Source organism: Shewanella sp. LZH-2, from assembly GCF_016859145.1.
GTDB classification, from domain to species: Bacteria; Pseudomonadota; Gammaproteobacteria; order Enterobacterales; family Shewanellaceae; genus Shewanella; species Shewanella xiamenensis.
The window spans coordinates 4,244,261-4,301,931 of the sequence record NZ_CP069350.1; the positions used below are offsets into that span (position 1 = coordinate 4,244,261).

The following is a 57,671-nucleotide window of genomic DNA, read 5'->3' on the forward strand; positions in this document are numbered from 1 at the left end:
CTTCTTCAGGAGCCATAGGATCTTCGAGGCGATGGATGCTGATATCATTCGCCTTAGGATGTAACCATAGCTTTAACCGCTCAGCGAGTTCACGCATAAATTTACCCGTGTTAACCGATAAATCACCGATCAATTCAAAGCCAGGTAACGGCATCAGGGTAATCTCACCTTTGGGATATTTAGCGGTTAAGGTACGGCAAGCTAATGTCGGAAAACCATTGATCACCATGGCACAACTGCCACAAATCCCTGCCCGACAGACAAAGTCAAACTGCAACGACGTATCTTGCTCTTCTCTCAGCTTATTGAGGGCAATAAATACTGTCATCCCCGGCGTTTCGGTGAGCTGATAACGCACCATTTTCGGCTTATCGTTTGGCTCCTGTGGATCATAACGAAAAATATTAAAGGTTAACTGGCGACCTTGGGTCATTATGATTTTTCTCCTAACGCATTGGCAGAGGGTTTTTGTAAGGTATCACTTAAACGTTCATTTTTAGCTTGCAGGCTGGGCGGCAGCTCGAAAGGCATCAGCGCCGCTTGGCGTTGATAGCGATCGGCATCCTCCCCGAGCCCAGCCAAAATTTCAGCAATTTGTTGCTCACGTTTAGCGGTATCGGGGTGAGCAATCGCATTGTCGATACCATAACCCCGGTATCCCGGTGGCAGTTCCATCTTCATCACATCTAGCGGCTCGTAGCTCAACACGGGTTCCAACGCATTGGCATCGGGCCAACTGGCGAGGGTACGATTAAGCCAATCGCGGTCATTACGCTGCGGATAATCCTCACGGGCATGGGCACCGCGGCTTTCGGTGCGAGCTGCCGCGCCACAGGCCACGGTCAGCGCGACTTTGAGCATACGCTTAACCCTTAGAGCTTCTACCAGCTCAGGATTGGCGTGGCGTTTTTTACACTTAATGCCGAGTTTGCGTGAACGTTCAAGCAGGGCTTTTAGCTCATTCACCGCTTTATCAAGCTCTGGGCCGTTACGGAAAATCCCAACGTAATCCATCATAATTCGCTGCATTGCGTGCTTAAGTTCGAAGGGATTTTCTTGACCATCGCCATCGACTAAGGTGTCGATCTCAGTCTGTACCTGCCGCATAAATTTTTCGGCAAGCTGGGTATTGATTTCAAGGCTATTATTCTCACAAAAATCAGCGACATATTTACCAATAATCATACCGCCCACTACGGTTTCAGCGAGCGAGTTACCGCCCAAGCGGTTAAAGCCATGCATATCCCAACAGGCCGCTTCACCGACGCTGAATAAGCCCTTAAGCTGCGGACTTTCACCGGTGGCTTTGGTGCGAATGCCACCCATGGAGTAATGCTGAGTCGGACGCACGGGTATCCAATCCTTTGCAGGGTCGATCCCAAGGAAATTCTCGCAAATCTCCTGCACTTCACGCAGGTTGGTTTCGATATGTTTGCGCCCAAGCAGGGTAATATCGAGCCATAAATGCGGGCCATAGGGGCTATCGACGCCCTTACCTTTACGCATATGTTCAGTCATACGGCGAGACACTACGTCCCGCGATGCCAGTTCTTTTTTCTCTGGCTCATAGTCCGGCATAAAACGATAACCGTCTTTATCCCGCAATAAACCACCATCACCACGGCAACCCTCTGTGGTTAAAATCCCCACGGGCACAATTGCTGTGGGATGGAACTGGACCGCTTCCATATTGCCAAGGGTCGCGACCCCCGTTTCGAGTGCCAGCGCCTGACCTATACCCTCACAGATAATCGCATTGGTTGAGACTTCGTAAATACGGCCATAGCCACCAGTGGCAATCGTGGTCGATTTCGCGACATAGGCACGCAACTCGCCCGTGATTAAACAGCGGGCAATCACCCCGTGACAACGCTCTCCATCGTGGATAATCGCCAGCGCTTCGACGCGCTCATGGACCGGAATATCCATCGAAATGGCTTTGTTATCCATGGCATAAAGTAAAGAGTGGCCAGTACCGTCGGCGGTATAGCAGGTGCGCCATTTTTTGGTGCCACCAAAGTCGCGGGCATTAATTAACCCATGGGCTTCTTCGGCTTCCTGTAGAGTAACTTTTTGTGCGTTAACAATGACTTCCCGTGGACCAGCACTAACACGTGACCAAGGCACCCCCCAGTTGGCTAACTCACGTACTGCCTTTGGCGCACAGTGGGCAAACATTCTCGCGACCTCTTGATCGCAGCCCCAGTCCGAACCTTTCACAGTGTCTTGAAAGTGCACATCTTCATCATCACCCATGCCTTTAACTGCGTTGCCAAGGCTTGCCTGCATTCCCCCCTGCGCTGCGGCGGAGTGAGAACGTTTGGCAGGAATAAGCGATAGCACTAAGGTATCCAGCCCACGCTCTTTAGAGGCAATGGCTACCCTTAGCCCTGCCAATCCGGCACCAACCACTAATGAATCGGTATAAATCAGTTTCACGCCTGCTCCTTAACGGGTACTGCTGTTATTGTTTTAGGACAACACTCTTTTGTTATATTTCGCTCAACTCGCATGGGGTAAAAATGCCAATAAAGAGGCAATCCCTACAGTGACAAACGCGATACTCACAATCGTTTTAATCTTACGTAAACGGCTGCGACTATTAAGATCCCGCGCCGCGCCCCACTTCAGTGCTACGCGGTAAATCCCGATGGCCGCATGTAACTCCACCGTCAGCAATAGCGGCAAATACACCATCCATACACCTTGGTTCCAAATCCGCTCAGCGCTGCCCTGCGGACCTATGGTTTCAGGCGCCGAGCCGATAAGCCACAGATGCACCGGCAGCAATAAAAGGATCACCACACCCGTAATGGCTTGCCAACGCCAGAGGCGAGTATCGCTATGATTAATCACTTGCATCTGCTGTTGCAGCGCCCTTTGCTGGCGCAAACTCATCGGTAGCTTCTGCAATGCCACTAGCACATGCACTAACGCTAAAGCGCCGATACCGATGGCAATACAAGTCACCACCCAGGGATAGCCATGACCATCACTAGAGAGAAAACTTAGCTCCATAGTGCGCGCCACCCAGTTCATAGCATCGCCACCCAACAAAATGGACGACACCAACACTAAGTGACTCCATAAAAACACCGCCAAAATGACACCCGACACACTCTGGCTTAAATCCAGCCACGCACTCCATTTTTTTATACTTAGTTTGATTGCCATTGCTTTCGCCTCGCGCCACAGGCTCTATTGAGCCAAGCTCATTAAGTGATCTTTAAAAATTAATATCGCTCACAAATCCAACAACAAACCTGAGTTAGATCAACTAGGAGGCGAATAATTAATCGAATGCTTAACTATTAGCGATAGAACCAATAAAAACGAGTGGCAGCGACACAAAATCCTGCTGCGAATTATCTCAGTGCAACGCGCGCAGCAGGGTTGGCATTCAAATTACTGGGGCACATAGGGCTGCACAGGAACAGTCAACTCGCAGCCGATCAACATATAAGTAACTAAGCTAGCGCTACCTAGACACAACAAATAGATAATTAATATCTTAGCGAGTTTACGTAAGCCGGAGCGTTGAGTGGTAATGCCCCACTTAACTGCCACACGGTACAAACCAATCATGGCGTGGATCACCACTGCGGGCAGCAATAAGGCATATAGCAGCCAAGCATTATCGTGATAAACACGCTCGGCGGATAAATGTGGGCCAATCTCAGGATTTAAGATCATGGTAAACAGATGTACAGGCACCAGGAAAAACAGAATAAAGCCAGTAATGAGCTGCCAAAACCATGCATGGGTATCACGGTGATTAATGCCACCTAAATGCGAGCGCAATGCCCGCCACTGACCCAGTTGTGCCGGAAACCGCCTAAGCGCAACTGCGGCATGCAATATCACCACTAACAGCATAAAAACCGAGAAGACTTTAGTAACCATCGGAAAGCCATGGCCTGTACTACTAAACATACCGCCCTCAAGCAGTTGTACTACTTGGTAAAATGCCTCTTTGCCCAGCAAAATGCTCGACTCGAAGTGCATATGCAACAACAGGAAGCATCCCAACATAATGCCTGTCGCGCTCTGTAATCGATCAGCCTTAGCCGACCAAGGGTGACCTATCCCCTGTGTTTTCACCCTAGTGTGAACGCGCGTTACGCTTATCATCTTGCTTTTACCTTTGATGGTTTGTTGACACCTCTTTGCAAACTACACCATAGCAGTAACAAAATACCCGGCTGAGCGTCACAGATTTAAAGCGTGAGGTAACTCACGGGAGCAGCGTCAACTCTTAGAAGGCGATCACAAAAATCAAGTAAAAAACCAAACAAAGGTAAAACCAATTAACCATTATATTTCATATGTTTATACTAAAAATCGAAACGATCGGTTCGCATTTTCGCACAAAAAGGATGACTGACTAACTCTTTGTCGGCGTAGAATAAAATCCATTTATCACTCGCCAATCCCCTGCTGCATAGCAACTCATTTATCTAATCGAACAATGCGAAATTGCCACCGAATTCTGCAATTTAGCGCGGTTTGGGTATACAATAGCGTGATATTTTTTAACCCTAGCCACAGGATTTAACCCATGCCTTGGATCCAACTCCGCATTAACACTAACAGTGATGATGCAGAAACCATCAGCGACTTACTCATGGAAGAAGGCGCAGTCTCCATTACCTTTGAAGATGGTAAAGACACCCCGATTTTTGAACCTAAACTGGGTGAAACCCCGCTGTGGCAAGATACCGTGGTTGTCGCGCTATTCGAAGCCGATACCGATCTAACCCCAAGCATTGAGATGCTGAAAACCCTGCCGTTTTTAGGTGAACACTTCAGCCATAAAATCGAGCAGATTGAAGACAAAGACTGGGTCCGCGAATGGATGGATAACTACCACCCAATCCAATTCGGTAAACGCCTGTGGATTTGCCCAAGCTGGCGTGAAGTCCCCGATCCAAGTGCAGTCAATGTGATCTTAGATCCGGGTCTGGCCTTCGGCACTGGCACTCACCCCACAACAGCACTGTGTTTAGAGTGGTTAGACAGCTTAGATCTAAGCAACGAAGAAGTGATCGACTTTGGTTGTGGCTCAGGCATTCTTGCCGTTGCTGCCCTAAAACTGGGCGCGAAAAAAGTCACCGGTATCGACATCGACTATCAAGCCATTGACGCCTCAAAAGCCAATGCCGAGCGTAACGATGTCGCCGACCAACTCGAGCTTTACCTGCCTGAAGATCAACCCGCCGATCTTAAGGCCGATGTATTAGTTGCCAATATTCTCGCAGGCCCACTGCGCGAACTTGCCCCCCTTATCGCCGACCGAGTCAAAACAGGCGGTAAATTAGCCCTCTCTGGACTCCTAAAAGAGCAAGCGCAAGAAATCTCTGACTTTTATAGCCAATGGTTCGACATGGACGAAGCGGCTCACAAAGAAGATTGGAGCCGCTTGACAGGTACGCGCAAATAACGCTAAAGGGTGGCGCAACATGCGCCACCACTGGCTTAGGCTTATTTTGTCGATGACTTCTCAAGGCTAAAAAGTCAAGAAAAAAAATTGCTCCTAGGTCATTTATTGACCTTTTCACGGCCAATAAAAAGGGCTACTATAGCGCCCCTTTGAAGAGCTAAGGTGAAACAGTAAATGCAGATTGGACCCTATCAACTGAAGAATCAGCTGATCGTGGCACCAATGGCAGGTGTCACCGATCAAGCTTTCCGTAATCTCTGTCTTCGTTATGGTGCAGCCTTAGCGGTGTCGGAGATGCTTTCATCCAATCCTGAGGTTTGGGATACGGATAAGAGCCGCCAGCGTATGACACATTCTGGTGAGGAAGGTATTCGCTCAGTGCAAATTGCAGGTGCAGATCCAGAGTTAATGGCGCAGGCCGCCCAGTTCAACGTTGAACAAGGCGCCCATATCATTGATATCAACATGGGATGTCCTGCAAAAAAAGTGAATAAAAAGCTGGCAGGCTCAGCCTTAATGCAAAATCCGCCCCTCGTAAAAGACATTTTACAAGCCGTGGTAGCTGCAGTAGATGTGCCCGTTACGTTAAAAATTCGCACAGGCTGGGAGCCTGAACACAGGAACGGTGTTCAAATCGCCCAGATTGCCGAGGATTGTGGCATTGCCTCGCTGGCCGTTCATGGCCGCACGAGACAATGCATGTACAAAGGCGACGCCGAGTACGACACCATTAAAGCAATTAAACAGAATGTCTCGATTCCTGTTGTCGCAAACGGGGATATCGACAGTCCGGAGAAAGCCCGCTTTGTGCTGGATTACACCGGTGTCGATGCTCTGATGATAGGACGGGGTGCTCAAGGACGACCTTGGATTTTCAGAGAAATCCAGCACTACTTGGAGACGGGTAATAAGCTAGCGCCCATTGAGGTGGTAGAACAGCGTCAAGTGATGCTGGAACACCTCACCAAACTTTATGATTTGTATGGTGAATATAAGGGTATCCGCTTCGCCAGAAAACATATCGGATGGTACCTAGACCAGGAGGATCAGCGCCAGTTTCGGGCTGACTTTAATCAGCTGGAAACCGCTGCAGAACAGTATTCCCTCGTGGAATATTATTTTGATGAATTAGTAAAGAATTAATAAAGAGCAGAATAGAATGTTTGATCAGACAACTAACACAGAAGTTCACCAGCTTACCGTTGGCAAAATCGAAACCGCAAACGGCACTATCAAGCCCCAGTTATTACGTGACGCTGTTAAGCGTGCCGTAACTAACTTCTTCGCACAGTTGGACGGTCAGGAAGCACAAGAAGTGTATGAAATGGTGCTAAGTGAAGTTGAAGCACCTCTGCTTGACATCATCATGCAACACACTCGCGGCAACCAAACCCGCGCAGCAAACATGCTAGGTATCAACCGCGGTACTCTGCGTAAGAAATTAAAGAAATACGGCATGAACTAATCTTTTCGATTAAGTGATTGTTAGGAAAGGGGTTAACCTGCAAGGGTTAGCCCCTTTTCGCATTATGTGTACGGCAATATGTACCCCAAATGTTGTCTTAAAGCCCCAGTATCTGTTGTAGCTCTTGATGGGAGTTCACTTGATAATGTGGGGTGATCCCCGCTGGCGCAGCATGGCCATGGACGTTGTACCAACAAGTATGAATACCGGCATTGATACCACCTTGGATATCGGAATGCGGGTTATCACCCACCATTAATACTTGCTCACGCGCTGGCCGCCCCATTAACTCAAGTGCATGCTCAAAAATACCCACATCGGGTTTGGCGATGCCGACTTTTTCTGAAATCACCAAAATATCAAAATGATGCTGTAAACCAGTACGCTCTAAACGCACTGTCTGCAACTCGGTAAAGCCATTGGTAATAATCCCCAGCTTAGCCTTACCTTGCAATGCCGATAGCAATTCGCGCGCACCAGGCAGCGGCGCACAAATCTCTGCCATGGCGGCTAAAAATGCACTGTTTAAGATTTGTGGCGATACATTAAGCCTTGCCGCCCAAGGCTCAAAACGGATAGTTTGCAGCTCTGCGGCACTGATCTTGCCATCCTGATAAGCAACCCAAAGCGGTTTATTTACCCTTTGGTATTCCTCAAAATCGGCCTGAGTAAACTCAACACCAAAGCCAGTAAACATCAACTTTAGTCCTTCAAAGGCATCGAAATAAAATAGCGTTTCATCGGCGTCGAAAAGCACCCAATCATAGGGCGTGGCCGAGGAATAGGTTTGGTTTGAGGACAAAATAACACTCCTAACAAAAGATAAAATGTAACTAATCACTGAAGCTCTAAAAATTGCCACCACTGGCAGTATAGGGAAGCCGCTAGCACCATAGCAAATTAACGCATCGCCAAACTCAACTCGGGATCATGCAGTCGGCCTCATCCAACATGGCATCGAACGCACAAAACAGGCGCAAGATTCTATTTATGGGAACACGGTTTTTGTTGCAAAATAGTCTACTATCTTTATCCATGACGGATAATACCGTGACAAAGCAACCTATTATTGAACATAACTCAACAGTAAACGTGCCCTGTCTGGTTTATCTCTTGGCCCGCTTAGTTGAAGACTGATTACATCGAATCAAAATGCAGTAACCAACCTCGCCTCAACAGAATAGGACGCACATGGAACATTTTTCTGCTCTACCCATTTTTGTCACTGTGGTCGAATGCGGTAGTTTTTCTGCGGCGGGACAAAAGCTTGGACTGAGTAAATCGGCGATCAGCAAACGAATCACACAGTTGGAGCAACTCTTAGGGATTCAACTATTACAACGCACCACCCGCAGTTTGAGCCTGACGGATGCTGGCGCGCGCTATTTCGAATATATTCGCCCCGCAGTGCAGCTCACCCAAGAAGGATTAGATGCCATCTCCGAATTGCAGCAAACACCTAAAGGCAATCTGCGAATTTCCGTGCCTATGGTGTTTGGCCGCTTGTATATTGCGCCTTTAATCGCTGAGTTTTTAAAACGTTACCCCGATATTCAGCTGCAAGTGCAAATGGATGACAAGACAACAGATTTAATCGCAGGCGGCTTCGATTTAGCTATCCGCATCGGCGAACTGCCCGACTCCAGCCTTATCGCCCGCAAAATTGCCCCTTGTTTGAGCGTGATTTGCGCGTCCCCAACGTATATAGCGCAGAACGGTTCACCCATGACTCCTAGCGGGTTAACTCAGCACAACTGTTTGTTTTACAGTTACTTTCAAGATGGTGTGGAATGGAGTTTCCACAGTCCCGATGGAGTGCAACGTGTTCAGCCCAAAGGCAACTATCAGGTGAATAATAGTGATGCTATCCACCAAGCCTGTCTCGATGGCCTTGGCATAGCCAACCTACCGCGCTTTATCGTAGAGTCCGATCTACAGGCAGGGCGTTTACAGGCGTTACTTACAGACTATCCGCTACCCGAACATGGCATTTACGCCGTGTATCCACAGCGAAAATATTTGCCGACTAAGGTGACGGTATTGATTGAGTTTTTGATGGAGTTCTTAGCAAAAAATAGTGCAATTATTAGCTAGGGTTAACGATAAATACGGCTTTACATAATGGTTATAACGAACATAACCACACAGCCAAAACAGACTAATGAAAACACATTTAAACCAGATAAAACAGTTCGTTAAGCAAATACTTCAGCTTACTTAACATCACTTAATGCGATGATTTAAGGCAAAAAAATGAGTGTTTATCAGCAAACATTTGGCGATAAATTTGAGCTTGGCTTCGACCTAAGCTTATACACATTTCTCATCGATAAAAGCTACCAAAACGACATGTGTCCCAGCTTTTACTTCAAACACAACAACCACTATTTTATTCTTTGGGTCGACTATGCCGACCCCATCTGCCGCGAAGAAGATTATCCCCGCTACAGCATCATTTCAGCCGTAAATGACGGCGACAACCTACACCCAGAAATCCGTACCGCTTCTCAGCCAACACTACAGCTTGAATTTGAACAACCCAGTGACCTAATCCACTACCTTGAGCAGATAAAACAGCAACTCAATGCCAAGGTATTACCAATTCAAGTCTAGGTCGGTATAGAGCTGATAAGCTTCTTTCACATCATCCCAATGGCTAATTTGTTGCAAATACTCTGCTTTAGTAAGCTTAAATTGAAAGTTTTCAGAATACGGTTTTACGATTGCTGTTGTTAACACTTCAGGCTCACCAACAAAATCAAACACCCAATAATGGTGATTGTCATTACTAAGCTTTCCAGTTAACTGCCGATCAATATCATGTCTTGGCAGTAACTTTACATTCGCAACACGATATAGAAATTTACCCAATTGATTCGGATCAGATGGATTAACACGTACTGTCAGTAACAGGTAGCGAATTTCACGCACAATATTACGATGAACATTCTGCCGATTCGTCGCCAAAAGCTGAGTATGGTAACCCGTTAAACAGCCAGTTCTTGCTCTGAGTAAATAATCACTATCACGATCAATTTCGTTTATCGGGGCCACCATGGTTAACCCATTGTGACGCACTATACTGCCGCCATAAGGCGCAATCCGCGCAGAATCCTCCACAAAATAATAATCATTAGATGGTGGCCTGAGATAGCTGATTTTATTTGTGCCATTACCCAATTTATTGGCTAAATAACTCCGTAACCAATGGTTATGAATATTTGGTTCTGCCGCAGATGGTAATAAAGCAAATGCACCAATACCAATCTCTTTAATAGCCTCATCGTAAGGATTTTGCTGAGTAGTTTGGTCGAAAAAGCCAGGATACAAAGCAAATGCTCCCATTACAGGGCGGCTTTTTAGTGGCCTTTCATTCATCATTTTTTGCTGGTGAATAATGGCATCACGGTAACGATGCATTTGATTAATCGCATCTTCTGGTACACCGTCTTGTTCCTTACCCAATTGCTTAGAATCAATTCGATACTTAGCATCGAACAAAATCAAAAATGATTCACTGTTAGCAAGTGTCACCCTTAACACGATATCGGGTCGCTGATTTGCCAACCAAGTACGATTTTCTTTCCCTTCTGGCGAAAAAGAAGGTTCATGGGCAAGCTCAATGATCATGCCATCACTTTGGCGATAATAAACAAAAGCAGCAGCCATGCTGTCTTCAGGAAATTGACGTTCAAACTGCACCTTTTTCAAGCTGCTTAACTTCTTTTCTTGCAACTGAAAGCCGAAGCTTTCAATCACAGTTTTTACTTCTAGGAAGCACCAAACCTCATAAATATCTGCTACAGACTTAATCGACAACTGCGCCTCACCATTATTGTTATCTAAATAATGCCTTAACTGTTGCCACACTTTATAGACTTTAGAATAGCCAGCGCCCTGCTGTAACACCTTTGACTCATTACTTTGCCCTTCAAACGCCCCTACCTCTTGCCATAACTGATGCTTAGCATGTTTTGATACCTGCCCAAGCCAAGCATCCAAAGTTTGCAAAAAAGAGTCTGACGCTTTCGCCTCTTTACTCGTGCGAATACCTGCAATCAATTTCGTCAAATTAGCTTGGGTTCGCTTTAGTACCATTTTAATAAAGCGATTTTCAGGAGTGTTAATATTCAGGCGCTGCTGGGCAATCCCCATACGGCTTGAGAGACGTTTTGAAGCAAGTAATTCTTTCGCTTGCTCTTGCTGTTTAGCATTGAGCTTTTTGTGAATGCGATCTAGCTGCTTTTGCAGGGTAAAAGACTGCAAACGATTGTGTGGCGCATGTAGAATTCGATTAATACCTTGATTAAAATCAAACACTAAGCGTTCAAACTGCGCCAACCAAAATAGCTCGAACGGCTCAGATTTATGGCTCAATTTGCCTTGGGACTGACTGGTTTTACTACTAATGGTATAGCGCCATAGTGGATAAATCTGATCAATCTGCCTGTTCATCAGGGTAAGATCTTGGCTTTGCACCATTTTGGTTGCCAGCACGGTAAACTGTACAGGCACCGATTTATGCACGCCATCAACGATATATTTAATTTGAAATGCACAACGGCCGATATCATTGCCAAAATTGATCATGGCATGCAGCGTTTTTCGTCTCGGGCTGAGCATAAAACCTTGCTCGATTAGATTGTACTTATGACTTACTGCTGCCGTATTGATGTCAACACTGTCTTTAAATTCAATTTCAAACCAATACTGACGATTCTCAAAAAAGAATGGCTCAACCAAGCTGGCTTCTGTATCCGTTGCCACCAATTTGTCGCCCACGAAAACAGCAATATCCTCAGTCGGCAGGCTGAATGAGCGCTTCGCATAAGTGCTGGCCAGCTGCTTTCTTGGCTTATCTAACCCTTCCGCAGAAACATAGAATTCAAAGTCCTCATGGGTTACATACAAGGTTTCACACGTTTGTTGCGCCATTAATCAATACCACCCAACAATCCGTTTAGGTTAAGGCCAAAAAGACGTAAAACCACTTTCTAGCAGTTTTCTCATGCGCACTAATTTAGCCGCAGAGCGACAGGCCACCATGACAGTTTCATCAGGCTGCTCGATCACTTCACGCAACAAATCAGGCCGCGTCCCCTGCCAAATATTCGCTAATTTATCTGCGAGCACCGTTTCTAGCTGCTCCAATAGATTCTGCTCGCTATTTCCGACCAGTTTGTCATCATCGCCTTCAATGCGCGGCAACACTTTGCACATTAAAAAATCGTCAAACACAGCGGTTAATTCAAGCTCAGTTTGGGGTGAAAAACTAATCACAGCGAGACAAAGCTCATTGAAAGCACGAAAAGCCAATTCAAATGGGGTTTGCTTTAATACCGCATTGATCGCATTAAAGAACGCTGTAGTTTTCGATGCATCACAATCGGCAGTAACCGATGCAAACATTGGCAACTTGGCTTGGCTATATAACGGATAACTTAACGCCTTTGGTTTGTGTTTAGGCGCAAAAAATTCTTCCGTTTTATTTGGAAAAAACTCACCAAAATCAAAGCTCAATGCTCGATCGATTACTTTACGCGAAAAGCCATGGGTGGTTTCATCCATATTAACCGTACCTGCTACCATCAGGTTAAATGGAATACCTAAACCATATTGGCAAATAATATCCCACAGCTCGTTATATTCTTCGCAGCCAAAACCCAACTCCTTGCGTAGTTTATCTTTATCAGCCACGTCGTTAATGGTGGTGGGTTTTAATAACGCATCACTGCTGTAGGTAAAACTGTCATCCGCCCAGCGCCATTCACGGGTTTCAAGTACTGATAAGTAATCCGCAAAATACTGCTCGACAGGGGCTAGGTTCATTTCATCCAAACACAGCCAATAGAGCAACACCTGTTCAAGAGCATCACGCTCACCGGTTACGACTAAACGTTTACCCTGTTCTTCAATGTCCTGAACTTCAATACTTAAGCCACGATCAGCAATACCACGCCATGCTTTAGCGATAAACTGCAATACATCGGTGGTAATATATTCGGCTGCACCATTTAAGCGCGAAATATATCCCAGCAAATCGCTAGGCTCATGCCAATCGGGACGTACCGAGGTTAAACAATAGGTTTCAGCAAGACTACCTGTAGCCTTAGCTTGCTCACGCACAAAACGGGTTTTACCTGTGCCTGAGATGCCAGCTAGAAGAAGGAAGGGTTTGGAAAGAAACTGCACATATCTAACTGCCTGACTTGAATGCTTATTAGTTTCTAAATTGACATCTGAATATATTTCTAATAGTTCTATTAGATCAGAAACAAGATCATTTTCATCAGGCATATTTTCTAAAGGATAAAATTTTGCGCCAGCCGAAGCCCACTCATAGGACTTACCTAACGGCGTATTAGATCGTAAATCAACTTTTTGATCCCACGTGTTCAGTCGTTTATCTAAACCTCTTATGTTATTACGGAGTTCTTCTGCTTTCTGTTTTGCTAGCGTTTTTCCATATCGTTTTTTCAGCTCTGTAGTTCCAAAACCTAATGATAGATAAACGCCACTACCATCTGAACGGAACAAATAAACTGGATAAATACCAGACTGTGTTGACTCTGTTATTGATGGATTGAGAATCGACAACCAAGACACGTCAGCCCAATGTCCTGCTCCAGCACTAGCTTTTATTAGATAATTAGTTGAGGATGGGAGCGTGTTTTCTATTACTTTAATTAAATCTTGTCTTAGTAAAGTTGCTATTGGGTGACCAGTAAACTGCTCACTTTTAGCCTTTACCCAACCACCTGCTATTTCTATTAAAAGTTGTCTTAAACTCATAAGTATCCCTTATACCAAGACTAAGAGTTTTTGGTATTCCAATTCTATTTTTTGTTTTGCATGCCATGAAGATACTAACAAACCTGTGCACTGCGATATACTGCCAACGTTGATAAAACGCTAATGTTAAACCCCAATTTACCTACCCATCGCGACCACGCTGACAAGAATGCCGAGCCAAATCCATGCCTGATAACCCAACTATTGCCACCCTTCCCGATTCTCAAAGGCATAACCATAGTGAAGATGTGCAGCTCAATCAGCCACAGTGCGATTCGACTAAACCAAATGACATCAGGCTAAGCTTACTCGCGCCGAATGCAACCAAGCCAAGCGCAATCGAGCCAAGTGCAATTAAGCATGAGTCGGTTGTTGCCGAGCAAAAACAGAAGGTTATTTTTATCGGCTTGCCCCGTACAGGGACGACGAGCGTGAGTGTGGCACTATTAGAACAAGGCTTAAAAGTGGCACATATGGCGTTTACTAAAGCAGCCTTTATGCAGGCTGATGCGATTTCCGATGCACCTTGTTTTAGTGATTTCAAGCAGTTAGATAAACTCTTCTCCGAGGCCAAATTTGTCTATATTGACCGTGAGTTAGACTCTTGGGTGCCGTCGATGCAGATGTTACTCAGCCGAATGCTGCCACATTTGGATGCCAAAACTGGCCGATTCCACCCAATCATGAAGCGCAGCTTTCGCCATAGCTTTGGCGTAGGTATAGTCGAAAATCCGCAGGATGAACAACATCTTATCGATTGTTATCAAAGTCATAAAGCTGAGGTGGTTAACTACTTTGCGGGCAGACACGACTTACTCAGTATCAATGTGAGCCAACAAGGTGCCCTCGGTCAGCTATTGGCTTTTATGGGCCTAGCCGCTAGCGAAAATCAGCAGAACTTTCCTAAGCTCAATGTCGGCCGCAATGTGGCCAGTTGGGATGAATATAAACACCCGAATAAGATCAGCGCCAATGCCTCGGGGCCAGACAAACGTAAGTTCTTTGATTATAAAATCTAGATTCTAGATTCTAGGTTAATCATTATTTTTCCGACGCTTAACCACAGTTAGCCAGTCGAGACTCACGCCCGAAATCGCATTAAAACCGCGGATACGGAAGATAAGTTGCAGTAACTGCGGCCGAGGCCTGACTTTGGGTTCGACCGAGCGCGGAATAAACCACAGTGTCACAAATGCGCGCAGTATGGTCGATACTAAAAACACCACAAAAATCGGGCTACTGAGCCAAGTATTCCAACCCGACCACACTAAAAAATCCGCCGCATGGGAGGCAATCGTGCCGCCAACCATCGCCCCCACAAATACGAATCCCGCACTGAGTGACGCTTGCAGCGCTGCATAGGTCGCAAAGTCACTGCGAAAGGGACGAATATCATAAAGGTAATTGGCGGTACTTAAGGTAAAGCCGCTCCACGCCAGCCCAGAAAATGCCTGAATAAGGAGAATATACAGATAGTTATCGGAAAACAGCCATAGCAATGGCAAGCTTGGGATCAGGCAGCTGGTAATAATCATCACCAAACGATTGCCGAATTGATCGCTAAATCGCCCCCAAAACTTTAGCGTCACAAATTGAGTCGCTATCGAGGCCACGCTCGCGAGCACAAATTCGATGTAGCTAAAGTGCAGGTCTTCTAGCATATACACAGCGAAAAACGGCGCCGATATGGCGACCATCGCCTGCATACTGGCCACAAACAAGCTGTACTGGCGAAAGGTTTTATCCTTCCATGCGCCGCGAAAATTGCGAATGGTTTGGATAAACACGCCGCGCTGCTTGGCTTCGCGCGGATCAGGATCGTGCATTTGCAGTAATAACCAAGCCGAGACAAAACGCCCCATGGCGGCAATCGAAAACAGCAAGGTAAAGCCTAACCAGGCCATTTGCTGCGAATCGGTCAAGGTCAGAATGCCACCGCCAATAAAGAATACACTTAAGGATGCGCCCATGGTTAAGCGGGTACGCGCCGCGAAAAAAGCGCCACGGCGACGTTCAGGCACGATTGACCCCATCCACGCGCGCCAATGGGGTTGGATAAGATTAATAAAACCGTGGTATCCCACGGCGAGCGCGATAAATATCCACACTGCGTGCTCAGGCCGAAAGGCCGCTAACGCGCCCATCGCCAATACCACAACAGCTTGCAAAGCTGCGCAGTAAACGATAAACCCGCGACGGGAAAAATGGCTCGCTAACCAGACAGAAACTAACTGCGACATCGCCCCAAAGAGCTGCGGTAAACCAGTAACAAAGCCCATTTGCGCAAGACTAGCACCGAGAAAAATCGCGTAAGCATTAAAAAAGTTATCGCTGGTTGCCGTCATCATCGATGAGGCAACGGCTTCCTGCTGTGAACGACGCAGAGTACATCTTAACCAGAGATTTCTGGCGCTACGGCGCGCGCAAGTTAATGCAGTGGGTACTTCGTGGTTGTCCATTCCAAGCCAAATCCATATGAGACTAAGGGTTTTTAATGGTGCAATTATGTCGTATATAAGCAAAAAACAAAACGCCCCAAATGGGGCGTTTGATTAGGGCTAGAAGCAAGCCTTTAACTCGGCTTCTTGATCTAACAGGCTTTGATACAAGGTAAACTGGTTCGCCGCTCTATCCAGATTATGACCCTCACGGTGCACGTGGAAATACACGTCGCCATTGAGATAATCCGTTAAAAAACGCACGCCAATCATCAAGCAAATGACTCGCGCCCCAAGCCAAAGGCTGCGTTTTTCGACCTCAGTTAATACCTCGGAGAGCTCACTTAAATAGCCACGGCAAATGGCGGCAAAGATCGACTGGCGCACTTTAACATTTTCAAGGGCAGTAGAATCTTCTTCCTCGGGCGAACAGAAAGTACGCACCATATCGCCAAAGTCATACATTAGATGACCTTTCATGCAGGTGTCTAAATCGATAATCGCCATGCTCGACATGTCGCGCTTATCAAACAACATATTGTTGATTTTCGTGTCGTTATGGCAGATCCGCAGCGGTAACTGCGGCGAGATTTCGGCTAGTTCATCCAATAAACTCTGCTGCGACAGCGCGTAATCAACCCATTGACGGCACGACTCTAAGCGTTTGGCTTTATCCTGCTGCACCGCTTGGCGCAGCATTTCCATCCGCCCAGGCAAGTGATGAAACTGCGGGATCACATCTTCAAGCTCAGTGGCGTCAAAATCACTTAATGCACAGGCAAAGTGACCAAAGGCCTTGGCGGCCATTTCGGCTTGCGCTTCAGACTTCACCACTTCGATACTTAAACTATGGGGTAAATAACTGATCGCACGCCAAAATCCCTGCTCACCTAAGTCGATAGCAAGTTCACCCTCTTGGGTAAGACAAGGGCTAACCACTTGCAGACCATATTGCTGCTGCAATGCCTTGGCGCATAAGTGATGGCTGATCTTATCGGCATTACTCACCAGCGCCTGCGGCGTCTTAAACACTTGGGTGTTAATACGTTGCAGCACCAATTCACCCGTAGGCCAACGCACTAATAAGGTGTCGTTAATATGACCATTCCCTAACGCTGAGATTTTTGCCTCGTCGGCTTCAATTCCAAAATGAGGCAACACTGACTGCCTAATGAGTTTTATCACCCAATAACTCCATTAATTTTTGCTTTACCCAGACAGTATCCTGCGGATAGGTCACACCGAGCCAAGGTTCGCTGGCCACATCAACATAGACGGGCACACCTTGCTCAATTGCCGCCTGAACCACAGCAGGCAAATAGCATTCCGATTTCGGCAATTGGCCCTGTTGTTCAATAAATGCGGTTAATAGCTGTTTAATAACATCAAATATGCTTGGCGAGAAGCCCCAGCAGGTCATGGATACCAGCGACTGTGGAGGAAGCTTTGCCAATCCATTTGGTCCTTCGCCCACAAAACCATCTTCTTGTGCTTGAATATTTAACCACTCGGCGACCGAGCGTAACTGCCCATGCTCAACTTGGCATAAGCCACGGTTTACTCCACCATGCTCAGATAACGTCAGCTCGATAGGATAAGCCACCATCATCCAATCCTTAGGTCTGGCGGTTAATCCTTGTGCTAACGAGGCAAAGGCGCTGTCACCGTAAAAGTCATCGGCATTGATCACTGCCATTGGCCCTGTTACCCAATCGCGGGCACACCAGAGCGCATGTGCTGTCCCCCAAGGCTTTAAACGATGGCTAAAATCAGCAAGCTTTGCGTCTTGTGGTAAATCACTTAATGACTGGTAGCAAAAGTGATATTCAAAGTTTGCGGGTAAAAACTGCGTCAATATCCCGGAGAGTTCCGCCTCAAGCTCAGGGCGGATCACTAATACGGCGCGCTGAAATCCACTGCGAATAGCCGATAAAATAGATAACACCAACATGGGTTCGCCCGCAGGCCCAAGGGAGGCTAACTGCTTATCGCCGCCAAAACGACTACCAAGGCCCGCCGCCATAATGACTAAGGTCAAATCTGTATTCATGTGGGATTGAGTTTTCAGTTCGTATTAAAGAAATTTTCCCGAACCTCGCCGTCATCGGCTATGCGAGTGCATGTAACACAAGATCGGAGAAAAAGAGGAGCAAAAGTGTAATCTACCCCTCTAATCCTGACTAGCATTTAAGCTTATTTTTATCTATTTAACGGGCTAAATAAGTTCCAAAGGCACGATTTGGCTCTAAAACCGCTTGGCTACCTTTGAGGCTGAACTTATAACCACACAAACCAATGCTGCCACGGCGGGCTAAATCGGTAATGATATTAGCGGTATCGAGCGGCGTGAAACGCGCTTCAGTGGCAGAGTCGGCAAGCAAATCCACAGTGATAGTGCGATACTCAGTGCCATTATTAAACACTAATGCACTACAACTCTTATCACCCTTCGCCGTAGCAATAGACCATAGGTTTTGCGGCTTGTCGCGTTCACCCAACCAACGAATAATTAATACATCTTGCTCTAATGCCACCGAAAAACCGTCGGGCAGATCTAAGGTCACACGATCGCTTGCTGCAATAGGTGCTGAAGGCACCGCTGGCACGACCGATTCGTCTACCTGCGACTCATCAGAACTAGGCCATAATCCCCATACCAGCAAGACTAACAACACAGCGCCCGCACCGCCGCCGACAGGCAACCAGTAACGGCGCTCCAGCTTAGGTAATTTAGGCAACTTAACATAACGACGATAAGGGGCAAAAAACTCCGCAACGCCCCTAAACAATTCGGTCATAGAACCGGATTCTTTAGCTTCGGCGCGGCGACGACGCACTTCTTCAGCATGCTCGGTGTCATTAAAAACATCGGCATTGTCATCGGGATCAAAGCGCCACACCGGCTCATCACTGTGCTCAGCAGGATCGAGCGGCGCACGCTTAAATTCTTCTCCCTGCAAATCCACTTGAGCTAAATCTACCTCGGCGAGGTCGATTCGCGTTTGCTCTACTCGGCTCGGATTAGCGGGACGAAAATCGGCATGCCCCTCAATTACAGCATCAGGCACCACAAAATCCGCTGGATTGGCAGTCATCTTGGTTAAGGCATCAAAGCGCAGCTCATCTTGGCGCAAAACCTCAAGTTCTGGCTCAGCAACAGCAGACGAAATAGTTGGCTCTGTCTGGGAATAAGCTTCTGCCGGAGTCGCAACAGGAATATTTGCTGATACATCAGGCACCGCATTTTGCGCAGCAGCCGCCTTTGGCGTGATCACAGGTTCAACTCGGCGACGGGGGATCGCCTGCGAGATAGGCGCATCGAGTGCTGGTCCATAATAACCAAAACGGTAATCCACTATAGTTGGCGACTTCAAACGGGTTCCCCAAAAAGTCGCGCCAGCCCCCAACACTAACCCTAATATCGCCAATACTGGTGGCGGAGCCACAATATACAGCGCCAGTAAAATCAGCAGCGGCAACATAAACACCACCACTAAAGCCTTAGGCTTGGCCGCATCATTTAAACGACGCAGCGCCGTGAGGGCAAGTAAAGGCAGGCCTACTAACGCTAAAAGATACATGAGAAAGTTCGCCCCAAATGCGGCGACAGCCAGTGATATGCCTAAATAGACACCAACACTGATAACAACAAAGCGGGGGCGGGAATCACGCCCGTGAAGGCAGAAAAGAGATTTTAACAGCACGACCCTTCCTTTATAGTGAAATAATTCAAGCGCACACGACCTTCTATGTCGTATAAGCATGAGCGTAACGAATTTAGCCGCACTTGTCAGTGCAATAAAGACGCTAGATAAGCAAAAATGCTGATTATATCCATCTAAAGCTAAATCAGGCTTAATTCTCAGGCTCAGCAAGGCTTAGGGACGCAGAGATTTTCAGTATCCGATCTTTGAGTCACAGTAAACCGTAAAAATGCACCAACGTCAGCGTTAACTGTCGCAAAACATAAATAGACAACAATTGCTGGCTAACAAGCCCTAGCGTTTTTAAGGTCAAAATCTGTATAATACTCGGCTTTCTGGGCCCTTCTTGCGTTAACCAACTGGATATTTAGCTCATGACCGCACGCGGAAATTTATTTATTGTGTCAGCGCCAAGTGGTGCGGGTAAATCCTCGCTAATTTCGGCATTGTTAAAAGACAAACCTGCCGATATGCAGGTTTCAGTATCGCACACCACCCGCGCGCCGCGCCCAGGTGAAGTTGATGGTCAACACTACCATTTTGTTAATGTTGAAGAATTTAAAGCACTGATCGCGCAAAATGCCTTTTTTGAGTGGGCCGAAGTGTTTGGCAATTACTACGGCACATCGCGCCATGTGATTGAGCACACCTTAACTCAAGGTATTGATGTGTTTCTCGATATCGACTGGCAAGGTGCCCAACAAGTCAAAGCTTTGATGCCAGAAGCCGTGGGCGTATTTATTCTGCCACCCTCAAGGGATGAGCTAGAGCGTCGCCTGACTGGCCGCGGTCAAGACAGCCAGGATGTGATCGCCAGCCGTATGGCACAGGCGGTTTCTGAAATGTCGCACTATAAAGAATATGATTTTATTATCGTCAATGACGATTTTGACACAGCACTGGCGGATCTGCGGGCGATCATTCGCAGCCAACGCTTAACGGGTGCTAGTCAGATCCACGCGCAAAATGATATGCTTAACGATCTGTTGGCAGGCTAACTGCCATAGTGTACAATTTTGCGTCATTTTTTCCCTAGATAAACTGGAGTTTCAACACATGGCTCGCGTAACTGTAGAAGACGCCGTAGAACAAATCGGCAACCGTTTTGATATGATCCTGGTTGCGGCGCGTCGTGCTCGCCAAATCGCCGTGCAGGGTAAAGACCCTATGGTTGAAGAGATGAACGACAAACCAACGGTTATCGCCCTGCGTGAAATCGAACTAGGTTTAGTGAATGCTCACACTTTAGATGCTGATGAGCGTCAAACTGTGCGTGAGCGTGAAGCTGCTGAAATCGCAGCTGTTGCCGCCATCGCTGAAGGCCGTTCACTATAAGTCTAATTGAGTCACACCTGTTTGGGTAAAGGAGAGCTGCCACTTGTATCTGTTTGAAGGTCTAAAGGAGTCTGCTTCCGGTTACTTAGAACCTGAACAGGTAGAATTGCTCAAGCAGGCTTACCAAGTTGCGCGTGATGCCCATGAAGGGCAAATGCGCACTAGCGGCGAACCTTATATTACCCATCCGGTTGCGGTTGCCCGCATCCTCGCCGAAATGCGTCTCGACCATGAGACGCTGATGGCGGCATTGCTGCATGACACCATCGAAGATACCTATGTCACCAAAGAAGATTTAGCCGAGCGATTTGGCGAATCGGTGGCTGAATTGGTTGAAGGGGTGTCTAAGCTCGACAAGCTGAAATTTCGCGATAAGAAAGAAGCTCAAGCAGAAAACTTTCGCAAAATGATGATGGCGATGACGCAGGATATCCGCGTTATTCTCATCAAGCTTGCCGACCGCACCCACAACATGCGCACCTTAGGCGCGCTGCGTCCTGACAAACGCCGTCGTATTGCCCGCGAAACCTTAGAGATTTACGCCCCCATTGCCAACCGACTCGGTATTCACAATATCAAGACTGAGTTAGAGGATTTGGGTTTTCAAGCCTATTATCCCATGCGCTATCGGGTACTAAGGGAAGTGGTAAAAGCGGCTCGAGGCAACCGTAAAGAGCTCATTCAAGGTATTGAGGCCGCGGTACTCACCCGCTTAAACGATGCGGGTATTAAGGGCAAAGTCAAAGGGCGCGAGAAAAACCTCTACTCCATCTATAACAAGATGCAGAGTAAAGAGCTGCAATTTCAAGAAGTCATGGATATCTATGCCTTCCGCGTGATTGTCGACTCCATCGATACGTGTTATCGCGTGCTCGGTGCGATGCATGGCCTGTATAAACCACGTCCAGGTCGCTTTAAAGATTATATTGCTATCCCAAAAGCCAACGGCTATCAGTCGCTACATACCTCGTTATTCGGTCCCCACGGCGTACCCGTCGAGATCCAAATTCGTACCGAAGATATGGATCAAATGGCCGACAAAGGGGTTGCGGCTCACTGGGCTTACAAAGGCGGTGCCGATGGTCAAGGCACCACCACGCAAGTGCGTGCCCGTAAGTGGATGCAAAGCTTGCTGGAACTGCAACAGAGCGCCAGCACCTCCTTCGAATTCGTAGAAAACGTTAAAACCGAACTCTTCCCCGAAGAGATTTACGTGTTTACCCCCGAAGGTCGCATTTTAGAATTACCGGTTAACGCCACCGCCGTCGACTTTGCCTATGAAGTCCACACCGATGTGGGTAATACCTGTGTCGGCGCCCGTGTTAACCGCCAAGCTTATCCGTTAAGCCAGCCATTAATCTCCGGCCAAACCGTTGAGATCATTACCGCTAAAGGCGCGCGTCCGAATGCCGCTTGGCTTAACTTTGTGGTCACGGGTAAAGCCCGCGCCAAAATCCGCCAAGTGCTCAAGAGCCTAAAAGCAGACGATGCCATTGCCCTTGGCCGCCGTTTGCTTAACCATGCGCTGGGTAAAACCAAGCTCGATAGCATCCCTGCCGAGCAGATTGATAAAGTCGTGCGCGATACTAAGCACGCCAATTTAAATTCCTTACTCGCCGACATCGGTCTTGGCAATGCCATGAGCATAGTCATCGCTCAACGTTTGATTGGCGATAATTTAGAGAATCAAGAGAGCCGCGATTCTCACCTGATGCCAATCCGCGGCGCCGAAGGCATGTTAGTGACCTTCGCCAACTGCTGCCGCCCCATCCCAGGTGATGCGGTGATAGCCCACGTGAGCCAAGGTAAAGGCTTAGTCGTCCACATGGAAAACTGCGCTAACATTCGCGGTTACCAAGGCGAGCCCGATAAATACATTCCCGTACAGTGGGATAATGTCGAAGGCGTCGAGTATCAAGCCAATCTGCGGGTGGAAATTGTTAACCACCAAGGCGCGCTGGCGAAGATCACCTCGATTATCGCCGCCGAGGGCTCGAACATTCACAACCTTAGCACCGAAGAGCGCGATGGCCGCGTTTACTTGATTAACCTGCGAATTTCGGTGAAAGACAGGATCCATTTAGCTAACGTGATGCGCCGTATCAGGGTACTGCCCGAGGTGTTGCGTACATCCCGTAATCGTTGATCATTATTTTAGAGAGAGCGTCATGGCAGAAAAAATCATTATCGCGACCGAAAACGCCCCAGCGGCAATTGGCACTTATTCTCAAGCGGTTAAAGTCGGCAACACAGTATATTTATCCGGCCAAATCCCACTGGTGCCAAGCACAATGCAAATCGTGAGCGATGATTTTGAGGCGCAAGTTGTGCAAGTGTTTGAAAACTTAACGGCCGTTTGTACCGCAGCCGGCGGCACAATCAACGATATCGTTAAGCTTAATATCTTCCTAACGGACTTAAGCCACTTCGCCAAAGTGAATGAAATCATGAGCCGTTACTTCAGCCAACCTTACCCAGCTCGCGCCGCTATCGGTGTGAAGCAGTTACCCAAAGATTCGCAAGTCGAAATGGATGGCGTGATGGAGCTGTAAGCTTCAACCGATATGAAAGGCGCTTAGGCGCCTTTTTTATTGCCTAATGCGCCCCGCGACTCCTGCTCTGACCTGTTATTAAGTTCATTTTCATTTCATACTCGCCCATTAGGCTGTTTTGCAGATTTAGTGATTTTACAATCTTGCAAACTATTTGCGCGGCCTCACAAAACTCGCCATACTGGGCACCTATGTTGGGGTGAAAATAACAATAAAGAACAGGGAATTGCCTATGGATAAAGCGATTAAGACGCCAATTGAAATGCTGGCGCACTGGGCGAATACGCGTGGGGATGAGATTTATTTGCGCCAGCCAATCAAGGGGCAATACCTTGATTTCACTTGGAATGAAGTACAAGAAAAAGTCCAACAACTTGCTGGCGCGTTGCGCCATTTAGGCTTAGAGCCGGGCGATAAAATTGCCGTTCTGTCTAAAAACTGTGCCGAATGGTTTATCACCGACCTCGCCCTGATGCACGGTGGCTATATCAGCGTTCCTATTTATCCGACTGCGAATCCAGATACCATTCGCTATGTATTGCAGCATAGTGGGGCTAAAGCGATTGTCCTCGGTAAGCTCGATCATTGGGCCGATCAAGAAGCCGGTGTCGGCGGCGAATTATTGCGCCTTGCTATGCCCTACGACACCATGCCAGCTCAATATCAATGGGAACAATTGCTCAATATGGGCAACCCGTTGATTGAAGCGCCATTACCCGAACCCGATCAGATAATGACGCTGATTTATACCTCGGGCTCAACGGGTCAACCTAAAGGTGCGATTCAAACCTATGCTAGCTATGGTTGGACTTGCCAAGCGGTGGTGCGCGATCTACGTACAGATGGTAAAGATAGATTATTGTCCTACTTACCGTTAGCCCATATTACCGAGCGCGTGGCGATTGAAGGCTCATCCTTTTATTCAGGCAGCACAGTCGCCTTCGTCGAAAGCTTAGACTCCTTCGTTGCGGATGTGCAGCGCGCTAAACCAACGGTGTTTTTCTCCGTTCCACGCCTGTGGAGCCTGTTCCAAAAGAACATTATCGACAAGATTGGTGTTGGCAAACTCAATCTATTGCTAAAAATTCCACTGATTAGCAGCCTAGTAAAACACAAGATCCATAAGGGCTTAGGACTCAACCATTGCCGTTTACTCGGCTCTGGCTCAGCGCCTATTCCACCCTCACTCATCCACTGGTATCACAGTATTGGGCTGGATATTTGTGAGGCTTGGGGCATGACAGAAAACTGTGCTTACTCCATCATCAACTACCCTTTCGATGCGCGTAAAATCGGCACTGTGGGTAAACCCGTGCAGGATTGCCAAATCCGCCAAGGTGAAGATGGCGAGCTACTCATTAAGAGCCCAGGCCTAATGACCGCCTATTATCTGCAACCTGAAGCTACCGCGGCGGCCTTCGATGTTGATGGTTTCTTCCATACCGGCGATCTCTGCGCCATTGATACCGATGGTTGTGTGACGATAACTGGCCGCGTGAAAGACAACTTTAAAACCGCTAAAGGCAAATATGTGGCACCAGTGCCAATTGAGCGCAAGCTTGCACAAGATCCTCATGTGGAGCTGATTTGTGTTATTGGCTCAGGTTTGCCGCACCCTGTAGCCCTAGTGCAACTCTCTGAGGGAGCTAACCTACAAGCCCGTGAAGAAGTACGCGCTTCCCTTAAAGCGACACTCGATAGTGTGAATCCACATTTAGAATCCCACGAACATGTGGATGCCATTGTGGTGGTGAGTGAACCTTGGACCATCGAAAACGATGTATTAACCCCCACACTGAAGATCAAGCGCCACGTGCTTGAGAAAGCCTTTAGCGAAAGGGTGGACGGGATCCGTGGTGCTCAAGTACGCTGGGAAGATGAGTTAGTCGCAAAATAACGTCAAAGCGCACCGTTATGATTAAAGCACGCTCTTCGGCGTGCTTTTTTATGACATATTCTGTCAAAGCAAATTAAAAACACGTATCATGTACGCCTATCAGCGTAAGGTGATGCACCTTAAATTAATTCACTCAATCAGGTTTAACAGAGTCCAAAATGCTTATTGCACTTTCAATTATCGGCGGCTTTATTATTTTAACCTTAGGCGCAGAGGCCTTAGTCCGTGGCGCAAGCTCCATTGCACTTCGTCTTGGGATTACGCCGCTGGTGATCGGCTTAACGATTGTGGCTTTCGGTACCAGCGCACCAGAGCTTGCGGTAAGCGTAAAGTCAGCCTTGGCAGGCAATAGCGGCATTGCACTGGGTAACGTGATTGGCTCTAACATCGCCAACATTGGCTTAATTTTGGCAATTACTGCGCTTATTCGCCCGATCCAAGTTCAATCGCAGATGGTAAGACGGGATATTCCACTGATGATCCTCGCTTCTATGCTGTTTTGGGGATTATTGCTAGATGGCGAACTCAGCCTGATTGACGGCATCATTTTATTATCACTCCTTGTCGGCTACTTGGTTTTCAGCTATTTCAGCGCCAAAAATACTACTGATGCCGATGGTGAAGTGATTGAAGAAGGTCCTAAAAATCCATTGCTTTCAATCGCGTTTATTATTGTCGGCATCGGAATGTTAGTCGGCGGTGGCATTTTATTTGTGAATGGCGCTGTTGATTTAGCCAAAGTATTTGGTGTTAGTGAAGTCATTATCGGCCTGACTATTGTCGCTATTGGTACCAGTATGCCAGAGCTAGTGACCTCGGTTTTAGCGGCACTCAAAGGCGAAAGCGATATTGCTATTGGTAATATCGTTGGGTCAAATATATTTAATATATTAGGTATTCTTGGCGTGACCGCTGTCGTTTACCCTGTATCTGGGCTTGGTTTCCAACCCTTAGACTTTATTGTCATGCTGGCGTTAGCCGTAATCATTTTACCCTTTGCTTGGTCTGGCCTACGAATTGGTCGCCGCGAAGGTGCCACGCTGCTTATCGCTTACTTAGGCTACATGGTTTACCTCGTTAACCAAGCTAGCAGCCAAGCGGTAGTCTAACGATTTACGCGTTCACCTTAGCTTACTAAAACACCGGAGCCACTCCGGTGTTTTACTTTTAGGGTTAAGACATGACATTTGTCATGCCTAATTGATGACCTTTGTGCCTGCACTCAGACCAAGGTATTTCTGATAATGAAGCCGTCCCCAAGCAATGGGTTATCACTTCAATAAGGAAATACCATGAAAACACTTTTACTGTTATCAAGCCTTGCCCTCGCCTGCGTGCCAGCGCTCGCGGCTTCGAACTCTAGCCCCAATATCGCTGAGGTAGACAAAGCGGCTAACACACTGAATATTGATAAATTGCAACAGCTCAGCACTGCCACTCAAGATTACGAGGCGGCTTATGCCAACTATCGTTTAGCCATCAGCGCCAATGTGATGGGACAAAAAACCATAGCAGATAATGCCTTAGCTTCGGCTCAAGCGAGCTTAGAAATCTTAACCAACAGTCAAGCCGATGCGGAATCCCTCGCGCTATTATCATCCGTGTATGGTATGCAAATCGCCTTGGATAACAGCAAAGGCGCTGAGCTTGGGATCAAATCCGCTAACGCCATTGCTCAGGCCGAACAGCTAGCACCGCTTAATCCGCGGGTCGCATTAGTGAAAGCGATTGCCGCCTATAATACGCCAGCAATGTTTGGGGGCAGCATGCAAGTTGCCAAGACGCTCGCCAGCAGCGCCATTGAGCGATTTAATCAACCTTGCGAGAACATTTGCTGGGGTGAGGCCGAAGCTTACACTTGGCGCGGACTGGCCAAACAAGAATTGGGGGATATCCAAGGCGCGATGGAAGATTGGCAACAGGCACTGCAAGTGGAAAAAGATTATGGTTGGGCTAAGTTTTTACTTCAGAAAAATCAGCAAATAAGTGCAAAATAACCCCAGAAAAGGCGAAAGGATTGGCTAATGTTTACGGCCAATCCTACTCTCAGCAGCCGCAAAATGGATCTTAGGCGAAGCGATATGACAAATAACCCCCTACAACTTGAACGAAAGCTCGCATGGGTGTACTTAATAAACCTCGCGTTTTATCTGATACCGCTGTTTATTACGCCTTATCCTAGCTGGCAAATTATCTTAATTTTAGCCGTGCTGGTTCCCTTTATTTACTGCTATTTTGGGACCTATCGCAGTAATTTCCGCAGCGCCCATCGGCCTATTATCGGCATGTTAGTACTTGCTATAGCCATTACCCCTATTAATCCAGGGTCCATCTCACTCTTTACCTTTGCCAGTTTCTTTATTGGTTTCTTTTATTCCTTTAGAGTTAGCTTGTTATGCTGGCTCGGGATACTAGTTACACTGTTCTTGCTCAACTACGTTAGTCAATTCAATAGCTACTATTTTCCAATGTACGGCTCAGCCTTAGTATTAGGGGTTGGTATGCTCGGTAAAGCAGAGCGAAGACGTTACCAGCATAGATTGAAGGAGCGACAAAGCGCCAAAGAGATCAGCACCTTAGCCACTATGGTTGAACGGGAGCGTATCGCCAGAGACTTGCACGATATTATGGGGCACAGTTTGTCATCGATTGCGCTAAAGGCTGAATTGGCCGAAAAACTACTGGCGAAACAAGAATATCAACTTGCAACGACTCAACTACAAGAGCTAGGACAAATTGCGCGGGAAAGCTTGAGCCAAATAAGGCATACCGTCTCAGACTATAAACACAAAGGCTTAGCAAGTTGCATCACCCAGCTATGTCATTCACTCAGGGACAAAGGCATCTACGTTGAGTTAATTGGTGAATTACCAAAACTGCCCGCCAGAACAGAAAGCCAACTTGTGCTGATTTTAACTGAACTCGTGAATAATATTTTGCGCCACAGCAACGCGAGCCAATGCAGCATTCAATTTAGTGAGCAGGCAAATACCCTTAATGTCGAGGTTAAAGATAATGCCTTAGCAAGACCTTTTATCGAAGGAAATGGGCTCACAGGTATCCGTGAACGTCTCGATAGCCTCGGAGGTCATTTCAGTTATAATCTTGAGCAGGGATACGCCTTTACCGTCAGTCTACCTTTGCAGGGAGCAACAGATTAATGAAGATTCTATTGGCGGAAGATCAAGCCATGGTGCGCGGCGCACTGGCGGCACTGTTAACCCTTGCTGGCGGTTTTACCATTACCCAAGCCAGCGATGGCGACGAAGCGTTAACTCTTCTCAAACAACAGCATTTTGACCTGTTACTGACGGATATTGAAATGCCGGGACGAACAGGTTTGGAGCTAGCAGCTTGGCTAAAGGAGCAACATAGCCAAACCAAAGTGGTGGTGATCACAACTTTTGGCCGCGCGGGTTACATTAAACGCGCTATTGAAGCGGGTGTCGGTGGATTTTTGCTAAAAGATGCGCCCTCAGAAACCCTCGTCAGTTCAATTCAACAAGTGATGGCGGGCAAACGCGTTATCGATCCTGAGCTGGCAATGATGGCAATTGGCGATGTCGACCCCCTCAATGATAAAGAACGCCGCGCCCTTCGGTTTGCCAGCGAAGGCAAATCCACCGCCGAAATTGCCGAGATGCTGTTTATTGCCGAAGGCACGGTACGTAACTATTTATCCGAAGCCATTGCCAAACTCAATGCAAGCAACCGAATCGATGCCGCCCGCATTGCCAAACAAAAAGGCTGGTTATAGCTCAGCTAGTTGTCATAAATGCAGTAAATGCGCTCGAATTTACCCGATACGAGATCGTCTCGGTGGATAATAAAATTCAACTGCATTGAGTGCTCACTATAGACGACTTTAAGCAGCACCAGATAATCTTCAGCATTGCCGCCTAATTCAGCCGCGGCGTGGAGTTCGGGGGCTTTATAGCGGCTATCACCATGGCCATTAATGCTGGCGATACCATTGTAATACGGCAGCGGCTGCTCGGGGACGAGCAATGCCTGCAAGTTGGATGACTGCCAGTCGGTATTAGCCCATTGCGATTGAGTGAGAATCTGACCAGGGATAAGCCCGTGCTCATTCAATTGTATCAGCTCATAGCCCTTGAGCTGATCTTGCCACTCTGGTACCAATTCATCATCCACAACCTCTATGGCCTCCAGCACCATGGCTTGTTGCGGTTCAGGTAGCGCTTGTAAACGTGCCTTGGCTAACTTTACTAAATGCGGGTTGTCACTATTAATCATGTCAGGGGCAATCATCTTAAGGCTGGCAATCCCCTGAAGTTGATAAGCCGTCTGATACTCATAGTTTGTACATACCGCATCGTCGAACTTAAGTGCGGCAATCGCTTTCCCAGAGTTCAGTTGCTGATCTTCAGCGACATAATAAACATGGCCGCGAAGCATTTCCGAGAATCGCCAGCGCTCCAAAAAGAACAACAATCGCCCCTCTCGAGGCAAATAAGATTGCAACGCTTTCAGTTCGCTACAATTGATTTGTGCGATAAATTGCATCGGCACACGGAAGGCCTGCGCCGCCTCGTCCCAATCCCAATCTTGCGACCACCCATAATGCTCCTCGATATACTCGCGAGTATGGTCGAATTCCTCAGCGTAAGCATCCAGCATCTCCTCCCTTCCGACCAAGGTCACCGGATAATCCATGCCTACAGGTAAATCCGGCAATCCACCCAGTCGGCTGTTACCTAACTGGCTATAGTCTTCGTTTGCACTGGGATAGAGATCGACACTACTGCGAATAAACGCCGAGAGCACGTTGGCAAGATGTGGGTCTTTAAACTGCGCCAGCTTTTGCTCTAGCAGCTGCTGACGAATGGGGGAATTTTCTGCTAATAACATATCCATATTGACCTCACGACTCCAATGTTTGCTTTTTATCATTTCTATCAAATATATGCTATCGATCAGCAGGTCAAATTGCCGATGCTATCACGCTAACGCTAAAGCCTGAGTCAGCAGCTTGCGGTGCAGTCGGACAGCGATCCTATGAATTGAAAACCCTTAGGCGAATTACTGCTACACTCAAACTCAGCTAAAAAGATCAACAAAAGGATTTGTTTATGGCGATAGCCTGTGTACATACCCGAGCCAGTTGTGGTGTTGAAGCTCCAGAAGTCACGGTTGAAGTCCATCTCAGTAATGGCCTACCCGCCTTTAATCTGGTGGGTTTGCCAGAAGCCTCAGTCAAAGAAGCCCGTGAGCGGGTGCGCAGTGCCCTGATCAATGCGGGATTCGAGTTTCCGATGCGCCGGATAACCGTCAATCTCGCCCCCGCAGATTTACCCAAACAGGGCGGCCGTTACGATTTGCCTATCGCCATCGGCATTCTAGCCGCGTCAGAGCAAATCCCCGCCACGAGCCTTAAGGATACTGAATTTGTCGGCGAACTTGCCCTCTCAGGGCAAATCCGCCACTGCCAAGGACTGCTGCCTGCGATCATTGCGGCTAAACGCCATAATAATCAGTTAATTCTGCCCCTCGAGAATCGCCACGACGCTGAGTTAGTTGGCTACCCTAAGGTCTACTTTGGCTCCCATTTGCAAAGTTTAGCGGCCTTTCTCCATGGACAAGCGCCACTCCCCATGCTGGAGCAGCAGCTCGAATGGATCTCGAATGAGCCAGTGGAATCCGCACCTTGCCTTAGCGAGGTGATAGGTCAATACCAAGCTAAACAAGCACTTGAAATCGCTGCCGCAGGCAACCATAACCTATTGATGTTAGGCCCGCCTGGTACTGGCAAAACTATGTTAGCCAGTCGCATGATGGCGCTATTACCGACACTCAATTATGAAGAGGCCTTAGAAGTCGCTGCAATTCATTCAGTAGCGGGCATCAATATCAAACCTCAGGATTTTCTTAAGCGGCCATTTCGTGCGCCGCACCATACTTGCTCCTCTATTTCCTTAGTCGGTGGCGGCAGCATTCCTAAGCCAGGCGAAATTTCATTGGCCCATCGCGGAGTATTATTTCTGGATGAAGTCGCTGAATTTCCAAGAAAAGTGCTCGACTGTTTGCGTGAACCGATGGAAACAGGTGAAGTGGTGATCTCCCGCGCGGCGGCAAAACTGACCTTTTTAAGTCGCTTTCAATTGATCGCCGCCATGAACCCCAGCCCGAGCGGCGATATCGACGGCCCCAATCGAGCTACACCCGATCAAATCCAGCGCTATCTCGCCAGACTCTCTGGCCCGTTTATTGATAGATTTGATCTCACCATCGAAGTCCCCAAACTCCCCGCAGGCACCCTAACGCAACAGTCGACGCAAGGCGAAACCAGCCATCAAATAGCCAAACGAGTAAAATGCGCCCGCGATATTCAACTCGCCAGAGCGGGCGTGCTTAACAGCGAACTATCAGGTAAACAACTTAAGCAATTTAGTGGTATCAATGAGGCTGACCTAGTTTTTTTAGAACAGAGTGTCGTCAAGTTAGGATTATCCGTGCGCAGCTTTCATCGTATTCAACGGGTTGCCCGCACCATTGCCGACCTTGAGCAGGCCCCCAATACCGAAAGACGCCACCTCGCCCAAGCCTTAGGATATAGGGCTATGGATAAATTATTGGCCCGTTTATCCCAACAGTATTGAGACTCGAAATATTAACAAATGCCCCGACCAGCCGCCCTAAGATTGAGCCAAACGCCGACACCGAGTAACATAGGCCTCCAATTTTTATCAGGGGGCGCCAATGGGGACGTTGTTTTCACAATTAAAAGGCTGCATAGCTTTCTTAGGTTATGTCGTGAATACGCTGTTTTGGGTTGTACCCATTGTTCTGGGCAGCTTCATTAAACTTATTCCTTTGCCTGTGTTGAGAACGGCGACGAGCTATTTTCTCGACTTTTGCGCCAGCGCTTGGATAAGCGTCAATGGGGTGATTGAACGTGTGCTGCACCCAGTGCAAATTGAGCTCTCGGGCGATAGCCAATTTTCTACCAAAGAATGGTATATGGTGATCGCTAATCATCAGTCTTGGGTCGATATTTTGATCCTGCAGCGCGTATTTAATCGCCGAATCCCGTTTTTGAAATTCTTCCTGAAACAAGAACTGATTTATGTGCCCGTGTTAGGGCTAGCATGGTGGGCATTAGATTTTCCTTTTATGCGCCGCTATAGCACAGCACAACTTAAAAAGAACCCAAAACTCAAGGGCAAAGATATCGAGATCACCCGTAAAGCCTGCGCAAAGTTTAAGACTAAGCCAGTGAGTGTGATGAACTTTGTCGAAGGAACACGCTTTACCAAGGCCAAACATAAAAAACAAAACTCACCGTTCCAACATCTGTTAAAACCTAAAGCGGGCGGCATGGCCTTTGCGCTATCCGCCATGGGAGAACAGATCCACAAGCTAGTCGATGTCACGATTTACTATCCAGATAGCGTTCCAAGCTATTGGGACTACCTGACAGGCAAGCTGCCAAAGGTTAAAGTACACATAACAGTGAAGGATATTTCGCCGGATATGCGTGGCGATTATATGAATGATCGCGAGTTTAAAATTAGCTTCCAAGAACAATTGAATGAACTTTGGCTCGCTAAAGATCAAGTGATCAGCCAATTGGCTGGGCAAGCGGACCAAGAAGTAAGGTAAAACCTCTATGTTGAATTTTCTCCCCGGCCCAGTGCTGTTTATTCTCAGTCTGAGCCTGCTGATCATTAACACCGCCCTTTGGGGAACCTTGGTTTGCCTTGGTGGTTTAGTGAAAATGTTGATGCCAGCTCAAGGCGCACGCAATGCAGTGACCGGACTGATGAATCGTTTTATGTGGGCATGGGCAACCTGCAATGGTGGCATTTTGTATTTGATTGCCAAAATCGAGTGGGATGTTGAAGGACTTGAAGGGCTCAATAAAAACAGCTGGTACTTGCTAATCAGTAACCACCTCAGTGGCTTTGATATTGCCGCGCAAACTTACCTGCTGCGTAACCATATCCCCATGTTGAAATTCTTCCTCAAAAAAGAGCTGATCTATGTCCCTATTATGGGCCTAGGTTGCTGGGCGCTCGACATGCCTTTTATGGACAGAACCAGCCCGGCAAAACTCAAGAAAAATCCGAAACTTAAGGGTAAAGATTTAGCCACCACTCGCCGTGCCTGTGAAAAGTTTAAAAATATGCCCACATCAATTATCAACTACGTTGAGGGCAGCCGCTTTACCGAAGATAAGCGTCAGCGCCAAGATTCACCTTACCGCCATTTACTCCGGCCTAAAGCGGGTGGTATTGCCTTTACACTTTCCGCCATGGGTGAGCAATTTACTAACCTACTGGATGTGACGGTAGTGTATCCCGATGCGCCAGACGATGTGTTATTTGGCGTAATGAACGGCAAAGTACGCAAGATTATTGTACGGGTGCGCGCCTTGCCAGTACCGCAGGTCGACGCTACTCGCTATTTTTCAGAATCGGAATATCGGGTCGAGTTTCAGCGTTGGTTAAACCAAGTTTGGGCGGAAAAAGATGATCAAATTGCTGCACTCTTGCAGCAACATCAGCAGCTAACAGATAGTGCCACCAGCACCCACACACAGCTTCACTAATACAGATTAACGAATACAGATTCACTAACGTAAGTGAGTCGATAGCGGGTTAGGCTTACCTAGCCCGCTTAATCGACCTCAAGCTGTGCCAGCCTCATTGCCGCTTCTGCTAATTCCGTTTCATTAAACACACTCATACCTGCCGCCAGCAGAAGTTCGGCCGTCATTCCCCGCCCTGCAATTAAATGCTTACTGAAACTGCCATCATAAATGTGCTGATTACCACAGGAAGGACGACGCGCCTTTAAAATCGCTATCTTAATGCCTTGCTCCTGAGCCAAAGCAAGCGCCTTTTGTGCTCCCAGTTGAAAGGCCAATGTCACATCTACGCCCCGCGCCGTTAGCACTAGATCGCCGATACGCTCGGCCGCTGGCCTTGGTGTGGGTAATCCGCCCGCGCATTCAGGGCAAAACGCCACGATACGACCTTCTCGCTGCCATCGCTGCATCCACTCGTCTTGCAGCAGATTATGACCGCCGTCATAACGTACCGCCTGCCCGAGTAAACAACTGCTAATGAGGATTTTCTCCATCCTGTCCCCCTAATGCCTTAACCCTATGAGTGCCAACCAATACCTTCTCAGCATTGTACTCAATAAGTCGCAATGGGGTAAAAGTCATGCGTATTCGCACTATCAGCTCACACTCCAAACGCCAAATTGTCGACAATTATTAATTATAAAATAGAGAAGATAAAATTACTAAAATCAACGAAATCACAAAATTACCAACAAATACAACAAGTAAATCTTTAAAAGACAAAGATATAGACTTACGTCTAAGTAAACATATTGTTGACAATAAACTTTAACGGGACTATTTTTTACCCATTGTCGACAATCCAGCAATCAACGAGTGATGCGCAGTATGTTGAAGCAAGAGACCATATTCCCCACAGATGACACCCCAAGTTCAGCGACTCATGCCGCGACGAGCCCAACGAATAAGGTGAAATCCCTCGCCAGCGAAAAATCGTCGACCACCTTAGCCGATCAAATTTTGGTGCAAATACAAACCAGCATCATCAAGGGCGAACTGCCTGCCGGCAGTAAGATCAACGAGCAAGCCCTCGCCGAAAAATACGGCATCAGCCGCGGCCCGACCCGTGAAGCGCTGCAAACCTTAGAAAGACAACGTCTCGTTGTCCGCGCGCCCCATGTGGGTGCCCGTGTCGCTCAACTCACAGTGAGCGAGTTAAACGATTTATATCAATTACGTAGCGTGCTCGAAGGCATGGCCTGCGAACTTGCCGCCAGCCGTATTACCCCAGAACAACTTGCGAAACTGCAAGACTTACTCGCGGTGCAAGAAACCGCGCTGGCCAATGGCGATACCTATTTTCAAGAGGAAGGCGATGTCGACTTCCACTATCAAATCATCCAAGCCAGCGGTAATAAACATCTGCAAGAAACCTTAATTGGCGGGCTTTATCATCTGCTGCGGATGTATCGCTATCAGTGCACCAATAAGAACCGCCCAGTAAAAGCCATTGCCGAACACAGACGCATAGTCGAAGCCATCGCCCAGCGTGATGGAGAACTCGCTAGCCTGTTGATGCGTCGCCATATTGAGCAAGGCCGTAAAAATACCGAATTACGCTTGATTGAATTGCAAGCTAACGCCGCCGCGAAAGAAACCTTAGCCAATATCAGCTAAGTCGCAGCCCATAAGCATCGAATACTGCTCATTCAGTACTTTTTAATTGGATAAGGACAAGACCATGACCCAAAGCGCAGGATTACGTTTTCGCCAAGCTCTTGCTAACTCAAAACCCTTACAAATCGTTGGAACCACCAATGCCTATTTCGCCCTGATGGCGGAGCAAACGGGTTTCCAAGCCCTGTATCTGTCGGGCGCGGGTGTAGCGAACGCCTCCTACGGTTTACCGGATTTAGGCATGACCTCGATGAACGACGTGCTGATCGATGCCGGCCGTATCACCTCGGCAACCCAACTGCCACTGCTGGTTGATATCGACACAGGTTGGGGCGGCGCTTTCAACATCGCCCGCACTATTAAAGAATTTGAAAAAGCAGGTGTTGCCGCGGTGCACATGGAAGACCAAGTGTCGCAAAAGCGTTGTGGCCACAGACCCAACAAAGCGGTCGTTAGCACAGAGGAAATGGTTGACCGTATCAAGGCCGCCGTCGATGCCCGTACCGATCCTAACTTTGTGATCATGGCGCGCACCGATGCGGTTGCCGTTGAAGGTTTAGAAGCGGGTATCGAACGTGCAAAAGCCTATATCGCCGCGGGTGCCGATATGATTTTCGCCGAAGCCTTAACTGAGCTCGACCAATACCGTCACTTCAAGGCCCAAGTTAACGCACCAATTCTGGCGAACATGACCGAATTTGGCCAAACCCAATTGTTCAACAAAGAAGAACTTGCCGAAGCGGGCGCCGACATGGTGCTTTACCCACTCGGCACTTTCCGCGCCGCTAACCAAGCCGCACTGAAAGTGATGCAAGCGCTGATGAATGATGGTCATCAACGCAATGTCTTAGACACTATGCAGACCCGTACGGATTTGTATAAGTACTTGGGCTACCACGCCTTTGAAGACAAGTTAGATCAATTATTTAGCCAAGATAAGTAAAAGATAAGTACAGACCATGGACGTCAGTAGAAGCTTAGGCTTCGCGTTGTTACTGATACCCAGATGCGAGAGCCGTGACCTCAAATAACGGCTCCTGCATCACCGACATGCTGCAACTCTACATAAGGCTAAAACTCTGTATTTAGTCAACATTTATGCAGCTTTAACCAAAAAGGTAGACGGCTAATATTGAGCCTGTCTGCAATAACCATAGCGTTAACGGAAGGGAAGAATTATGTCAGACGCAAAAAAATTAAGTGGTGCAGGATTACGTGGCCAGAGCGCGGGTGAGACTGCACTAAGTACTGTAGGTGTATCGGGTAGCGGCCTGACCTACCGCGGTTACGATGTAAAAGATCTGGCCGAAAACGCCACCTTCGAAGAGGTCGCCTACCTGATCCTTTACGGTGAACTGCCCACCACCGTACAACTCGAGGCCTATAAGACCAAACTTAAGGGCATGCGCGGCCTGCCACAGGCATTAAAAGAAGTATTAGAGCGCATTCCTGCCGACGCCCATCCAATGGATGTGATGCGTACCGGTTGTTCTATGTTGGGTAACCTCGAAGCCGAGCACAACTTTAGCGAGCAAAGCCAAATTGCTGACCGTTTACTGGCGGCCTTCCCATCGATTATCTGCTACTGGTATCGCTTTAGCCACGATGGTGTACGCATCGACACCGAAACCACCGATGAGCAAATCGGTGCTCACTTCCTGCACCTGCTGCACGGCAAAGCTCCATCGGCGCTGCACGCTAAGGTAATGGACGTTTCGTTAATTCTGTATGCAGAGCATGAGTTTAACGCTTCAACCTTTACCGCCCGTGTGTGTGCATCGACCCTGTCGGACATGCATTCTTGCGTAACTGGCGCAATCGGTTCACTACGTGGCCCACTGCATGGCGGCGCCAACGAAGCGGCGATGGAACTCATTCAAGATATGAAAGACGAAGCCGATGCCCGCGATGTGCTCATGGGTAAACTCGAGCGCAAAGAAAAGATTATGGGCTTTGGTCACGCCATCTACCGCGACAGTGACCCTCGTAATGCCATCATCAAAGAATGGTCTGAAAAACTGGCCGCAGATTATGGCGATGATCGCCTCTACCGCGTATCGGTCGCCTGTGAAGCCCTGATGTGGGAACAGAAAAAACTCTTCTGTAACGCCGACTTCTTCCATGCCAGTGCTTACCACTTCATGGGCATTCCAACCAAGCTATTTACCCCAATCTTCGTTTGTTCACGGGTAACGGGTTGGACAGCGCACGTGATGGAGCAGCGTTCAAACAACCGCATTATTCGTCCAAGTGCCGACTATGTGGGTGTATCACCACGCAAAGTGGTACCCATTGCCAACCGTTAAGCAAAACTGACCACACTTAGCGCGAGACTTCACTCAAGGTGCGTCTCGCGCCGACTTCATTTTCCGAAATGGATGATGTTATGAGCACTGTTATGAACACCCAATATCGCAAGCCTTTACCCGGCACAGCACTCGACTATTTCGATACCCGCGAAGCCATTGAAGCCATTGCCCCCGGCGCCTATGCGAAATTGCCTTACACCTCGCGCGTGTTAGCGGAAAACTTAGTGCGTCGCTGCGAGCCGCAGGCGCTTACCGACTCGCTAAAACAAATTATTGAATCAAAAAAGGAACTGGATTTCCCTTGGTTCCCTGCTCGCGTGGTGTGCCACGATATTTTGGGCCAAACCGCGTTGGTTGACCTTGCCGGTCTGCGTGATGCGATTGCTGCTAAGGGTGGCGATCCTGCCCAGGTTAACCCTGTGGTTCCAACTCAGCTGATTGTTGACCACTCACTGGCAGTGGAATTCGGTGGTTTCGATAAAGATGCCTTCGCCAAAAACCGCGCCATCGAAGACAGACGCAACGAAGACAGATTTCACTTTATCAACTGGACGCAAAAAGCCTTTAAAAACATCGATGTGATCCCGCAGGGTAACGGCATCATGCACCAAATCAACCTGGAGCGTATGTCACCCGTGGTGCATGCCCGTGATGGCGTGGCATTCCCCGATACCTTAGTGGGCACCGACAGTCACACGCCACACGTGGATGCGCTGGGCGTTATCGCTATCGGTGTGGGTGGACTTGAGGCCGAAAGCGTGATGCTGGGCCGCGCCTCATACATGCGTCTACCCGACATTATCGGCGTTGAGCTCACAGGCAAACCTCAGCCGGGCATCACCGCTACCGATATCGTTTTAGCCTTGACCGAATTCCTGCGTAAGGAAAAAGTGGTTTCCTCTTACCTTGAGTTCTTCGGCGAAGGCGCAGAGGCTTTAACCCTTGGCGATCGCGCGACTATCTCTAACATGACGCCAGAATTTGGCGCAACCGCCGCCATGTTCTATATCGACCAACAGACGCTGGACTACTTAACCCTGACGGGTCGTAGCGACGAGCAAGTGAAGCTGGTTGAAACCTATGCCAAGACCACAGGTTTGTGGAGCGATGATCTCAAGCAGGCCGAGTACCCACGCACCCTGCATTTTGATCTATCATCGGTAGTGCGTACCATTGCTGGCCCATCGAATCCCCATGCTCGCGTTCCGACTTCAGAGTTGGCCGCGCGCGGCATCAGCGGCGTGGTTGAAAACGAGCCAGGCCTCATGCCAGATGGTGCAGTGATTATTGCGGCCATCACTAGCTGCACCAACACCAGTAACCCACGCAACGTAATTGCGGCGGGCCTGCTGGCACGTAACGCCAATGCCAAAGGCTTAAGCCGTAAACCTTGGGTGAAAACCTCACTCGCCCCCGGCTCTAAGGCGGTACAACTCTATTTAGAAGAAGCCAACTTGCTGCCAGAGCTAGAGTCATTAGGCTTCGGTATTGTCGGTTTTGCCTGCACCACCTGTAACGGTATGAGCGGCGCACTCGACCCAGTGATTCAGCAGGAAGTGATCGACCGCGATCTGTACGCCACCGCCGTATTATCCGGTAACCGTAACTTCGACGGTCGTATCCATCCTTACGCTAAGCAAGCCTTCCTCGCATCGCCACCGTTAGTGGTGGCCTATGCAATTGCGGGTACCATTCGTTTCGATATCGAGAAGGATGTGTTAGGCCACGATAAAGACGGCAAGCCAGTGCGCTTAATCGATATTTGGCCAACGGATACCGAAATCGATGCAGTGATTGCGGCAAGCGTGAAGCCAGAGCAGTTCCGCAAAGTCTACGAGCCAATGTTCGACCTGAGCGTCGACTATGGCGATAAGGTCAGCCCACTGTACAACTGGCGTCCACAATCAACCTATATCCGCCGCCCACCTTACTGGGAAGGTGCATTAGCGGGCGAGCGCACCCTCAAGGGCATGCGTCCACTCGCGGTATTAGGCGACAACATCACCACTGACCATTTATCGCCATCGAACGCGATTATGATGGACAGCGCGGCGGGCGAATACCTACATAAAATGGGCCTGCCAGAGGAAGACTTTAACTCCTACGCGACCCACAGGGGCGACCATTTAACCGCCCAGCGCGCGACCTTCGCCAACCCTAAACTCAAAAACGAGATGGCAATTGTCGATGGCAAAGTTAAGCAAGGCTCACTGGCGCGTATCGAGCCAGAAGGCCAAGTGACCCGCATGTGGGAAGCCATTGAAACCTATATGGATCGCAAACAACCGCTGATTATTATCGCTGGTGCCGACTATGGTCAGGGTTCATCCCGTGACTGGGCGGCCAAGGGCGTGCGCTTAGCGGGTGTAGAGGCGATTGTCGCTGAAGGCTTTGAGCGTATTCACCGCACAAACTTAGTCGGTATGGGCGTGTTACCGCTGGAGTTCAAAGCGGGCGAGAATCGCGCGACCTATGGCATCGATGGCACCGAGGTGTTTGATGTTGTTGGTGATATCGCGCCACGTGCAGATCTCACCGTTATCATCACCCGTAAAAACGGTGAGCGCGTCGAAGTGCCTGTGACCTGTCGTTTAGATACCGCTGAAGAAGTGTCTATCTACTCTGCTGGCGGCGTACTGCAACGGTTTGCGCAGGATTTTTTAGAGTCAAATCTGAAGTAAGATTCGCGCTAAAAGGCGGCAATGCCGACAAACTTGCCGCCTATATCGACACGAACCTTTTCGCTATTCCCCTTGGAGTTAATAGCATGAGTAATAAACTTTTCCCGCCCCAGGTTAAAGTGGCTGCAACCTATATGCGTGGTGGCACTAGCAAAGGGGTATTTTTCCGTCTGCAAGATTTACCCGAAGCAGCCCAAGTGCCAGGCCCTCACCGTGATGCACTACTGCTGCGCGTCATTGGCAGTCCCGACCCCTATGGTAAACAGATTGATGGTATGGGCGGCGCAACTTCCAGCACCAGCAAGACGGTTATTCTGTCTAAAAGCAGCCAAGCCGACCACGATGTTGACTATCTGTTTGGCCAAGTGTCTATCGACAAACCCTTTGTGGATTGGAGCGGTAACTGCGGCAACTTGACCGCCGCCGTCGGCGCATTTGCTATTAGCAATGGGCTGATTGATGCTGATCGCATTCCACAAAACGGTGTCTGCACCGTGCGTATTTGGCAGGCCAATATTGCAAAAACCATTATTGCCCATGTGCCGATTACCGATGGCATGGTGCAAGAGACTGGCGATTTTGAGCTCGATGGCGTGACCTTCCCCGCCGCCGAAGTGCAGATCGAATTTATGAACCCCGCCGCTGACGAAGATGGCGATGGTGGCAGCATGTTCCCAACGGGTAATTTAGTGGATGTACTCGAAGTACCCGGGATTGGCAGCTTTAATGCCACCATGATTAACGCGGGTATCCCAACCATCTTTATCAATGCTGAGGATCTGGGTTACACGGGCACTGAACTGCAAGACGATATCAACAGCGATAATGCCGCTCTTGCCAAGTTTGAGACCATCCGTGCTTATGGCGCCGTACGTATGGGACTTATCACACATATTGATGAGGCCGCATCACGCCAACATACCCCTAAGGTGGCCTTTGTTGCTAAGCCCAAAAACTATGTGTCATCCAGCGGCAAAGCAGTTGCAGCGGAGGAGATCGATCTTCTGGTACGCGCCCTATCTATGGGCAAACTACACCATGCCATGATGGGCACGGCCGCCGTAGCGATTGGTACCGCGGCGGCGATTCCCGGCACTTTAGTCAATCTCGCGGCAGGCGGTGGTGAGAAGGAAGCGGTACGTTTTGGCCATCCTTCAGGCACCCTTCGCGTCGGCGCACAGGCCATGCAACAAGATGGCGAATGGACAGTGACTAAAGCCATTATGAGCCGCAGCGCCCGAGTGCTGATGGAGGGTTTTGTACGCGTGCCCACCGTATAAATCCTAACAACTGATTCGCATCTCCAAGTTGATTGATATCACCCTATCAATAGAGTTCAACCAAAGGCCTTGCTTCTCCCCCTTCCGGCAAGGTCTTTTTTTATTTATCTTCCCTGCGAGCTGCAATATGTTGGCATTCGGTAAAAAATGCTAAACTTGCGTTGGTCACAGCTGATATTGATAAAAACACCTTACGCTGTATAAATCTGTGAATAAATTAACCATTATCTTAATTTTAAAACTGAGATCGCGTCAGTCTCATTCTTAACGCGACATTCCTAAAGTAACGTGAATAATACCTCCCAAAATTGGGGAAAAAGTAGGGAATGATAGGGGTAGCTTTGAGTCAACCAATCCTTAGACTAATCGTTAGCGTGCTCTGCATTCTCAGTTTTGTTGCGGTGCTTCCCGCAGGCTTGGCATTACCGCTTAATGCGGCAAACACACAGCTTAAATTTGAGCATATCCGCAGTGAAGAAGGGTTAAACCAAAACACAATCACCAGCCTATTTATGGACAGTGCTGGCATGCTGTGGATTGGCACTCAAGATGGACTCCATAGCTATAACGGTTACAACTTCAATCTTTTTATCCACTCCCCTAATGATCCTCAAAGCATTTCAGAAAGTTATATCTCGGATATTATCCAAGATGCCCAAGGTTATCTTTGGATAGGTACTTTTAGCCAAGGTATAAATCGGCTCAATTTAAAAACAGGCACCTTTGAACGCATTGGCATAGAACAGGGTCTCACCGATCCCAGGGTCACTAAACTCAATATTGTCGGCAATACGCTGTGGATTGGCACTCAAAGTGGCTTGTTTTCTTTTTCCACAAGAACAAAACGCTTAAGCCAAGTTTCACTAGGAACCAGCATTGAACCCTATATCACCAGTCTTGCCAATGTTGATAACACCTATTTACTCGCAGGAACCAGGGATAATGGTACCTTTGCAGTAAGTGCAAATACGATTACGCGGCTGAATGTGCCGCAGGACGTGATTGCTTATCAGATTAAAGCCAATTCAAGTCGAGCAATTAGCTTAGCGCTTGGTAATCAGCTCTGGCACTATGATCTGACCACTCAACAAGGGACTATCATCTGGCAAGCAGAAAATAATGTTCCCTATATCAAAGATTTTGTTCAAACATCCCAAGGACAATTCTGGGTCGTCGGACCTGAAGCTGGTTTAATACAATTAGAAAGAGAGGCGGATCAATTCGTTGCCACTTATCATAAATTTGATCCCAAACGTACAAACAGTATCAGTGAAAACAATATCTTATCCCTGCTAGAAGATCCTTTTGGCAATCTATGGCTCGGCGCGAGTTATTCTGGATTGAATAAGATCAACACTCGCCGTCAATATTTTCAGCATCTGTTTGAATATACGACCGAATTACCTCAACAGAGCAATAATGTCCGTAGCCTTTACCGCAGCCAAGATCAGGCACTGTGGATAGGAACAGAAGGCGCGGGCCTTAAGCGGTTAGCACGAAATAGTAAAACATATGAAAACTACAGCACTTTTTTTGCCAAGGCATTAGGGTTAGGGACTCAATACTTAAACCTCACTCTGCGCTCGATTATTCAAGATAAGCAAGGCGTCCTCTGGTTTGCCAGTAACTATGGACTAGGGCGTCTGGCTCCAAACGGTGAATTTAGCCTACTCAATGTTGCAGATAGCAAAGACACCTCAGCAGAAGCGAACTATATCCGCAGTCTAGAGTTAGATGATCAAAATAGGCTCTGGGTAGCGACATCCCATGCGCTATATCGGAAATCCACTGTAAATGATGAATTTACGCCTGTTTCGCTAACAGGCATTGAAAATTTTCATCCTACACAAAACCTGTTACTCACCCTTAGGGCCAATAATAATATTCTGTGGATTGGTTCGCTCAATGGACTAGTAAAATTAGATATGCAAACAGGGCATGGCGACGTTTTTTACCATGACCCCCATGACAAAAACAGCATTATCAATAACCGCATTAGGGATATCTTAGTCGCAAATAATGGTGATGTTTGGTTTGCGACCCACGGTGGCATTAGTCGGCTATCGTATCAAACCTTATTGCCCATTTTTAGTAATTATACCCGTGAACAAGGTCTACCTAGCGATACGATTTACGCTCTGCTGGAGGACGATGAGCATCATATTTGGTTCAGTAGCAATGCCGGTATTGGAAAATTAAACCCTACCAATAACAAAATTATCAATTTCAACGAACAGGAAGGCTTACAGGCACTGGAATTTAACGGTGGTGTAAAGCTTAAAGACAGTGATGGTGATCTCTGGTTTGGCGGAATTAATGGCATCAATCGCTTTAACCCTAAAATCCTACCTGACAAAAGGGGTGAAGCGAAGGTAGCACTCACAGCATATAAAATTGCCGGCCAAAAACAGACGATTTTAGATCTGAGTCATCCGCCGAAAATCGTAATGAACTACGCAGATCAATTAGTTAGCTTTGAAATCACCTCACTGGATTTTAGCTATACAGGAAAAAACCGCTTTAGTTATTTCCTCGAAGGATTTGATAACCATTGGCACGATTTACCGACAGGCAATGAAATCACCTTCACTAATATCGATCCAGGCAACTACGTGCTCCATGTGCGCCATTCACTTGAATACAATCGTCAAGGTGACTATACGCTTTTGGTCGATTTAACCGTCAATGCATCTTTTTATCGCACCGAATTGGCCTATGCGCTTTATTTTCTACTGACACTGACTCTACTGATATGGATAGTAAAATGGCGCAAACAAAAACGTCGCCAACAACAAGAGTTTGAAACGAGCATTCGTGCATCTGAAGAACGGCTTAAACTGGCGCTTTGGGCTTCGGGCGACGGGATGTGGGACTGGAATATCCAAGAACAACAGGTTTACCGGACGCATACAGATATACCTGTCCCTCAATGGAACCGTCACCATCTACTGCACGACAATGCTCATCCTGAAGATAGGGAAAGATTTAGGCACGAGTTAGCCGAACACCTACAAGGACGCACTCCCTTCTTTGAAGTGGAATACCGCATTGAGCATTCGTCCAACAAATGGGTTTGGATCCTTGAGCGAGGTAAAGTTGTTGAAGCTAATGGGCAGGGCCATCCCATTCGTATGACGGGCACAACTCGGGATATTACCTCGCGCAAGCTGATCGAAAACGAGCTGGTACTCTCCTCACAAGTGCTAAATAGCATGAATGAAGCCGTCGTGGTGGCAGGATTAGACTATCGAATCCGTTCGGTAAACCCTGCTTTTAGCAATATCACTGGTTATTCAGAGCGGCAGATTAGTGATAAATACTTAATTCACTTAGCCTACAGTAGAAAACAACGGGATCTGTTTAATAGCATTGAACAGCAACTACTACGCCATAAACATTGGGCGGGAGAAATTTGGATCCGCAATAAGGCCCGTAGAGCAATTTTGGTGTGGCTCGAGATAAATCAAGTAATTGACGTAAAAGGTGAAACTAGCCACTTTGTGGCAGTATTTACTGATATTACCGAACGTAAAAAGGCCGAGGAAGATTTACGTTTCCTCGCAAGCTTTGACACGCTCACAGGGCTGCCTAATCGAACCTTATTCCAAGACCGGCTTAATCACGCGATATCTCAAGCACATAGATCGAATAATATTGTCGCCCTACTGTTTTTAGACCTCGACCGTTTTAAGCATATCAATGACTCGATGGGGCACCACATTGGCGATCTATTACTCAAAGCAGTGGCCCATAGGCTGCAAAATGCCGTCCGCGAAGGAGATACCGTAGCCCGCTTAGGTGGTGATGAATTTACTATTATTCTAGAAGGTGTGGCGAAAACTAAAGCGGCGACGTTAATTTCGGAAAAAGTGCTCAAAGCCTTTCAAGCGCCCTTCTTATTAGAGGACAAATCCCTCACGATCTCCACTTCGATAGGTATCAGTCTCTATCCTAATGATGCTGTAGATGTGGATTCGTTAATTAAATTTGCCGATACCGCCATGTACCATGCTAAGGCTCTCGGGCGAAATAACTTTCAGTTTTACACCAATAAACTCAATGAGATGGCGACTCGCCATATGCTGCTCGAAACGGGATTAAAACAAGCAATCGCCCACAATGAGTTAAGCTTGGTGTATCAACCTAAGTTTTGCCTACGCAATGGATCTCTGACAGGGCTTGAAGCACTACTGCGCTGGCAGCATTCAGAATTAGGCCCCATTTCTCCCGCCGAGTTTATTCCCCTCGCGGAAGAAACAGGCATGATCAATCAAATAGGCCATTGGGTGATTAACCACGCTTGCCAACAACTGGCCGAATGGAATGAGTTAGGTTTTAGCGATATCACCATGGCCGTTAACTTGTCTGCTAGACAGTTAAAGGCCGATATTATCTCAACCATTGAAGTAGCCCTTGCGGTATCAGGACTTCCCGCCCAGGCTCTTGAGTTGGAGCTAACTGAATCGATGATCATGGGCAACCCACAGGAGTCAGTTAATATCCTCTCAAAACTCAAAGCATTAGGCTTAACCATTGCTGTAGACGATTTCGGTACTGGCTATTCAAGCTTGAGTTACCTCAAACGTTTCCCTATTGATACCTTAAAAATTGACCGCGAGTTTGTGCGCGACATAACCAACGACCCCGATGATGCGGCCATTACCAGCGCGATTATTGCTCTCGCCCACAGCCTAGAGTTGAATGTGGTGGCAGAAGGGGTTGAAACTCAAGAACAACTTAACTTCTTGGCGCTGCAAGGCTGTGATCAAGTCCAAGGCTTTCTGCTGAGTAAACCGCTGAGCGCCAAAGATTGCCAAACACTTTTAATACAACAGATACAAAAGCGGCAAGACGAAAAAGAATAAGGCTCCATCATGGAGCCTTATCGTATTGATTTAGAAACTATTAAGATGCGATACGCTCAACGCGTCTCACCCAGCCATCAGGGCCTTGAATATGGCCTTTCTGGATATCGGTATACAGCTTGTAGATGCGTTGAATATGCTCACCTACTTCACCGTTGCCCACAGTCACCACTCGACCATCTTCAAAAATATAGGAGCCGACAGCAGACACTACGGCAGCAGTCCCAAAACCTCCCGCTTCGATAATCTCACCGGATTCGATATCGGCGATAAACTTATCCAGCATGACCGTCTCTTGGCGCACTTCGCAGCCGAGCAATTCACCCAGCTCCATAATAGATTGCGAGGTAATCGATTTTAAAATGGTATCGGTGAAGGTTGGGATGATCACTGTGCCATCTTTCAGAATGTGGAAGTGGTTCATCGCGCCCGCTTCTTCAATCTGTTGGTTGTTCGCATCTAAATACAGCACCTGTGATGCACCAAACTGTGCGGCAGCTTTACCCGCACGCAATGAGGCAGCATAGTTACCCGCTGCTTTAGAGGCGCCAGTACCACCCGATACGGCGCGATGGTAAGTCTTGCTGATCAGTAGACGAATGCCTTTATTCACACCCGCCGCGTAGTAAGCACCACTTGGGCTTAACACCACGCAGAATGTGTAGCGCGAACTTGGGCTTACAGACAGACGGTCTTCGGTCGCAAAAATAAAGGGGCGAATGTATAAACAGGCACCTTCTTGCATCGGGAACCAAAGACGGTCTACGTCGATCAAGGCGTTGATCGCATCGATTTGCATCTGCTCATCAATATTAGGAATACAGACAATATCCGCAGAGCGATTCATACGCTCGGCGTTTTTGTTGATGCGGAACGTGTAAATTTCGCCATCTTGATGCATAAAGGCCTTGGCGCCTTCGAAGATTGACTGACCATAATGCAGGGCCATCGCACCCGGCGCCATTTCAAACGGGCCATAGGGCACAATACGAGGATCGCGCCACTCACCATCGCGATAATCCATTAAAAACATATGATCGGTTCTGAGGCTACCGAAGCCCACATTTCCTTCGGGCTTGAATTGCTCAGTACGGCGTTCGGACGCAGGTTTTAAATCGTATTTTATTTCCATCGCATACCACCTTGATTACTGAACAAGCAGACTAGGTAGCGACAGGAATAAAGTCAATAGGTGAGATTCATCTAAAAGTCTTAGCCAATAAAATAACCCAGCAAAAATGTCTTATTAGCTTGCCGTAATCTTGAATAGGTTGATTCTACTTCCCTTATTGACTTTGGATTTCCCCCTGCTTCGCCTCAAGCCAACCACCGACGGCTTGTATGGGCTCTTCATTTAGCGTTAACCACACCACCCAAGCTAAATGAGGTGCCTTCTTCGCCGTAGCCGGAATGCTATTGAGATATTGCTCAAAATACAGTGCTGAATCTGATGCAACAAACTCCGTCGCACGGACACTCACAGGGATTGATTGCATGCTAAATACAACAAAGTCATGGGTTAACTGCTTATGGCGATTCTCACCGCGTTTAATTTCACTAGTTAACCCTGAGCCGACGAGTGCTAACTGTAAACGTGCTTGACTCAAATCTTTATGCTGCCCCCAAGGTTGCTGTGGCACAAAACTCGCCTCAAGCTGCTGGTTGGCGATACGCACTTTAAGCACACCCACCTCAGGTTGAGGCACGGCAAAAATCTCGGTTAATTCACCCGAAAACCAGCCACGCCACTCCTTAGCATTAATCACAAACTGTGGCGTATACACTTGCCGTGTATGCTTTTGGTTTAAATGTTGATATTGGCGCTCACTAAATACTTTTTGACCAAAAATATCCCGCCAACCAAGGTAATCCCAATAGGTCACATGAAAGGCTAGCGGAAAATATTTCTGCCATAAATCGGTCTGGTTAAACTGCCCAGATAACCAAGCTTCGGCGGGCGGACAACTACTGCATCCCTGCGAGGTGTAAAGTTCGATAATATAAGGACGGGTCACGGCACTCTGCGCTTGAAATGGGGCCAATGTCTGAGCAAATACAGGTTGCCACCACTGCAACCACAAAAGACCAACGAGTAAGATGCATTTCATATTCAATCCTCCTATCACTGAGTGATGAGACCTTGAATTGCACCTAAATCATTCAACTGAGAAGAAAGATGATGTCTGACTATAAAATGATCCCCTGTGCCCATTATGACTACCTTGAGCTGGCTTGCCTTCGGAGCTATTGGCTCAAGATTGAGTTACAGGACGGCAGCCAGTGCCAAGCACGGGCAATTACGACTCAGACCCATGCAGATAAGACTGAATGGCTAGTCGTTGAACATCAAGCGGGCCAGCAAACACTGCGGCTAGATAGCATTATCGCCATCACGCCCACGGATCCCACTGCTAGTTTTGGCCGTGTTATGATTGCGAGCCAATAACAAAGGAGCAAAAATAAATGGCAAGGATGATTCTGCTGTTGGAATTAGGCGATTGGACTGGAGGTCACCACGGCCAATCCCCCTACTTGGTGGAGTTTGATAGCAAGCGACTCGATTCCCCCTTTGAGGTTAGCGAAGGTTGGGGACACGGATTGGGTGGCAGCCGTTATTCGTTGGCACGGTTTGTTGAAACTGAACATTATACTCAACTCAAGCTCCACGCATCTTGGGCTGCGGCCATCATAGCGCAAGATTTACCAACACTGGATATTGAAGCCATCTCCCAAGGCTTGCAGGCACATTATGCCTCGCACAGCCCAAATATTCCGGCAAATCTGGCTCGCTATTTCTAACTGAAGATCTTGTTCTAATTGAAAATCGCGTTGTTGCGACGGATATGACACCAGAATCTCTGGCAGCAATTACCTGATGACGAATAAAGCCAAGTATTAACTTGGCTTTACGACTGACTTAGCTGTAGATCGGTTTACGCCTTGGCTACAGCTGCAATCACAGAGACTTCAACCAAATATTCGGGCTCGGCAATCGCCGCCTGTACACAGGCACGGGCAGGCGCATGACCTTGTGGTACCCAAGCGTCCCAAACGGCATTCATGGCATCGTAGTCATTCATATCCTTTAGATAGATAGTGGCTGACAACAAGTGCTCACGGGAACTGCCCGCCTGCGCTAACAGGGTATCAACTTCCTCTAGCATAGTCGTCGTTTGTTCGGTGATGTTTTGATACTTATCCTTCGCCACTTGGCCACATAAGTACACTGTGCCTTGGTGGATCACTATGCTGCTCATACGTGTACCAACATCTAAACGGGTAATGCTCATAGGGATAATCTCTTAAATCAGATAGTTAATTCTGTGACCATTTTACCCCGAAAGGCTCAGTTTGTCTGCGAACGAGCGCCCACCCAGGGTGGATAAAAGCGCGTCATGAGCATGAGCAAACCTAGCGCCGTAAATATCACGCCACACCATACAAAAACTGTTGCCACAGATAAATTGACTAACTGAAATCCCACCAATGCCGCAACAGCAGCAATAAGTGCGAAAGGTAATTGGGTCACCACATGGTCATGGGGTAAACAGCCTGAGCTCGTCGCGCTCAGCACGCTGGTATCGGAAATCGGCGAGCAGTGATCGCCAAACACCGAGCCTGCCATCACCGCACTTAATACAGGTAACAGCAAGCTGGCATCCATGTTATGGGCGATTTCTCCGCCGATGGGGATCATAATCGCAAAGGTTCCCCAGCTTGAGCCAGTGGCAAAGGCCATGATAGCGCAGAGTAGGAACATCCCCGCCACCAGCAAACTGGGGGATAAATACCATTTTGCCCAATCGGCCAATAAACTCGCCACGCCCAGATCTTGGATTACAGCACCTATCATCCAAGTGCAGAGTAAAATCGCGATAGCAAAGGCGATCATCCGAACCCCATGGGCTAAATCGCCCAGCAGTTTCCCAATGCTTCGGCCCGACAGCAGCAACAACACTAGAGTCACTAACGTCGATAACAAACACGCATCACGCATCGCAGCGCCAATATCAGCTTTGGCTAACCAGGCCGAAATATCCCATGACGGCACCTGCTGCGCGCCAGACCAGAGAGTTAAACCGACAGAGGCGCACAGTAAGGTCAGCATCGGAATGGACAACAGCCAAGGATTCCCTTGAGTGCTAGGCGATACAATTTCAACATGATCAGCATCCAGCGGCTCAGCTCCCAACGCAGCCCTCTCCACAGGATGAAATCCGACCCCAAACCAGGCCACAATCAACGACAAACCTAAAGTCGTAATCGCATAAAAATTGGATAAGGCCACCTCGATAAAGGCTTCAAGGGCTGAAACGGGTAAAAAGCTGAGTCCCGCCAGTAGCGCCATCACATAGGGCCCCCAGCTAGAAAAAGGCAAGAGTGAACAAAGCGGCGACGCATTAGAGTCTACTAAATAAGCCAGTTGCGTCTGACGAATACCATAACGCTGGCTCAACGGTTGGCACACATGGCCCACGGCAAGGCAGCTAAAAATACCATCAATAAACACTAACCAACCCAGCAATACGACACCAATACGCGCTTGTCGGCCCGTACGAATACGGTGATATAACCAGTCACCGAACTGCCCTACCGCACCACTTCGGGCAAGTAGCTGTGTCATGCTCCCCAGCAATAACATGGCCATTAGCACGTTTAAATGCCACCATTGCCATGCATCTTGGCTATAAAACTGCTTAACGCCTATCTCCACAAGATAACTTAAGCTTTGCAGTATATTGAAGTGGGCAATAATCAAGGCGCCCGAGAGGATACCAACACCTAGGGCAACTAAGGTACGTCGCAACCATAGGGCTAACACTAAGGTTAATAACAGGGGAATTATGGCGAGCAGGCTTGATGTCATGGGCCATTCCGATAATAAATAAAACCAAGAGTACTAACGAGTTAATAACAAATGCAAAAAAACTTAAATTAGCACTCCGTTATCGGGTATTTTTTAGCCAAACGGCAAAGACTGCTATTCCTTATGCTCTTGGCACTGCTAGAATCACAGTCCCATCCAGAAACTATAGGACTCTCCAGATGAGCCTTGAATTACTGTCCAAACTGGAAACCAAGATCCAGGCTACACTCGAAACTATCGAGCTTCTAAAAATGGAGCTAGAGGAAGAGAAGCAAAAGACGTCAACCTTGAGTGAGCAAAACCAACAATTAAGTGAGCAAAACCAACAATTGCAGCAAGAACTGAGTTCTTGGAACGAGAAAGTTACCGGACTTGTTGGCTTGCTCAATAGTGAAATCTAAGCTGTTTTAGTTTGATGATTCTGCGCTTCAATCAATTCGTTCAGCTCTAAGATAGCCTGCTTTACTTTTGGCAGGCTTTTTCTCGGTAATAAAAATCTTCCTTTTTCAAATTCCAATCGACCTAAGTCTTTTACCCATATCACGCCAGTGAGAAAAATACGCGCATGCTTAACAATAAGCTTAGGTGCGTAGACAGGGAAAACTCTCATATAACCCCCTACAGGCATTTTTGTTGTTATTGACCACAGTCATTTGACAGAAAGATGTCCAATTGAGTTTCATCGATAAAGAATTATTTTCAAAACTTACAATAAATACAAAATAACAAATTGATTTAATTTATAAAAATAAAGCAATGATAAACACAAACCCAAGTGTCAATATTTTGACTATTGACATTATTTTGACGCTTATCTAAAATCATCCGTGTTACTCAGGGTAAAAATGAGCCATATGGCTCAAGTCCGTACTCTCCATTATCGGAAGTACGGTTTTTTTTTGCCTAAATCCTAATACGCATTCTCCGCAAAACTGGTTCAACGTATCGTGGACAATTTGATGCGGCCAATAAAAAAGGAGCGCTCGGCTCCTTTTGTGTTACTTATTAATTATCAATGAGTTAGATGGCAATTAGATGACTAAATCACCGCAATCCTAAGATAATTACTTTCTCGCTAAGTAATATGCAATGTCTAATAGCTCGTCATAGGACTTAATCGCACCCGTTTCAACACGGTATTTGCCATTCACCACGAGCGCAGGCACGCCAGAAAGTTTCGCGTTTTCAGTATCGCGCTTCATTTTCGCCATTTGGGCTTTGACCATAAATGAATCCGCTGCGGCATCAAAAGCTTTACCATCAACGCCATTAGCCACAAATAAGGCACGCACATCGTCACGGCTAGTAAAGTGTTGTTTCTTGTCATGGATGGCAGCAAATAAAGCCGCATCGATTTTTTCATCGACATTGAGTTGATGAGCAACCGCAAAAGCGCGTGACATCTCTACGCCCATTTCTTTGCCAATAAAATCAACGTGGGCTTGGTTAAATTCCACACCTGCTGGCTTTTCAGCCAAAATTTTAGGCACAACCGTTTTCGAAAAGTTGTAGCAATGTGGGCAATAGAAAGAGAAAAACTCGGTGATTTCAGGTTTAGCTGTCGCGGGACCATCATTAATCACAGTGTAATGTACGCCTTCTTTGTATTCCGCTGCCGAAACCGCTAATGGAGCCAATAACAGCGCTGCCGCCATAAGTAATGCTTTTTTCATGAATTTTCCTTAAATCAATTATCTAAAATAGCTGGAGCCTAACATATTTCATTTTTTGAGTGTAACTCAAGCTGAGAGTTCAATCCGTTAGGCAAGAGAGCCTCGTAAATCCCACCCTGTTCACACATTTAGTAAGGGATCAAACTTAGCGGTGGTTCATTAAGCGCCGCGAGTTGCTCCTTAAATGCCAAAATCTGCTGCTCCCAATACTTTTCATCCCCAAACCATGGGAAATGCATAGGGAAAGCCGGATCTTGCCAACGCCTGCCAATCCAAGCGTTATAGTGCACCATCCGTAATGCGCGTAGGGGTTCAATCAACGCCAGTTGCCGCGTATCGAATTCACAAAATTCCTCATAGGCTTCGAGCAATATCTCGAGTTGCAGTTGCTGCTGCGCCCTATCCCCCGTTAGCATCATCCATAAATCTTGAATGGCAGGTCCCATACGGGCATCGTCTAAATCCACAAAACCCGGCCCATCGGGTGTCCAAAGAATATTCCCTGGGTGTAGATCACCATGCAAGCGAATCGGTTTGAAACATTGCTGCGACCAAACGGTGTTGACCTTCGCCAGCACTTGTTCGACCACAGTGAAAAAGGCGACCCGTAGAGAAGTCGGCACCAATTCTGATTGTTTCAACCACGCCAAAGGCTCATCGCCTAAGATTTGCGGATTGAGCGGTTCGCGGGCATGAAAAACCGACTGTGCGCCGTACTGATGTATACGACCGATAAAACGGCCAACAAATTCCAACTGTTCTAAATTATCGACCTCAAAGGCTCGACCACCGATAGAAGGAAACAGTGCAAACCGAAAACCTTGGAAATGGTGCAAGGTACGCCCTTGCACTAAGGCTGGCACCGCCATCGGGATTTCCTGCTCGGCAAGCGCGAGGGCAAAATCGTGCTCCTCTTGAATTTGCGCATCGGTCCAACGATTTGGACGATAAAACTTCACTACATAGCGCCGCCCTTCATCACTGCGAAATTGATACACGCGGTTTTCGTAGCTATTGAGTGCAAGTAGGCCCGTTTCAGGGTAAATGCCAAGACTTTCGATAGCATCTAAAATCAAATCCGGTGTTAGAGCTTGAAAAGCAAAGGCCGCCCCCGAATCAGCATTATCGATGGCACTTTGGTGTTGATTTAACGTATCTAGGCTCATTGGAACTCTCTCATTAAATGGTGGCGCGCTCATAAGTGGCGGCTTAACAGCGTGGCAAGGTATTCTAGCACCTCAACATCAGCCTCACGCTCCACACTCAGCCAACAGATATTGCCGTAAAACTCATAATTGAGCCAAAGTGGTGTACCTTCAAACTCCAATAACCATTGATGACGATCGGCTCCCCATTGACGCTCGCGCACGCGGCAATCTAGGGCCTGGGCTAACGGCTCGGCAAAGGTTTCGAAATGATCAAAATCGATATCACCGCTCACACTTAAGCTTAACGCGGCGCTATCTAACTGAATGGCGTTTAATTTCATCTTTACTTCCATCAACTACTGCACGACATAATCAGCCCTTGCCCCCAATCCGGAGGACGCTTGGCCAGATCGTCATGCTCAGCTTGCTCGCTAAACGGTTGACGCAACACTTGGTGCAAACGCTGTAACGGCGCAAGATCCCCTTCTTCAACGGCGATAATCGCTTCTTGGGCCAAATAGTTGCGCAAAATATACTTGGGATTGATGTTATTACGCGCCTGCTGCCACGCCTCAACATCAGTAACCTTACCAAGCCGCACCTGATATGCCTGATACCAAGTATCGAACTCGTTGAGATCAATAAAATCATCCCGCAAAGGCGAGTGCACACTGCTAGGATCAAGCTGACCAAATCGACGCCAAGTGTTGCTGTAATCCAGCTGATTTTTCTCCATCAACACGGTAAAGCGGCCAATGAGTTCTAAGTCCTTTTGATCCTGCTCGGCTGTCGAATCCGCTCGCTCAGCGAGTCCTAACTTAGCGCGCATCAGCATCAAATAATGCTGCACTAGAGCATGTTGATATTGATTCAAAGCGGCAATTAAATCATCGGACGGGATCACAGGCGTCAACGCCTGCGCTAAACGTTGCAGGTTCCACAGCCCAATGCCGGGCTGCTGCCCAAAGGCATAACGCCCCTCAGGATCGGAATGATTGCAAATAAAGTCTTCTTGGAAGGTATCGAGGAAGGCAAACGGGCCAAAATCGAAACTATCACCAAGAATCGACATATTATCGGTGTTCATCACCCCGTGGGCAAAACCGATAGCCTGCCAATGGGCGATCATCTTGGCGGTATCTTGCACCACCTGTAAAAACCAAGCTTTATAACCCGCCAGATCGCAGCTCAAATGCGGATAATGCTGCTTCAAGGTAAAGTTGAGCAATTGAGTCAGCTTATCGGCTTGACCACGCTCGCTATGGCAGAAAAATTCGAAATGACCGAAACGGATATGGCTGCGCGCCAAACGCACAGTAATGGCTGCGGTTTCTTGGCTCTCGCGCCAAACGGGCATATCAGAGCCGATCACCGCCAAGGCACGGGTCGTTGGCACACCTAAATGGTGCAATGCCTCAGAAACGAGAAACTCCCGCACCGCAGAGCGCATTACGGCTCTGCCATCACCATGACGAGAATAAGGGGTCGGTCCGCCGCCTTTGAGTGCCACATCCCATGTACCATTAGGGCCGATTGCTTCACCGAGGATAATCGAACGCCCATCGCCTAATCTAGGGGTGTAGCCACCAAACTGGTGCCCGCTATAAACCTGCGCATAATAGCTTGCACCTTCAACAGCCGCGTTACCCGATAAGCCCTGTAATAACTCATCTGTTGGCTGACTTAACCCAATTAATGACGCGGCATCGTCACTCCAAGCGAGCCAATGGGGGTTACTAATGCCCTGCGGATAGACTTGGGAATAAAACTCAGGCAATTGGGTGAAAAAATCCTGTTTGAACTTCATCAATACATTCCCTATTGAGTGAGCAGCTTGCACACCAGCACTGACTTATCGTTCAACTCACACTGCTGGCCACATTGATATACGCCCGCGCCACTGGCCTCGAAGCCACTCATACCTGACCCCGTTAAACGCTGTAATCCATGGGCTTTGCGCTGGCATTGTTCGAGAGTGTCGTAATAACCATTGATATCATCAGGTTGTAACGGCGTCGTTGGCAGCGAGATCGCCTTGGGATAATAAAATAGCGTCCATTCCGGGGTTTTAGTGCAACCTGTCAGCCCAAGAGCCAAGCTGGCAAATAAGACAACCAAGGGTAATTTCATTTTGACGATTTGATTCAAGAAACTCGCAACACACTTCATAAAAATAGCTCATAAAAAAAGCGAACCTTAGTTCGCCTTTTGCGCGGTAAGTCTCCGGATTCTACACGGCTTTTAGCCGTTAAATAACCGCTTTTAGGTTATGGGCATTTGAGGCGCTAGAATTAACTGGCTTATGCCAGAGTCTTTAACCTTACGCCATGACAACAGAGTCATTCTTACTATCACTTTTATGCAGTTGCAGCTTTTGCCTGCGCCTTCTCAATACGGCTGATCCGGCCTTCGAATCCAGTGACAGTACCGTCGGTTAAGCCAAGTGAGACAGCCTGCTGACATAGCGCGATAGCTTCGTTAAAGGCTTGAGTATCATTTAATAATGTTGCAAGTTGCATAAAGCCTGTGGTTTTAAGCTCAACCTGTTTGGGCTTGGTGGCATTCGCTCGATGGAATAATGCCGGATAAAGCTCACACAGTGCTGCACCATAGGCTAAATAGTCAGTCGATTTTCGCTGCTTATAACACTCTGCAATCACATCCTGTAACGCGTTATAGCGCGCAAGTTCGGTCTCTGCACTTTGATAACCTTCGAACGCACGCTGCAATGTCACATTCGCCCATGAGCCTGGTGTCGCAAGGCCTTCGGCCTCGGAGGATACAGGTTTAATTTCAGCCTCTTTCTCAATTTTTTCAGAGGCGTCGGCCAAGATAATCACAGGGTCTTCATTGGGCACAGCGGGAATATCGACATCGATAATATCTTCACTTATTGCAACGATTTCGGCGCGGCTAGGCTGATGCACCTCTTCCCTCGGCATTAATTCAATCTCAGGCGCTTTCATAATAGCAGAAGCGTCTTCAGGCGTATTATTT

General features: G+C 47.7%; 51 protein-coding genes (2 of these 51 running past the window's edge). 27 read left to right on the forward strand and 24 right to left on the reverse strand.

Annotated features, from left to right (window positions below; translation table 11 throughout):
• The 4 genes from JM642_RS18620 to JM642_RS18635 form a co-directional block, all read right to left on the reverse strand.
• On the reverse strand, positions 1 to 433 hold the 5' portion of the coding sequence (locus JM642_RS18620) for a fumarate reductase iron-sulfur subunit (RefSeq protein WP_037413651.1). 299 nt of this gene lie to the left of the window's left edge; only the first 433 of its 732 coding nucleotides appear in the window; the start codon lies at positions 431 to 433; its stop codon lies off the left edge, out of view.
• Positions 433 to 2,439: a fumarate reductase flavoprotein subunit gene (locus tag JM642_RS18625; RefSeq protein ID WP_099457092.1), complete on the reverse strand. Its 2,007-nt coding sequence runs from the start codon at positions 2,437 to 2,439 to the stop codon at positions 433 to 435. The genes JM642_RS18620 and JM642_RS18625 overlap by 1 nt, the downstream gene beginning before the upstream one ends.
• Positions 2,440 to 2,502: 63 nt before the next feature.
• Positions 2,503 to 3,174 carry a fumarate reductase cytochrome b subunit gene (locus JM642_RS18630; RefSeq protein WP_037413654.1) on the reverse strand — a complete coding sequence of 224 codons (672 nt, stop codon included), beginning with the start codon at positions 3,172 to 3,174 and terminating at the stop codon, positions 2,503 to 2,505.
• A gap of 231 nt (positions 3,175 to 3,405) precedes the next feature.
• The gene (locus tag JM642_RS18635) at positions 3,406 to 4,131 is read right to left on the reverse strand and encodes a fumarate reductase cytochrome b subunit (protein WP_203432326.1); all 726 of its coding nucleotides are present in this window, start codon (positions 4,129 to 4,131) and stop codon (positions 3,406 to 3,408) included.
• 427 nt (positions 4,132 to 4,558) lie between these two features.
• Here JM642_RS18635 and prmA point away from each other — a divergent pair, with 427 nt between their 5' ends.
• The 3 genes from prmA to fis all read left to right on the forward strand — a co-directional run bounded on the left by prmA (position 4,559) and on the right by fis (position 6,905).
• Complete coding sequence (prmA, locus tag JM642_RS18640) at positions 4,559 to 5,440, forward strand: 50S ribosomal protein L11 methyltransferase (RefSeq protein WP_069453756.1); 882 nt, start codon at positions 4,559 to 4,561, stop codon at positions 5,438 to 5,440.
• 174 nt (positions 5,441 to 5,614) lie between these two features.
• Entirely contained in the window at positions 5,615 to 6,583 is a 969-nt protein-coding gene (gene dusB / locus JM642_RS18645) for a tRNA dihydrouridine synthase DusB (RefSeq protein ID WP_037413666.1), read from the forward strand.
• A gap of 16 nt (positions 6,584 to 6,599) precedes the next feature.
• Entirely contained in the window at positions 6,600 to 6,905 is a 306-nt protein-coding gene (fis, locus tag JM642_RS18650) for a DNA-binding transcriptional regulator Fis (RefSeq protein WP_006083371.1), read from the forward strand.
• Between the two features lie 97 nt (positions 6,906 to 7,002).
• On the opposite strand, the gene yjjG is transcribed toward fis, so the two are convergent.
• Positions 7,003 to 7,707, reverse strand: a complete 705-nt coding sequence (gene yjjG, locus JM642_RS18655; RefSeq protein ID WP_069453767.1) for a pyrimidine 5'-nucleotidase — start codon at positions 7,705 to 7,707, stop codon at positions 7,003 to 7,005.
• A 389-nt stretch (positions 7,708 to 8,096) separates the two neighbouring features.
• Between yjjG and JM642_RS18660 the strand changes: the two genes are divergently transcribed.
• On the forward strand, positions 8,097 to 8,999 hold the full coding sequence (locus JM642_RS18660) for a LysR family transcriptional regulator (RefSeq protein WP_203432327.1): 903 nt from the start codon (positions 8,097 to 8,099) through the stop codon (positions 8,997 to 8,999).
• A gap of 159 nt (positions 9,000 to 9,158) precedes the next feature.
• The gene (locus JM642_RS18665) at positions 9,159 to 9,518 is read left to right on the forward strand and encodes a hypothetical protein (protein WP_203432328.1); all 360 of its coding nucleotides are present in this window, start codon (positions 9,159 to 9,161) and stop codon (positions 9,516 to 9,518) included.
• Here JM642_RS18665 and JM642_RS18670 read toward each other — a convergent pair.
• On the reverse strand, positions 9,501 to 11,840 hold the full coding sequence (locus tag JM642_RS18670; RefSeq protein ID WP_203432329.1) for a DUF2357 domain-containing protein: 2,340 nt from the start codon (positions 11,838 to 11,840) through the stop codon (positions 9,501 to 9,503). The two genes, JM642_RS18665 and JM642_RS18670, sit on opposite strands and share 18 nt — an antisense overlap.
• Positions 11,841 to 11,870: 30 nt before the next feature.
• A complete protein-coding gene (locus JM642_RS18675; protein WP_203432330.1) occupies positions 11,871 to 13,697 on the reverse strand; it encodes a DUF3578 domain-containing protein in 1,827 nt (608 codons plus the stop codon).
• A 185-nt stretch (positions 13,698 to 13,882) separates the two neighbouring features.
• Between JM642_RS18675 and JM642_RS18680 the strand changes: the two genes are divergently transcribed.
• Positions 13,883 to 14,716 (forward strand): sulfotransferase family protein, encoded by an 834-nt coding sequence (locus JM642_RS18680; RefSeq protein ID WP_203432331.1) that lies wholly within the window; start codon positions 13,883 to 13,885, stop codon positions 14,714 to 14,716.
• 15 nt (positions 14,717 to 14,731) lie between these two features.
• Here JM642_RS18680 and JM642_RS18685 read toward each other — a convergent pair whose 3' ends face one another.
• From JM642_RS18685 to JM642_RS18700, 4 genes are all read right to left on the reverse strand, one after another.
• Positions 14,732 to 16,156 (reverse strand): MFS transporter, encoded by a 1,425-nt coding sequence (locus JM642_RS18685; protein WP_203432332.1) that lies wholly within the window; start codon positions 16,154 to 16,156, stop codon positions 14,732 to 14,734.
• Between the two features lie 99 nt (positions 16,157 to 16,255).
• Positions 16,256 to 17,320 (reverse strand): aminoglycoside phosphotransferase family protein, encoded by a 1,065-nt coding sequence (locus JM642_RS18690; protein ID WP_055647870.1) that lies wholly within the window; start codon positions 17,318 to 17,320, stop codon positions 16,256 to 16,258.
• Entirely contained in the window at positions 17,304 to 18,185 is an 882-nt protein-coding gene (locus JM642_RS18695; protein ID WP_055647871.1) for an NTP transferase domain-containing protein, read from the reverse strand. Before JM642_RS18695 ends, JM642_RS18690 begins: the two co-directional genes overlap by 17 nt.
• 157 nt (positions 18,186 to 18,342) lie before the next feature.
• Entirely contained in the window at positions 18,343 to 19,839 is a 1,497-nt protein-coding gene (locus JM642_RS18700; protein ID WP_055647872.1) for a hypothetical protein, read from the reverse strand.
• Positions 19,840 to 20,213: 374 nt separating this feature from the next.
• Here JM642_RS18700 and gmk point away from each other — a divergent pair, with 374 nt between their 5' ends.
• The 9 genes from gmk to JM642_RS18745 all read left to right on the forward strand — a co-directional run bounded on the left by gmk (position 20,214) and on the right by JM642_RS18745 (position 29,380).
• The gene (gmk, locus tag JM642_RS18705; protein WP_037426419.1) at positions 20,214 to 20,837 is read left to right on the forward strand and encodes a guanylate kinase; all 624 of its coding nucleotides are present in this window, start codon (positions 20,214 to 20,216) and stop codon (positions 20,835 to 20,837) included.
• Between the two features lie 58 nt (positions 20,838 to 20,895).
• Complete coding sequence (gene rpoZ / locus JM642_RS18710) at positions 20,896 to 21,174, forward strand: DNA-directed RNA polymerase subunit omega (protein ID WP_007651394.1); 279 nt, start codon at positions 20,896 to 20,898, stop codon at positions 21,172 to 21,174.
• A gap of 43 nt (positions 21,175 to 21,217) precedes the next feature.
• Entirely contained in the window at positions 21,218 to 23,320 is a 2,103-nt protein-coding gene (gene spoT / locus JM642_RS18715; RefSeq protein WP_037413695.1) for a bifunctional GTP diphosphokinase/guanosine-3',5'-bis pyrophosphate 3'-pyrophosphohydrolase, read from the forward strand.
• A gap of 22 nt (positions 23,321 to 23,342) precedes the next feature.
• Entirely contained in the window at positions 23,343 to 23,726 is a 384-nt protein-coding gene (locus JM642_RS18720; protein ID WP_011070722.1) for a RidA family protein, read from the forward strand.
• A 232-nt stretch (positions 23,727 to 23,958) separates the two neighbouring features.
• Positions 23,959 to 25,623 carry an AMP-binding protein gene (locus JM642_RS18725; protein ID WP_203432333.1) on the forward strand — a complete coding sequence of 555 codons (1,665 nt, stop codon included), beginning with the start codon at positions 23,959 to 23,961 and terminating at the stop codon, positions 25,621 to 25,623.
• 158 nt (positions 25,624 to 25,781) lie between these two features.
• Positions 25,782 to 26,732: a calcium/sodium antiporter gene (locus JM642_RS18730; protein ID WP_069453779.1), complete on the forward strand. Its 951-nt coding sequence runs from the start codon at positions 25,782 to 25,784 to the stop codon at positions 26,730 to 26,732.
• 183 nt (positions 26,733 to 26,915) lie between these two features.
• Positions 26,916 to 27,620 carry a hypothetical protein gene (locus tag JM642_RS18735; protein WP_203432334.1) on the forward strand — a complete coding sequence of 235 codons (705 nt, stop codon included), beginning with the start codon at positions 26,916 to 26,918 and terminating at the stop codon, positions 27,618 to 27,620.
• 84 nt (positions 27,621 to 27,704) lie between these two features.
• Complete coding sequence (locus tag JM642_RS18740; protein WP_203432335.1) at positions 27,705 to 28,784, forward strand: sensor histidine kinase; 1,080 nt, start codon at positions 27,705 to 27,707, stop codon at positions 28,782 to 28,784.
• Positions 28,784 to 29,380, forward strand: coding sequence for a response regulator transcription factor (locus JM642_RS18745; protein ID WP_037413708.1), 597 nt, complete (start codon positions 28,784 to 28,786; stop codon positions 29,378 to 29,380). The genes JM642_RS18740 and JM642_RS18745 overlap by 1 nt, the downstream gene beginning before the upstream one ends.
• Before the next feature lie 5 nt (positions 29,381 to 29,385).
• On the opposite strand, the gene JM642_RS18750 is transcribed toward JM642_RS18745, so the two are convergent.
• The gene (locus JM642_RS18750) at positions 29,386 to 30,501 is read right to left on the reverse strand and encodes a DUF1963 domain-containing protein (protein ID WP_203432336.1); all 1,116 of its coding nucleotides are present in this window, start codon (positions 30,499 to 30,501) and stop codon (positions 29,386 to 29,388) included.
• Positions 30,502 to 30,716: 215 nt separating this feature from the next.
• On the opposite strand from JM642_RS18750, the gene JM642_RS18755 reads away from it, so the two are divergent.
• The 3 genes from JM642_RS18755 to JM642_RS18765 all read left to right on the forward strand — a co-directional run bounded on the left by JM642_RS18755 (position 30,717) and on the right by JM642_RS18765 (position 34,195).
• Positions 30,717 to 32,243 carry a YifB family Mg chelatase-like AAA ATPase gene (locus JM642_RS18755; protein WP_203432337.1) on the forward strand — a complete coding sequence of 509 codons (1,527 nt, stop codon included), beginning with the start codon at positions 30,717 to 30,719 and terminating at the stop codon, positions 32,241 to 32,243.
• A gap of 100 nt (positions 32,244 to 32,343) precedes the next feature.
• The gene (locus JM642_RS18760; RefSeq protein ID WP_037413712.1) at positions 32,344 to 33,246 is read left to right on the forward strand and encodes an acyltransferase; all 903 of its coding nucleotides are present in this window, start codon (positions 32,344 to 32,346) and stop codon (positions 33,244 to 33,246) included.
• A 7-nt stretch (positions 33,247 to 33,253) separates the two neighbouring features.
• Positions 33,254 to 34,195 (forward strand): acyltransferase, encoded by a 942-nt coding sequence (locus JM642_RS18765; protein ID WP_037431237.1) that lies wholly within the window; start codon positions 33,254 to 33,256, stop codon positions 34,193 to 34,195.
• A gap of 68 nt (positions 34,196 to 34,263) precedes the next feature.
• On the opposite strand, the gene JM642_RS18770 is transcribed toward JM642_RS18765, so the two are convergent.
• Positions 34,264 to 34,728, reverse strand: a complete 465-nt coding sequence (locus tag JM642_RS18770) for a DUF523 domain-containing protein (protein WP_203432338.1) — start codon at positions 34,726 to 34,728, stop codon at positions 34,264 to 34,266.
• A gap of 334 nt (positions 34,729 to 35,062) precedes the next feature.
• Between JM642_RS18770 and JM642_RS18775 the strand changes: the two genes are divergently transcribed.
• The 6 genes from JM642_RS18775 (at position 35,063) to JM642_RS18800 (ending at position 46,986) form a co-directional block, all read left to right on the forward strand.
• A complete protein-coding gene (locus JM642_RS18775; protein ID WP_037431231.1) occupies positions 35,063 to 35,851 on the forward strand; it encodes a GntR family transcriptional regulator in 789 nt (262 codons plus the stop codon).
• A gap of 64 nt (positions 35,852 to 35,915) precedes the next feature.
• Positions 35,916 to 36,794 (forward strand): methylisocitrate lyase, encoded by an 879-nt coding sequence (gene prpB / locus JM642_RS18780; protein ID WP_203432339.1) that lies wholly within the window; start codon positions 35,916 to 35,918, stop codon positions 36,792 to 36,794.
• Positions 36,795 to 37,029: 235 nt separating this feature from the next.
• Positions 37,030 to 38,157: a 2-methylcitrate synthase gene (gene prpC, locus JM642_RS18785; protein ID WP_203432340.1), complete on the forward strand. Its 1,128-nt coding sequence runs from the start codon at positions 37,030 to 37,032 to the stop codon at positions 38,155 to 38,157.
• Between the two features lie 80 nt (positions 38,158 to 38,237).
• Entirely contained in the window at positions 38,238 to 40,841 is a 2,604-nt protein-coding gene (gene acnD, locus JM642_RS18790; RefSeq protein ID WP_203432341.1) for a Fe/S-dependent 2-methylisocitrate dehydratase AcnD, read from the forward strand.
• An 86-nt stretch (positions 40,842 to 40,927) separates the two neighbouring features.
• On the forward strand, positions 40,928 to 42,121 hold the full coding sequence (prpF, locus tag JM642_RS18795) for a 2-methylaconitate cis-trans isomerase PrpF (RefSeq protein WP_203432342.1): 1,194 nt from the start codon (positions 40,928 to 40,930) through the stop codon (positions 42,119 to 42,121).
• 326 nt (positions 42,122 to 42,447) lie between these two features.
• Entirely contained in the window at positions 42,448 to 46,986 is a 4,539-nt protein-coding gene (locus JM642_RS18800; RefSeq protein ID WP_203432343.1) for an EAL domain-containing protein, read from the forward strand.
• Between the two features lie 40 nt (positions 46,987 to 47,026).
• Here the strand turns inward: JM642_RS18800 and JM642_RS18805 are convergent, their stop codons facing one another.
• Positions 47,027 to 48,118, reverse strand: coding sequence for a branched-chain amino acid aminotransferase (locus JM642_RS18805; protein ID WP_203432344.1), 1,092 nt, complete (start codon positions 48,116 to 48,118; stop codon positions 47,027 to 47,029).
• A gap of 154 nt (positions 48,119 to 48,272) precedes the next feature.
• Positions 48,273 to 49,094: a DUF1223 domain-containing protein gene (locus JM642_RS18810; protein WP_203432345.1), complete on the reverse strand. Its 822-nt coding sequence runs from the start codon at positions 49,092 to 49,094 to the stop codon at positions 48,273 to 48,275.
• 71 nt (positions 49,095 to 49,165) lie between these two features.
• Here JM642_RS18810 and JM642_RS18815 point away from each other — a divergent pair, with 71 nt between their 5' ends.
• Both JM642_RS18815 and JM642_RS18820 read left to right on the forward strand, forming a co-directional pair.
• Positions 49,166 to 49,432, forward strand: coding sequence for a Rho-binding antiterminator (locus tag JM642_RS18815; protein ID WP_203432346.1), 267 nt, complete (start codon positions 49,166 to 49,168; stop codon positions 49,430 to 49,432).
• Positions 49,433 to 49,449: 17 nt separating this feature from the next.
• Positions 49,450 to 49,785, forward strand: a complete 336-nt coding sequence (locus JM642_RS18820; RefSeq protein ID WP_203432347.1) for a hypothetical protein — start codon at positions 49,450 to 49,452, stop codon at positions 49,783 to 49,785.
• Positions 49,786 to 49,919: 134 nt separating this feature from the next.
• On the opposite strand, the gene JM642_RS18825 is transcribed toward JM642_RS18820, so the two are convergent.
• On the reverse strand, positions 49,920 to 50,276 hold the full coding sequence (locus JM642_RS18825; RefSeq protein WP_037413739.1) for a RidA family protein: 357 nt from the start codon (positions 50,274 to 50,276) through the stop codon (positions 49,920 to 49,922).
• Positions 50,277 to 50,332: 56 nt separating this feature from the next.
• Positions 50,333 to 51,853: a Na+/H+ antiporter NhaC family protein gene (locus JM642_RS18830; RefSeq protein WP_203432348.1), complete on the reverse strand. Its 1,521-nt coding sequence runs from the start codon at positions 51,851 to 51,853 to the stop codon at positions 50,333 to 50,335.
• Between the two features lie 179 nt (positions 51,854 to 52,032).
• On the opposite strand from JM642_RS18830, the gene JM642_RS18835 reads away from it, so the two are divergent.
• The gene (locus JM642_RS18835; protein ID WP_037413745.1) at positions 52,033 to 52,254 is read left to right on the forward strand and encodes a cell division protein ZapB; all 222 of its coding nucleotides are present in this window, start codon (positions 52,033 to 52,035) and stop codon (positions 52,252 to 52,254) included.
• Here JM642_RS18835 and JM642_RS18840 read toward each other — a convergent pair.
• From JM642_RS18840 to JM642_RS18870, 7 genes are all read right to left on the reverse strand, one after another.
• A complete protein-coding gene (locus tag JM642_RS18840) occupies positions 52,251 to 52,463 on the reverse strand; it encodes a DUF1107 domain-containing protein (RefSeq protein WP_011070699.1) in 213 nt (70 codons plus the stop codon). The genes JM642_RS18835 and JM642_RS18840 overlap by 4 nt on opposite strands.
• 454 nt (positions 52,464 to 52,917) lie before the next feature.
• A complete protein-coding gene (locus tag JM642_RS18845) occupies positions 52,918 to 53,526 on the reverse strand; it encodes a thiol:disulfide interchange protein DsbA/DsbL (protein ID WP_037413747.1) in 609 nt (202 codons plus the stop codon).
• 128 nt (positions 53,527 to 53,654) lie between these two features.
• Positions 53,655 to 54,692: a serine/threonine protein kinase gene (locus tag JM642_RS18850; RefSeq protein ID WP_037413750.1), complete on the reverse strand. Its 1,038-nt coding sequence runs from the start codon at positions 54,690 to 54,692 to the stop codon at positions 53,655 to 53,657.
• Positions 54,693 to 54,721: 29 nt separating this feature from the next.
• Positions 54,722 to 55,015: a DUF3630 family protein gene (locus JM642_RS18855; protein WP_109277588.1), complete on the reverse strand. Its 294-nt coding sequence runs from the start codon at positions 55,013 to 55,015 to the stop codon at positions 54,722 to 54,724.
• A gap of 11 nt (positions 55,016 to 55,026) precedes the next feature.
• Positions 55,027 to 56,481, reverse strand: a complete 1,455-nt coding sequence (locus JM642_RS18860; RefSeq protein ID WP_203432349.1) for a YdiU family protein — start codon at positions 56,479 to 56,481, stop codon at positions 55,027 to 55,029.
• Positions 56,482 to 56,492: 11 nt separating this feature from the next.
• Positions 56,493 to 56,804: a hypothetical protein gene (locus JM642_RS18865; RefSeq protein WP_037429258.1), complete on the reverse strand. Its 312-nt coding sequence runs from the start codon at positions 56,802 to 56,804 to the stop codon at positions 56,493 to 56,495.
• Between the two features lie 227 nt (positions 56,805 to 57,031).
• On the reverse strand, positions 57,032 to 57,671 hold the 3' portion of the coding sequence (locus JM642_RS18870; protein ID WP_037429241.1) for a hypothetical protein. The gene runs 179 nt beyond the window's last position; only the last 640 of its 819 coding nucleotides appear in the window; the start codon falls outside the window, past its right edge; its stop codon occupies positions 57,032 to 57,034.

Bases quoted from the DNA above. Each gene is read 5' to 3' on its own strand.
- JM642_RS18630 (WP_037413654.1), bottom strand. From the start codon at position 3,174: ATGGCAATCAAACTAAGTATAAAAAAATGGAGTGCGTGGCTGGATTTA.
- JM642_RS18635 (WP_203432326.1), bottom strand. From the start codon at position 4,131: ATGATAAGCGTAACGCGCGTTCACACTAGGGTGAAAACACAGGGGATA.
- prmA (WP_069453756.1), top strand. From the start codon at position 4,559: ATGCCTTGGATCCAACTCCGCATTAACACTAACAGTGATGATGCAGAA.
- dusB (WP_037413666.1), top strand. From the start codon at position 5,615: ATGCAGATTGGACCCTATCAACTGAAGAATCAGCTGATCGTGGCACCA.
- fis (WP_006083371.1), top strand. From the start codon at position 6,600: ATGTTTGATCAGACAACTAACACAGAAGTTCACCAGCTTACCGTTGGC.
- JM642_RS18660 (WP_203432327.1), top strand. From the start codon at position 8,097: ATGGAACATTTTTCTGCTCTACCCATTTTTGTCACTGTGGTCGAATGC.
- JM642_RS18665 (WP_203432328.1), top strand. From the start codon at position 9,159: ATGAGTGTTTATCAGCAAACATTTGGCGATAAATTTGAGCTTGGCTTC.
- JM642_RS18670 (WP_203432329.1), bottom strand. From the start codon at position 11,840: ATGGCGCAACAAACGTGTGAAACCTTGTATGTAACCCATGAGGACTTT.
- JM642_RS18675 (WP_203432330.1), bottom strand. From the start codon at position 13,697: ATGAGTTTAAGACAACTTTTAATAGAAATAGCAGGTGGTTGGGTAAAG.
- JM642_RS18680 (WP_203432331.1), top strand. From the start codon at position 13,883: ATGCCTGATAACCCAACTATTGCCACCCTTCCCGATTCTCAAAGGCAT.
- JM642_RS18685 (WP_203432332.1), bottom strand. From the start codon at position 16,156: ATGGACAACCACGAAGTACCCACTGCATTAACTTGCGCGCGCCGTAGC.
- JM642_RS18695 (WP_055647871.1), bottom strand. From the start codon at position 18,185: ATGAATACAGATTTGACCTTAGTCATTATGGCGGCGGGCCTTGGTAGT.
- gmk (WP_037426419.1), top strand. From the start codon at position 20,214: ATGACCGCACGCGGAAATTTATTTATTGTGTCAGCGCCAAGTGGTGCG.
- rpoZ (WP_007651394.1), top strand. From the start codon at position 20,896: ATGGCTCGCGTAACTGTAGAAGACGCCGTAGAACAAATCGGCAACCGT.
- JM642_RS18720 (WP_011070722.1), top strand. From the start codon at position 23,343: ATGGCAGAAAAAATCATTATCGCGACCGAAAACGCCCCAGCGGCAATT.
- JM642_RS18725 (WP_203432333.1), top strand. From the start codon at position 23,959: ATGGATAAAGCGATTAAGACGCCAATTGAAATGCTGGCGCACTGGGCG.
- JM642_RS18730 (WP_069453779.1), top strand. From the start codon at position 25,782: ATGCTTATTGCACTTTCAATTATCGGCGGCTTTATTATTTTAACCTTA.
- JM642_RS18735 (WP_203432334.1), top strand. From the start codon at position 26,916: ATGAAAACACTTTTACTGTTATCAAGCCTTGCCCTCGCCTGCGTGCCA.
- JM642_RS18740 (WP_203432335.1), top strand. From the start codon at position 27,705: ATGACAAATAACCCCCTACAACTTGAACGAAAGCTCGCATGGGTGTAC.
- JM642_RS18745 (WP_037413708.1), top strand. From the start codon at position 28,784: ATGAAGATTCTATTGGCGGAAGATCAAGCCATGGTGCGCGGCGCACTG.
- JM642_RS18750 (WP_203432336.1), bottom strand. From the start codon at position 30,501: ATGGATATGTTATTAGCAGAAAATTCCCCCATTCGTCAGCAGCTGCTA.
- JM642_RS18755 (WP_203432337.1), top strand. From the start codon at position 30,717: ATGGCGATAGCCTGTGTACATACCCGAGCCAGTTGTGGTGTTGAAGCT.
- JM642_RS18760 (WP_037413712.1), top strand. From the start codon at position 32,344: ATGGGGACGTTGTTTTCACAATTAAAAGGCTGCATAGCTTTCTTAGGT.
- JM642_RS18765 (WP_037431237.1), top strand. From the start codon at position 33,254: ATGTTGAATTTTCTCCCCGGCCCAGTGCTGTTTATTCTCAGTCTGAGC.
- JM642_RS18770 (WP_203432338.1), bottom strand. From the start codon at position 34,728: ATGGAGAAAATCCTCATTAGCAGTTGTTTACTCGGGCAGGCGGTACGT.
- JM642_RS18775 (WP_037431231.1), top strand. From the start codon at position 35,063: ATGTTGAAGCAAGAGACCATATTCCCCACAGATGACACCCCAAGTTCA.
- prpB (WP_203432339.1), top strand. From the start codon at position 35,916: ATGACCCAAAGCGCAGGATTACGTTTTCGCCAAGCTCTTGCTAACTCA.
- prpC (WP_203432340.1), top strand. From the start codon at position 37,030: ATGTCAGACGCAAAAAAATTAAGTGGTGCAGGATTACGTGGCCAGAGC.
- acnD (WP_203432341.1), top strand. From the start codon at position 38,238: ATGAGCACTGTTATGAACACCCAATATCGCAAGCCTTTACCCGGCACA.
- prpF (WP_203432342.1), top strand. From the start codon at position 40,928: ATGAGTAATAAACTTTTCCCGCCCCAGGTTAAAGTGGCTGCAACCTAT.
- JM642_RS18800 (WP_203432343.1), top strand. From the start codon at position 42,448: ATGATAGGGGTAGCTTTGAGTCAACCAATCCTTAGACTAATCGTTAGC.
- JM642_RS18805 (WP_203432344.1), bottom strand. From the start codon at position 48,118: ATGGAAATAAAATACGATTTAAAACCTGCGTCCGAACGCCGTACTGAG.
- JM642_RS18810 (WP_203432345.1), bottom strand. From the start codon at position 49,094: ATGAAATGCATCTTACTCGTTGGTCTTTTGTGGTTGCAGTGGTGGCAA.
- JM642_RS18815 (WP_203432346.1), top strand. From the start codon at position 49,166: ATGTCTGACTATAAAATGATCCCCTGTGCCCATTATGACTACCTTGAG.
- JM642_RS18820 (WP_203432347.1), top strand. From the start codon at position 49,450: ATGGCAAGGATGATTCTGCTGTTGGAATTAGGCGATTGGACTGGAGGT.
- JM642_RS18825 (WP_037413739.1), bottom strand. From the start codon at position 50,276: ATGAGCATTACCCGTTTAGATGTTGGTACACGTATGAGCAGCATAGTG.
- JM642_RS18830 (WP_203432348.1), bottom strand. From the start codon at position 51,853: ATGACATCAAGCCTGCTCGCCATAATTCCCCTGTTATTAACCTTAGTG.
- JM642_RS18835 (WP_037413745.1), top strand. From the start codon at position 52,033: ATGAGCCTTGAATTACTGTCCAAACTGGAAACCAAGATCCAGGCTACA.
- JM642_RS18840 (WP_011070699.1), bottom strand. From the start codon at position 52,463: ATGAGAGTTTTCCCTGTCTACGCACCTAAGCTTATTGTTAAGCATGCG.
- JM642_RS18845 (WP_037413747.1), bottom strand. From the start codon at position 53,526: ATGAAAAAAGCATTACTTATGGCGGCAGCGCTGTTATTGGCTCCATTA.
- JM642_RS18850 (WP_037413750.1), bottom strand. From the start codon at position 54,692: ATGAGCCTAGATACGTTAAATCAACACCAAAGTGCCATCGATAATGCT.
- JM642_RS18855 (WP_109277588.1), bottom strand. From the start codon at position 55,015: ATGAAATTAAACGCCATTCAGTTAGATAGCGCCGCGTTAAGCTTAAGT.
- JM642_RS18860 (WP_203432349.1), bottom strand. From the start codon at position 56,481: ATGAAGTTCAAACAGGATTTTTTCACCCAATTGCCTGAGTTTTATTCC.
- JM642_RS18865 (WP_037429258.1), bottom strand. From the start codon at position 56,804: ATGAAATTACCCTTGGTTGTCTTATTTGCCAGCTTGGCTCTTGGGCTG.